The organism is Amycolatopsis sp. NPDC004378, from assembly GCF_053602455.1.
Map to the genome: position 1 here is coordinate 37,271 of NZ_JBSGDR010000010.1, position 56,283 is coordinate 93,553.

The 56,283-nt window shown below is 71.0% G+C and carries 52 protein-coding genes (1 of these 52 running past the window's edge); 24 read left to right on the forward strand and 28 right to left on the reverse strand.

Translation table 11 applies throughout. The annotated features are described in order from the left end of the window. Window positions 1-147: 147 nt before the first annotated feature. Window positions 148-1,752, reverse strand: coding sequence for a DEAD/DEAH box helicase (locus tag ACWEN0_RS27020; protein ID WP_451979137.1), 1,605 nt, complete (start codon window positions 1,750-1,752; stop codon window positions 148-150). 236 nt (window positions 1,753-1,988) lie between these two features. Between ACWEN0_RS27020 and ACWEN0_RS27025 the strand changes: the two genes are divergently transcribed. The 4 genes from ACWEN0_RS27025 to ACWEN0_RS27040 are packed head-to-tail and all read left to right on the forward strand — an operon-like array spanning window position 1,989 to window position 5,568. Further along, window positions 1,989-3,695 (forward strand): acyl-CoA dehydrogenase, encoded by a 1,707-nt coding sequence (locus ACWEN0_RS27025; protein ID WP_451979140.1) that lies wholly within the window; start codon window positions 1,989-1,991, stop codon window positions 3,693-3,695. Window positions 3,696-3,736: 41 nt separating this feature from the next. Then, window positions 3,737-4,507 (forward strand): 2-keto-4-pentenoate hydratase, encoded by a 771-nt coding sequence (locus tag ACWEN0_RS27030; RefSeq protein WP_451979143.1) that lies wholly within the window; start codon window positions 3,737-3,739, stop codon window positions 4,505-4,507. A gap of 29 nt (window positions 4,508-4,536) precedes the next feature. After that, window positions 4,537-5,145 carry a VOC family protein gene (locus ACWEN0_RS27035; RefSeq protein ID WP_451979146.1) on the forward strand — a complete coding sequence of 203 codons (609 nt, stop codon included), beginning with the start codon at window positions 4,537-4,539 and terminating at the stop codon, window positions 5,143-5,145. Window positions 5,146-5,154: 9 nt separating this feature from the next. Beyond that, window positions 5,155-5,568, forward strand: a complete 414-nt coding sequence (locus tag ACWEN0_RS27040) for a hypothetical protein (RefSeq protein WP_451979148.1) — start codon at window positions 5,155-5,157, stop codon at window positions 5,566-5,568. A gap of 58 nt (window positions 5,569-5,626) precedes the next feature. On the opposite strand, the gene ACWEN0_RS27045 is transcribed toward ACWEN0_RS27040, so the two are convergent. After that, the gene (locus ACWEN0_RS27045) at window positions 5,627-7,987 is read right to left on the reverse strand and encodes a Tex family protein (RefSeq protein WP_451979150.1); all 2,361 of its coding nucleotides are present in this window, start codon (window positions 7,985-7,987) and stop codon (window positions 5,627-5,629) included. Window positions 7,988-8,132: 145 nt separating this feature from the next. Here ACWEN0_RS27045 and ACWEN0_RS27050 point away from each other — a divergent pair, with 145 nt between their 5' ends. Continuing rightward, window positions 8,133-9,608: a chitinase gene (locus tag ACWEN0_RS27050; RefSeq protein WP_451979153.1), complete on the forward strand. Its 1,476-nt coding sequence runs from the start codon at window positions 8,133-8,135 to the stop codon at window positions 9,606-9,608. A 63-nt stretch (window positions 9,609-9,671) separates the two neighbouring features. Further along, on the forward strand, window positions 9,672-10,088 hold the full coding sequence (locus ACWEN0_RS27055; protein WP_451979156.1) for a DUF6578 domain-containing protein: 417 nt from the start codon (window positions 9,672-9,674) through the stop codon (window positions 10,086-10,088). A 208-nt stretch (window positions 10,089-10,296) separates the two neighbouring features. Here ACWEN0_RS27055 and ACWEN0_RS27060 read toward each other — a convergent pair whose 3' ends face one another. The 3 genes from ACWEN0_RS27060 to ACWEN0_RS27070 all read right to left on the reverse strand — a co-directional run bounded on the left by ACWEN0_RS27060 (window position 10,297) and on the right by ACWEN0_RS27070 (window position 14,587). After that, window positions 10,297-11,955 (reverse strand): GMC oxidoreductase, encoded by a 1,659-nt coding sequence (locus ACWEN0_RS27060; protein WP_451979159.1) that lies wholly within the window; start codon window positions 11,953-11,955, stop codon window positions 10,297-10,299. After that, complete coding sequence (locus tag ACWEN0_RS27065; protein WP_451979162.1) at window positions 11,955-13,415, reverse strand: flavin-containing monooxygenase; 1,461 nt, start codon at window positions 13,413-13,415, stop codon at window positions 11,955-11,957. Before ACWEN0_RS27065 ends, ACWEN0_RS27060 begins: the two co-directional genes overlap by 1 nt. Before the next feature lie 74 nt (window positions 13,416-13,489). Next, window positions 13,490-14,587, reverse strand: a complete 1,098-nt coding sequence (locus ACWEN0_RS27070; protein WP_451979165.1) for a winged helix DNA-binding domain-containing protein — start codon at window positions 14,585-14,587, stop codon at window positions 13,490-13,492. A gap of 80 nt (window positions 14,588-14,667) precedes the next feature. On the opposite strand from ACWEN0_RS27070, the gene ACWEN0_RS27075 reads away from it, so the two are divergent. Further along, on the forward strand, window positions 14,668-15,723 hold the full coding sequence (locus ACWEN0_RS27075; protein ID WP_451979168.1) for an AraC family transcriptional regulator: 1,056 nt from the start codon (window positions 14,668-14,670) through the stop codon (window positions 15,721-15,723). Here ACWEN0_RS27075 and ACWEN0_RS27080 read toward each other — a convergent pair. Next, entirely contained in the window at window positions 15,644-16,315 is a 672-nt protein-coding gene (locus tag ACWEN0_RS27080) for a TetR/AcrR family transcriptional regulator (protein WP_451979171.1), read from the reverse strand. The two genes, ACWEN0_RS27075 and ACWEN0_RS27080, sit on opposite strands and share 80 nt — an antisense overlap. A 194-nt stretch (window positions 16,316-16,509) precedes the next feature. On the opposite strand from ACWEN0_RS27080, the gene ACWEN0_RS27085 reads away from it, so the two are divergent. Continuing rightward, window positions 16,510-16,821: a hypothetical protein gene (locus ACWEN0_RS27085; protein ID WP_451979174.1), complete on the forward strand. Its 312-nt coding sequence runs from the start codon at window positions 16,510-16,512 to the stop codon at window positions 16,819-16,821. A gap of 1 nt (window position 16,822) precedes the next feature. Here ACWEN0_RS27085 and ACWEN0_RS27090 read toward each other — a convergent pair whose 3' ends face one another. Genes ACWEN0_RS27090 through paaI form a run of 3 tightly spaced genes read right to left on the reverse strand, consistent with a single transcriptional unit; the run spans window position 16,823 to window position 19,103 of the window. Beyond that, window positions 16,823-17,416, reverse strand: coding sequence for a TetR/AcrR family transcriptional regulator (locus ACWEN0_RS27090; RefSeq protein ID WP_451979176.1), 594 nt, complete (start codon window positions 17,414-17,416; stop codon window positions 16,823-16,825). Further along, complete coding sequence (gene paaK, locus ACWEN0_RS27095) at window positions 17,413-18,690, reverse strand: phenylacetate--CoA ligase PaaK (protein ID WP_451979179.1); 1,278 nt, start codon at window positions 18,688-18,690, stop codon at window positions 17,413-17,415. Before paaK ends, ACWEN0_RS27090 begins: the two co-directional genes overlap by 4 nt. Window positions 18,691-18,692: 2 nt before the next feature. Continuing rightward, complete coding sequence (gene paaI / locus ACWEN0_RS27100) at window positions 18,693-19,103, reverse strand: hydroxyphenylacetyl-CoA thioesterase PaaI (RefSeq protein ID WP_451979182.1); 411 nt, start codon at window positions 19,101-19,103, stop codon at window positions 18,693-18,695. A 167-nt stretch (window positions 19,104-19,270) separates the two neighbouring features. Between paaI and paaZ the strand changes: the two genes are divergently transcribed. The 6 genes from paaZ to paaE are packed head-to-tail and all read left to right on the forward strand — an operon-like array spanning window position 19,271 to window position 24,892. Further along, complete coding sequence (gene paaZ / locus ACWEN0_RS27105; RefSeq protein WP_451979185.1) at window positions 19,271-21,301, forward strand: phenylacetic acid degradation bifunctional protein PaaZ; 2,031 nt, start codon at window positions 19,271-19,273, stop codon at window positions 21,299-21,301. Next, window positions 21,298-22,224, forward strand: a complete 927-nt coding sequence (gene paaA / locus ACWEN0_RS27110; RefSeq protein WP_451979188.1) for a 1,2-phenylacetyl-CoA epoxidase subunit PaaA — start codon at window positions 21,298-21,300, stop codon at window positions 22,222-22,224. Before paaZ ends, paaA begins: the two co-directional genes overlap by 4 nt. After that, complete coding sequence (gene paaB, locus ACWEN0_RS27115) at window positions 22,221-22,505, forward strand: 1,2-phenylacetyl-CoA epoxidase subunit PaaB (RefSeq protein ID WP_247025279.1); 285 nt, start codon at window positions 22,221-22,223, stop codon at window positions 22,503-22,505. The genes paaA and paaB overlap by 4 nt, the downstream gene beginning before the upstream one ends. Further along, window positions 22,502-23,359, forward strand: a complete 858-nt coding sequence (gene paaC, locus ACWEN0_RS27120; RefSeq protein ID WP_451979191.1) for a 1,2-phenylacetyl-CoA epoxidase subunit PaaC — start codon at window positions 22,502-22,504, stop codon at window positions 23,357-23,359. Before paaB ends, paaC begins: the two co-directional genes overlap by 4 nt. Next, window positions 23,353-23,841, forward strand: coding sequence for a 1,2-phenylacetyl-CoA epoxidase subunit PaaD (paaD, locus tag ACWEN0_RS27125; RefSeq protein WP_451979194.1), 489 nt, complete (start codon window positions 23,353-23,355; stop codon window positions 23,839-23,841). Before paaC ends, paaD begins: the two co-directional genes overlap by 7 nt. A 1-nt stretch (window position 23,842) precedes the next feature. Next, a complete protein-coding gene (gene paaE, locus ACWEN0_RS27130) occupies window positions 23,843-24,892 on the forward strand; it encodes a 1,2-phenylacetyl-CoA epoxidase subunit PaaE (protein WP_451979197.1) in 1,050 nt (349 codons plus the stop codon). Between the two features lie 5 nt (window positions 24,893-24,897). Here paaE and ACWEN0_RS27135 read toward each other — a convergent pair whose 3' ends face one another. The 4 genes from ACWEN0_RS27135 to ccrA all read right to left on the reverse strand — a co-directional run bounded on the left by ACWEN0_RS27135 (window position 24,898) and on the right by ccrA (window position 29,271). Next, entirely contained in the window at window positions 24,898-26,028 is a 1,131-nt protein-coding gene (locus ACWEN0_RS27135; protein ID WP_451979200.1) for an adenylate/guanylate cyclase domain-containing protein, read from the reverse strand. 3 nt (window positions 26,029-26,031) lie between these two features. After that, window positions 26,032-26,484 (reverse strand): universal stress protein, encoded by a 453-nt coding sequence (locus ACWEN0_RS27140; RefSeq protein ID WP_451979202.1) that lies wholly within the window; start codon window positions 26,482-26,484, stop codon window positions 26,032-26,034. Window positions 26,485-26,577: 93 nt separating this feature from the next. Beyond that, a complete protein-coding gene (locus tag ACWEN0_RS27145; protein WP_451979815.1) occupies window positions 26,578-27,762 on the reverse strand; it encodes a chromosome segregation protein in 1,185 nt (394 codons plus the stop codon). A gap of 168 nt (window positions 27,763-27,930) precedes the next feature. Continuing rightward, window positions 27,931-29,271 carry a crotonyl-CoA carboxylase/reductase gene (gene ccrA, locus ACWEN0_RS27150; RefSeq protein ID WP_451979205.1) on the reverse strand — a complete coding sequence of 447 codons (1,341 nt, stop codon included), beginning with the start codon at window positions 29,269-29,271 and terminating at the stop codon, window positions 27,931-27,933. A gap of 204 nt (window positions 29,272-29,475) precedes the next feature. Between ccrA and ACWEN0_RS27155 the strand changes: the two genes are divergently transcribed. Together ACWEN0_RS27155 and ACWEN0_RS27160 are read left to right on the forward strand one after the other, a co-directional pair. Next, a complete protein-coding gene (locus ACWEN0_RS27155; protein ID WP_451979208.1) occupies window positions 29,476-29,844 on the forward strand; it encodes an SPW repeat domain-containing protein in 369 nt (122 codons plus the stop codon). A gap of 17 nt (window positions 29,845-29,861) precedes the next feature. Continuing rightward, entirely contained in the window at window positions 29,862-30,434 is a 573-nt protein-coding gene (locus ACWEN0_RS27160) for a TetR/AcrR family transcriptional regulator (protein WP_451979211.1), read from the forward strand. A gap of 430 nt (window positions 30,435-30,864) precedes the next feature. On the opposite strand, the gene mce is transcribed toward ACWEN0_RS27160, so the two are convergent. Further along, window positions 30,865-31,320, reverse strand: coding sequence for a methylmalonyl-CoA epimerase (mce, locus tag ACWEN0_RS27165; RefSeq protein WP_451979214.1), 456 nt, complete (start codon window positions 31,318-31,320; stop codon window positions 30,865-30,867). Between the two features lie 137 nt (window positions 31,321-31,457). On the opposite strand from mce, the gene ACWEN0_RS27170 reads away from it, so the two are divergent. Together ACWEN0_RS27170 and meaB are read left to right on the forward strand one after the other, a co-directional pair. Beyond that, window positions 31,458-32,645, forward strand: a complete 1,188-nt coding sequence (locus tag ACWEN0_RS27170) for an acetyl-CoA C-acetyltransferase (RefSeq protein WP_451979217.1) — start codon at window positions 31,458-31,460, stop codon at window positions 32,643-32,645. Further along, entirely contained in the window at window positions 32,646-33,611 is a 966-nt protein-coding gene (meaB, locus tag ACWEN0_RS27175; RefSeq protein ID WP_451979220.1) for a methylmalonyl Co-A mutase-associated GTPase MeaB, read from the forward strand. Window positions 33,612-33,784: 173 nt separating this feature from the next. Here the strand turns inward: meaB and ACWEN0_RS27180 are convergent, their stop codons facing one another. Further along, window positions 33,785-34,300, reverse strand: a complete 516-nt coding sequence (locus ACWEN0_RS27180) for a DUF6939 family protein (protein WP_451979223.1) — start codon at window positions 34,298-34,300, stop codon at window positions 33,785-33,787. 231 nt (window positions 34,301-34,531) lie between these two features. On the opposite strand from ACWEN0_RS27180, the gene ACWEN0_RS27185 reads away from it, so the two are divergent. Next, window positions 34,532-35,257, forward strand: coding sequence for a peptidylprolyl isomerase (locus ACWEN0_RS27185; RefSeq protein WP_451979226.1), 726 nt, complete (start codon window positions 34,532-34,534; stop codon window positions 35,255-35,257). A gap of 290 nt (window positions 35,258-35,547) precedes the next feature. On the opposite strand, the gene pdxR is transcribed toward ACWEN0_RS27185, so the two are convergent. Further along, window positions 35,548-36,918 (reverse strand): MocR-like pyridoxine biosynthesis transcription factor PdxR, encoded by a 1,371-nt coding sequence (pdxR, locus tag ACWEN0_RS27190; protein WP_451979229.1) that lies wholly within the window; start codon window positions 36,916-36,918, stop codon window positions 35,548-35,550. 46 nt (window positions 36,919-36,964) lie between these two features. Here pdxR and ACWEN0_RS27195 point away from each other — a divergent pair, with 46 nt between their 5' ends. Both ACWEN0_RS27195 and ACWEN0_RS27200 read left to right on the forward strand, forming a co-directional pair. Next, a complete protein-coding gene (locus ACWEN0_RS27195) occupies window positions 36,965-37,426 on the forward strand; it encodes a carboxymuconolactone decarboxylase family protein (RefSeq protein ID WP_451979232.1) in 462 nt (153 codons plus the stop codon). Then, complete coding sequence (locus ACWEN0_RS27200) at window positions 37,423-38,160, forward strand: isocitrate lyase/PEP mutase family protein (RefSeq protein ID WP_451979235.1); 738 nt, start codon at window positions 37,423-37,425, stop codon at window positions 38,158-38,160. The genes ACWEN0_RS27195 and ACWEN0_RS27200 overlap by 4 nt, the downstream gene beginning before the upstream one ends. Before the next feature lie 54 nt (window positions 38,161-38,214). On the opposite strand, the gene ACWEN0_RS27205 is transcribed toward ACWEN0_RS27200, so the two are convergent. From ACWEN0_RS27205 to ACWEN0_RS27260, 12 genes are all read right to left on the reverse strand, one after another. Beyond that, window positions 38,215-39,822, reverse strand: a complete 1,608-nt coding sequence (locus ACWEN0_RS27205; RefSeq protein WP_451979238.1) for a solute symporter family protein — start codon at window positions 39,820-39,822, stop codon at window positions 38,215-38,217. Further along, window positions 39,819-40,169 carry a DUF485 domain-containing protein gene (locus ACWEN0_RS27210; protein ID WP_086673121.1) on the reverse strand — a complete coding sequence of 117 codons (351 nt, stop codon included), beginning with the start codon at window positions 40,167-40,169 and terminating at the stop codon, window positions 39,819-39,821. Before ACWEN0_RS27210 ends, ACWEN0_RS27205 begins: the two co-directional genes overlap by 4 nt. A 70-nt stretch (window positions 40,170-40,239) precedes the next feature. After that, window positions 40,240-41,964: a sodium/solute symporter gene (locus ACWEN0_RS27215; RefSeq protein ID WP_451979241.1), complete on the reverse strand. Its 1,725-nt coding sequence runs from the start codon at window positions 41,962-41,964 to the stop codon at window positions 40,240-40,242. Next, window positions 41,964-42,314 (reverse strand): hypothetical protein, encoded by a 351-nt coding sequence (locus ACWEN0_RS27220; protein WP_451979244.1) that lies wholly within the window; start codon window positions 42,312-42,314, stop codon window positions 41,964-41,966. Before ACWEN0_RS27220 ends, ACWEN0_RS27215 begins: the two co-directional genes overlap by 1 nt. Beyond that, window positions 42,311-43,066 carry a LytR/AlgR family response regulator transcription factor gene (locus ACWEN0_RS27225; RefSeq protein WP_451979247.1) on the reverse strand — a complete coding sequence of 252 codons (756 nt, stop codon included), beginning with the start codon at window positions 43,064-43,066 and terminating at the stop codon, window positions 42,311-42,313. The genes ACWEN0_RS27220 and ACWEN0_RS27225 overlap by 4 nt, the downstream gene beginning before the upstream one ends. Continuing rightward, window positions 43,063-44,115: a sensor histidine kinase gene (locus ACWEN0_RS27230; RefSeq protein WP_451979250.1), complete on the reverse strand. Its 1,053-nt coding sequence runs from the start codon at window positions 44,113-44,115 to the stop codon at window positions 43,063-43,065. The genes ACWEN0_RS27225 and ACWEN0_RS27230 overlap by 4 nt, the downstream gene beginning before the upstream one ends. A gap of 67 nt (window positions 44,116-44,182) precedes the next feature. Then, on the reverse strand, window positions 44,183-44,791 hold the full coding sequence (locus ACWEN0_RS27235; protein WP_451979253.1) for a hypothetical protein: 609 nt from the start codon (window positions 44,789-44,791) through the stop codon (window positions 44,183-44,185). A 157-nt stretch (window positions 44,792-44,948) separates the two neighbouring features. Beyond that, a complete protein-coding gene (locus ACWEN0_RS27240; RefSeq protein ID WP_451979256.1) occupies window positions 44,949-45,947 on the reverse strand; it encodes an ABC transporter substrate-binding protein in 999 nt (332 codons plus the stop codon). Between the two features lie 31 nt (window positions 45,948-45,978). After that, window positions 45,979-47,022: an ABC transporter permease gene (locus ACWEN0_RS27245; RefSeq protein WP_451979259.1), complete on the reverse strand. Its 1,044-nt coding sequence runs from the start codon at window positions 47,020-47,022 to the stop codon at window positions 45,979-45,981. Next, on the reverse strand, window positions 47,019-47,783 hold the full coding sequence (locus ACWEN0_RS27250; RefSeq protein ID WP_451979261.1) for an ATP-binding cassette domain-containing protein: 765 nt from the start codon (window positions 47,781-47,783) through the stop codon (window positions 47,019-47,021). The genes ACWEN0_RS27245 and ACWEN0_RS27250 overlap by 4 nt, the downstream gene beginning before the upstream one ends. After that, entirely contained in the window at window positions 47,780-48,817 is a 1,038-nt protein-coding gene (locus ACWEN0_RS27255) for a class I mannose-6-phosphate isomerase (protein WP_451979265.1), read from the reverse strand. Before ACWEN0_RS27255 ends, ACWEN0_RS27250 begins: the two co-directional genes overlap by 4 nt. Next, window positions 48,814-49,797: a LacI family DNA-binding transcriptional regulator gene (locus ACWEN0_RS27260; protein ID WP_451979268.1), complete on the reverse strand. Its 984-nt coding sequence runs from the start codon at window positions 49,795-49,797 to the stop codon at window positions 48,814-48,816. Before ACWEN0_RS27260 ends, ACWEN0_RS27255 begins: the two co-directional genes overlap by 4 nt. Before the next feature lie 305 nt (window positions 49,798-50,102). Here ACWEN0_RS27260 and ACWEN0_RS27265 point away from each other — a divergent pair, with 305 nt between their 5' ends. The 3 genes from ACWEN0_RS27265 to ACWEN0_RS27275 all read left to right on the forward strand — a co-directional run. Beyond that, window positions 50,103-53,327, forward strand: coding sequence for a GH92 family glycosyl hydrolase (locus tag ACWEN0_RS27265; protein ID WP_451979818.1), 3,225 nt, complete (start codon window positions 50,103-50,105; stop codon window positions 53,325-53,327). A 75-nt stretch (window positions 53,328-53,402) separates the two neighbouring features. Continuing rightward, entirely contained in the window at window positions 53,403-55,790 is a 2,388-nt protein-coding gene (locus ACWEN0_RS27270; protein ID WP_451979271.1) for a GH92 family glycosyl hydrolase, read from the forward strand. Window positions 55,791-56,002: 212 nt separating this feature from the next. Then, window positions 56,003-56,283: the 5' portion of a DUF3817 domain-containing protein gene (locus ACWEN0_RS27275; RefSeq protein WP_451979274.1), read on the forward strand. It continues 85 nt past the right edge of the window; the window shows 281 of its 366 coding nt (coding positions 1-281); the start codon lies at window positions 56,003-56,005; the stop codon falls past the right edge of the window.

Genomic DNA, 56,283 nt, shown 5'->3' on the forward strand with positions numbered 1-56,283 from the left:
CGGTCGCTGGATGCCGCAGTCGGCCGTGCCCGGGGGAGGGGGTGGCTGGCTGAGTTTGCGGCCTCGGCGCGGGTGCGGGCGGGAACGCGGTCGCTGAACGCCGCAGCCGGCCGCGCCCGGGGGAGGGCGTGGCCGGCTGCGTGGTGTCTAGCGGCCTCGACGAGCTCCAGCGCGGGTGCCGGCCGAGAACGCGGCCGCGCCGCCGCTCCGGCGGTTGCCCGCCGTGCCGCCGCCCGAAGCCGCGGCTCCGCCGGACCGGCGGGCACCCGAGGCGGTGGCCCCGTCGGACCGGCGGGCGGCACCCGCGGCCCCGCCGGAACGCCGGGCGCCGCCGGATGCGGGCTCGCCGGACCGGCGGCCGCCCCCGGAAGCAGCCGCGCCGGCGCGGCGCGACGCTGCCGTGCCGCGGCCGGAGTTCTGCTGGTCCTCGCGCCGCGCCTGGCCGTTCGCCCGGGAGCGCTGGCCGCCGCGGTTCTCCTTCGGCGTCGCCGGGGCGCCTCGGCGTCCGCGGCCCGTGCCCGGCGCCGCGCCGGATGCCGTGACCTTCTTCGGCCGGTTGTCCACCGGCGGTCGCTTCGGGGAGGCCGTGAACGACCGCTCGCCCGGGGCCAGCTCCGCCAGCAGCGGGTGACCCGGGCCGAGCTGGGTCGTCGTCGGCTTGATGCCCGCCTTGCGGGTCAGGTCGCGGACGTCGCGGACCTGCGCGTCCGTCATCAGCGTCACGACCGTGCCCGAGGCCCCGGCGCGAGCCGTGCGGCCGGAGCGGTGCAGGTACGCCTTGTGCTCGACCGGCGGGTCGGCGTGGATGACCAGGCGGACGTCGTCGACGTGGATGCCGCGCGCCGCGATGTCCGTGGCCACGAGCGTGCGAGCCGTCCCCGACGAGAACGCCTCGAGGTTGCGCGTGCGGGCGTTCTGGCCCAGGTTGCCGTGCAGCTCCACCGCCGGCACGCCCGCCGCCAGCAGCTTCCGCGTCAGCGCCTTCGCGCGGCTCTTCGTCCGCGTGAACACCAGGGTGCGGCCCGGCGCCGCGGTCAGGTCGACCAGCACCGGCAGCCGGTGGGTCTCCTCGAGGTGCAGGACGTGGTGCTCCATCGTCGTCACCGGCGACTGCGCCGAGTCGACGCTGTGCAGCACCGGGTCGTCCATGAACCGCTTGACCAGCACGTCGACGCCGTTGTCCAGGGTCGCGGAGAACAGCAGCCGCTGCCCGCGCGAGGGCGTCGCGTCCATGATCCGCCGGACCTCGGGCAGGAAGCCCAGGTCGGCCATGTGGTCGGCCTCGTCCAGCACGGTGATCTCGACGGCGTCGAGCTTCACGTGCCCGGAGCGCATGTGGTCGGCGAGCCGGCCGGGGCAGGCGACGACGATGTCGACGCCGTCACGCAGCCGCGTGATCTGCGGGTTCGCGCTGACGCCGCCGAAGATCGTGGTCGCCTTGAGGCCCAGCGGCTTCGCCAGCGGCAGGATCGACGCCTCGATCTGCGTCGCGAGCTCGCGGGTCGGCGCCAGGATCAGCGCACGCGGACGGCCCGGCTTGCGGCGCGTCGGGCCCGCGGCGAGGCGGGCCAGCACGGGCAGGACGAAGCCGTAGGTCTTGCCGGAGCCGGTCCGGCCGCGGCCGAGCACGTCACGCCCGGCGAGGGTGTGCGGCAGGGTCGCCGCCTGGATCGGGAAGGGCTCGGTGACGCCCTGGGCGGCCAGCGCGTCCACCAGGGTGGCGGGCAGGCCGAGTTCAGCAAAAGTGCTCATAAGTCAGTGCGGGCGCGCTAAACGCCCTGGTCTCCATAACCTGAGAAGGGTTGTCCTGCCCGGCGCAGACCGGTCAACGGCCGCGGCGCGTGGTAGTCGACAACAGCAGCGGGCCGAGGCAGAACTGAGCGGCCCGCATGATCAGTGTACCGAACGAAGGTGACATACCCCCAGTGAGATTGCCCGCACTCTGGGAGCCTTGCTAAGTTACCGGTCGGTAATCGAGGAGGACGACCATGCTGCTGAACCCGCACGAGTACGACCCGGCCCACTTCGACGCGGAAACGCGCCGGTTGCTCCGGGCCACCATCGACTGGTTCGAGCAGCGTGGCAAGGCGAAGCTGACCGAGGACTACCACAACCGCACCTTCTACGCGGACTTCCTCGAGTTCGCGGGCAAGGAAGGCCTCTTCTCGACCTTCCTGACGCCCGCCGCGAACGCCGACGGCAACCCGGACAAGCGCTGGGACACCGCCCGCGTCGCCGCCCTCTCGGAAATCCTCGGTTTCTACGGGCTGAACTACTGGTACCCGTGGCAGGTCACGATCCTCGGCCTCGGCCCGGTGTGGCAGAGCGCCAACGCGGACGCCCGCAAGCGCGCGGCGGACGCCCTCGACGCGGGCGGGGTCGGCGCGTTCGGACTGTCCGAAAAGGATCACGGCGCCGACATCTACTCCTCGGACCTGGTCCTCACCCAGGACGGCGACGGCTACCGCGCCACCGGCTCGAAGTACTACATCGGCAACGGCAACTGTGCGCGCACGGTGTCGGTCTTCGGCCGCATCGACGGCGTCGAAGGCCCCGACCAGTACGTCTTCTTCTACGCCGACTCCGAGCACCCGAACTACCACGTGGTGAAGAACGTGGTGCCGTCGCAGATGTACGTCGCCGAGTTCCGGCTCGAGGACTACCCGGTGCGCGCCGAGGACATCCTGCACGTCGGTGCCGAAGCGTTCAGCGCCGCGCTGAACACCGTCAACATCGGCAAGTTCAACCTCTGCTTCGGCGGCATCGGCATGGCGACGCACTCGCTGTACGAGGCCGTCACCCACGCGCACAACCGCGTCCTCTACGGCAACCCCGTCACGGACTTCCCGCACGTGCGCCGCGAGTTCGTCGAGGCGTACGCGCGGCTGACGGCGATGAAGCTGTTCTCCGACCGCGCTGTCGACTACTTCCGCAGTGCGAACCCGGACGACCGCCGCTACCTGCTCTTCAACCCGATCACCAAGATGAAGGTGACGACCGAGGCGCAGAAGGTGATCGGCCTGCTCGCCGACGTCGTGGCGGCCAAGGGCTTCGAAGCGGACACCTACCTCGCGATGTCCAAGAACGACATCGACGGCCTGCCGAAGCTCGAAGGCACGGTGGCGGTGAACCTCGCGCTCATCGCGAAGTTCATGCCCGCCTACCTGTTCGCTCCGCAGGAGTACGCGCCGGTCGGCACGCGCACCGACGCCGCGGACGACGAGTTCCTCTTCCGCCAGGGCCCGGCGCGCGGCCTGTCGAAGGTCCGGTTCCACGACTGGAAGACCGCCTACGCCGAGGCTGCGCACATCCCGAACGTCGCGCTGTTCACCGAGCAGGCCGGCTACCTCGTCAAGCTGCTCACCGAGGCCGCGCCCGGCGAGGACCAGCAGAAGGACCTCGACTTCGGGCTCGCGCTGACCGAGCTGTTCACGCTGATCGTGTACGGCCAGCTGATCCTGGAGCAGGCGCGGATCACCGGTCTGGACGCCGAGGTCGTCGACCAGATCTTCGCCGTGCTGGTGCAGGACTTCAGCGCCGCGGCGGTGGACCTCAACGGCAAGGCGAGCTCGACCGACGCCCAGCAGGCGATCGCCTTGGCCGCGGTGCGCAAGCCGGTCGTCGACGCGGAGCGCTTCGAGAACGTCTGGGCGCGCGTTCGCGAGCTTTCCGGGACCTACGCGATGAACCCGTAAGCCGATCGACACCCGGTCTTCCGGTTGGCAAGATCACCTGGGTGAACCCTGAGCGGGCAGCGGAGCTGATCTGGGACGCCTGGCAGACCGGAGAACGGCTCGACGGCCTGCCCGCCGACGCCCGCCCGTGCGACCTCGCCGAGGGCATGGCTGCGCAGGCAGCGCTCGCCGAGCTGGCCGGGCCGGTGTCCGGCTGGAAGATCGCCGCGACCACCGTTTACGCCCGGCAGTACCTCGACGTTCCGGGTCCGCTGCCGGGCGTGATGTTCGAGCGGTTCCGGCACGCCGAGGGCGAGCCGGTGCCGGCCGACACCCTGACCATGGGCGTCGCCGAGCCCGAGTTCGCCTTCCGGCTCAAGGCCGATCCCGGCCCGTCGCCGTCGCTGACGGCGTTGCTCGACGCGGTCGACACGATGTTCCTCGCCGTCGAACTGCCGGACAGCCGCTACACGGACCACCAGCACGCGGGCGGTCCGCAACTGCTCGCGGACGTGGCGTGCGCGGGCCGGTTCGTCGAAGGCCGGGCGGTGCCGGGCTGGCGCGACCTCGACCTGCCGCGGCAGCCGGTCGTCCTGCACGCCGACGGCGCGGAGTTCTCGCGCGGCAGCGGCAGCCTGGTGCTCGGCGACCCGCGCCTGGCGCTGCACTGGCTGGCGATGGACCTGCCGCGGCACGGCCGGTCGCTGCGCCCGGGCGACGTCGTGACGACCGGGACGGCCACCCCGCCGTGCCCGATCCGCGCCGGCGGGCACGTGGTCGCCGACTTCGGGCCGCTGGGCTGCGTGGAGGTGCGGTTCGCGGGGGGAGGGTAATTCGGCGGTTCCGGGGCTATCGTCGGCGCGTGGGCGAGCGCGGCAGGCCACGGCACCCGGACCGGCTGACCCCCGCCGAGTGGCGGGTGGTCGACGCGGTCCGGCACGGCCTGACCAACCGCGAGATCGCGCGGCGGCGCGGCACCAGCCAGGACGCCGTGAAGTTCCACGTCGGCAACGCCGTCCGCAAGCTCGGCCTGACCGGGCGCGCGGAGCTGCGCGCGTGGCGTGGCGCCCCGGTGGACAGCGCACTGGGCCGGGCTTCCGGGGAGGAACCGATGCTGGGACCGATCGGGCAGGTTTCGCGGACCGTCGCGGACCTCGGCCGGGCGAAGGCGTTCTACGGGGACGTGCTCGGCCTGGACCACCTCTACACGTTCGGGGACTTGGCGTTCTTCGACTGCGACGGCGTCCGGTTGTTCCTGACGGCCGGGGAGCCGAACGGCCCGGAATCGGTGCTGTACTTCAAGGTCCCGGACATCGACGCGGCGTACGACACCCTGCGCGAGCGCGGGGTCGAGTTCCTCGGCGCGCCGCACCGGATCTTCCGGCACGAGTCCGGGGTGGAGGAGTGGATGGCGTTCTTCACCGATCCCGACGGCCATCCGACGGCGCTCATGAGCCAGCTCCCTGGCTAGAGTGACCGGGTGCTGACGTTCCGTGCCGGGTTCTTCGCGCTCGCCGCGGTCGTGCTGCTGCTCGACGCCGGGCTCTGGTGGTTCGGCCGCAGCCAGCACCAGACGACCGCCCGGATCGGGTTCCTCGTCGCGTTCGTGCTGCTGCTGGCCCTGCTCGCGCTGGCCGCCGGGCTGGTGCGCTGGGAGGTCGCGGCCCCGCTGGGCGCGGCGTCGACGTCGGGCCTGTTCTTCGTCGGCGCGGCGGCGATCTTCAGCGTGGGCTTCGGGTTCCTGCTGGCCGCGGTGGTCGAGGCGGCCCTCGTGCGCCGCCTGGTGCTCGACGCCTCTCCGGTCGGCTGGCGCGGCGGGACCTGGCTGATCAGCTCGTCGGCCGCCGTGGTGCCGGCGGTGCTGTTCGCGGTCGGTCTGGCGACGCTCCGCTGATCCGGGCCGCCACACGAAAGGCGGGCCACCCGAGGATGACCCGCCTTCCGCCGTTGTCCTACTTGCCGAACCCGGCCCGCCGCAGGGCGTCGGCCATGGAGCCGCTCGCGGCGGAGTTGCCGCCGCGGTCCCGGCCGCCGCCACCGCGCTGGCCGCCGCCGGAGCCGCCGCGACGCTGACCGCCGCCGCCCCCGCCCTGGCCGCGGTCCCGGCCGCCGCGGTTGCCGGACGGCGCGCCCGGCTCGTCGTCCAGCCGCAGCGTCAGGGAAATCCGCTTCCGCGGCACGTCGACGTCGAGCACCTTGACCTTCACGATGTCCCCGGGCTTCACGACCTCCCGCGGGTCCTTCACGAAGTTTTTCGACAGCGCCGAGACGTGCGCGAGGCCGTCCTGGTGCACGCCGACGTCGATGAACGCGCCGAACGCCGCCACGTTCGTGACGACGCCTTCGAGCCGCATCCCGGGCTTCAGGTCGCCGATCTTGTCGACGCCCTCGGCGAACGTCGCCGTCTTGAACGCCGGGCGCGGGTCGCGGCCCGGCTTCTCCAGCTCGGCCAGGATGTCCGTCACCGTCGGGAGGCCGAACGTGTCGTCGACGAACTCCGCCGGCTTCAACGAGGACAGCGTCCGGGTGTTGCCGATCAGCGAGCGCAGGTCGGTGCCGGTCGTCGACAGGATGCGCCGAACCACCGGGTACGCCTCTGGGTGCACCGAGGACGAGTCGAGCGGGTCGTCGCCGTCCGGGATGCGCAGGAAGCCCGCGCACTGCTCGAACGCCTTCGGCCCGAGCCGCGCGACCTCCTTCAGCGCCACGCGGGAGCGGAACGGCCCGTTCGTGTCGCGGTGGGAAACGATGTTCTCGGCCAGCCCGGTCGTGATGCCCGAGACGCGGGTCAGCAGCGGCGCGGACGCCGTGTTGACGTCGACGCCGACCGCGTTCACGCAGTCCTCGACCACCGCGTCGAGCGAGCGCGACAGCGACACCTCGGAGAGGTCGTGCTGGTACTGCCCGACGCCGATCGACTTCGGGTCGATCTTCACCAGCTCGGCCAGGGGGTCCTGCAGCCGCCGCGCGATCGAGACCGCGCCGCGCAGTGAGACGTCCATGGTCGGCAGTTCCTGCGAAGCGAACGCCGACGCCGAGTACACCGAAGCGCCCGCCTCGGAGACCACGGCCTTCGTCAGCTTCAGCTCGGGGTGCTTCTTGATCAGCTCCTGGGCGAGCTTGTCCGTCTCGCGGGACGCCGTGCCGTTGCCGATCGAGATCAGCTCGACCTGGTGCCGCGCGCACAGCGCCGCGAGCTCGGCGATGGACTGGTCCCACTTGTTCGCCGGCTGGTGCGGGTAGATGACGTGGGTGTCGACGACCTTGCCGGTCGCGTCCACGACCGCCACCTTGACGCCGGTCCGGAAGCCGGGGTCGAGGCCCAGCGTGGCGCGGGTGCCGGCGGGGGCGGCGAGCAGCAGGTCTCGCAGGTTGGCCGCGAAGACGCGCACGGCGTCGTCCTCGGCCGCCTGGCGCAGCCGCATCCGCAGGTCGATGCCCAGGTGCAGGAGGATCTTGGTGCGCCACGCCCAGCGCACGGTGTCGCCGAGCCACTTGTCGCCCGGGCGGCCCTGCTGCGTGATGCCGAACTTCGCGGCGATGCGCTGCTCGTACTCGGTCGGCCCCACCTGCGGCTCGTCGGAGGGCTCCTCGGGCGCCATCGTCAGGTCGAGGACCTCCTCCTTCTCGCCGCGCAGCATCGCGAGGATCCGGTGCGAGGGGAGCTTGGTGTAGGGCTCGGAGAAGTCGAAGTAGTCGGAGAACTTCGCGCCTTCTTCCTCCTTGCCCGAGCGGACCTTGGCGACCAGGTGGCCCTGGCCCCACATCTTCTCGCGCAGCTCGCCGATCAGGTCGGCGTCCTCGGCGAAGCGCTCGACGAGGATCGCGCGGGCGCCGTCGAGCGCCGCCTGCGCGTCCGCGACGCCCTTGTCGGCGTCGACGAACACCGCGGCCGCGGCCTGCGGGTCGGTCGTCGGGTCGTCGAGGAGGCCGTCGGCCAGGGGCTCGAGACCCGCTTCGCGCGCGATCATGGCCTTCGTGCGGCGCTTCGGCTTGTACGGGAGGTAGATGTCCTCCAGGCGCGACTTCGTGTCCGCGGCCAGGATCGACGCCTCGAGGGCTTCGTCGAGCTTGCCCTGGCTCCGGATCGACTCCAGCACGGCGAGCCGGCGCTCGTCGAGCTCCCGCAGGTAGCGCAGCCGCTCCTCGAGCGTGCGCAGCTGCGCGTCGTCGAGCATGCCCGTGACTTCCTTGCGGTACCGCGCGATGAAGGGCACGGTCGAACCGCCGTCGAGCAGCTCGACGGCGGCCTTGACCTGTCCTTCGCGCACGCCCAGTTCTTCGGCGATCTTCTGCTCGACCGACACGCTCACTGCTACACGCTCCCGCTTCGCCTGGTTCCGATCGTCTCATTCTGCCGTTTCGGCCGCCCCGACTTTCGGATGGGGCTCCTTGACAATCAGATTGGTCTAGTCCATTTTGTGGTGACCTGCCTCACCACCGTCGTGGAGGTCGCCCGTGGTCCCCAAGGTTCGTCTAGCACTCCTGTCGTTACTTTCCGTGGTCGCGCTGAGTCTCGGCGTGACGTTCGTCCTCGCCGGCAACGCTTCGGCGGCGAACATCCTGGCCAACCCCGGCTTCGAGGCCGGTACCACGGGCTGGACGTGCACCGCGGTGCCGACCGCCGTGAGCACGCCGGTCCACAGCGGCAGCCGCGCGCTGAGCGCGACGCCGACGTCGTCGGACAACGCGCAGTGCTCGCAGACGCTGACCGTCTCCGCGAACACGGCTTACAAGCTGTCGGCTTGGGTCCAGGGCAGCTACGTCTACCTGGGTGTTTCCGGCTCGGCGACGACCAGCACGTGGACGCCGGGCACCAGCGGCTACCAGCAGCTGTCGCTGAGCTTCACGACCGGCTCGAGCACGTCGCTGACCGTGTACCTGCACGGCTGGTACGGCCAGCCGACGTACTACGCCGACGACGTCAGCCTCGACGGCCCGGGCACCCCGCCGCCGACGACGCCGACCACCCCCACCACGCCGACGACCCCGCCGACCACCACCACTCCGCCGACGACGACCACGCCGCCGCCGACGCAGAGTGACCTGCCGAAGCACGTCCTGACGGGCTACTGGCAGAACTTCTACAACGGCGCGAAGGCGCTGAAGCTGGCGGACGTCCCGACGACGTACAACATCATCGCGGTGTCCTTCGCGGACGCCACGGGCACGCCGGGCGCGGTGAGCTTCACGCTCGACTCAGGCCTGTCGTCGCAGCTCGGCGGCTACACGGACGCGCAGTTCAAGGCGGACATCAAGACGGTCCAGGCGCGCGGCCAGAAGGTCATCATCTCGGTGGGCGGCCAGAACGGCACGATCAGCGTCAGCGATTCGACGTCGGCGAACAACTTCGCCAACAGCGTCAAGACGCTGATCTCGAACTACGGCTTCGACGGCGTCGACATCGACCTCGAGAACGGCATCAACGCGACGTACATGGGCCAGGCGCTGCGCAGCATCTACAACGGCGGCGGCAAGGTCATCACGATGGCCCCGCAGACGATCGACATGCAGTCCACGCAGGGCGGCTACTTCCAGCTCGCGCTGGGTATCAAGGACATCCTGACGATCGTCAACATGCAGTACTACAACTCGGGTTCGATGAACGGCTGCAACGGCAACGTCTACTCGCAGGGCACGGTCGACTTCCTGACGGCGCTGGCCTGCATCCAGCTCCAGGGCGGCCTGCGGGCGGACCAGGTGGGCCTGGGCCTCCCGGCGTCGTCCTCGGCAGCCGGCGGCGGCTACCAGGCCCCGGCGAACACGGTGTCGGCGCTGAACTGCCTGGCCCGCGGGACGTCCTGCGGCTCGTTCAAGCCATCGGCGACGTACCCGTCGATCCGCGGCGCGATGACGTGGTCGATCAACTGGGACGCGACGTCGGGGTACGGGTTCGCCAACACGGTGTCGGCCGGCCTCGCGGGCCTGCCGTGACCGTGCGCTGAGGAAAGGCCCTCCCGGAAGCGCGGCCGGGAGGGCCTTCTTCATACTGCGCTGGTGGAGACGACCGTCTGGGTGGACGACTGGCAACTGCAGTGCTGCGGCGAACCGTTCTCGGTGGGTTCACGCGTGCGCTGGCACCTGGTGGCGTCCGATCCGGACTCCCTCGGCGAGGTGCTCGGCGAGGAGGCCGCCGCGCGCGTGCCGTACGCCGAGGAGCACCACGGTTCCGAGAGCGGCGATCCCGTCGAGGCGGTGGTGCGCAGCATCGACGCGGTGCACCACCGGCTCCGGCCGTCGCCGGAGAACCCGCAGTGGCTCGTCCACGTCGAGGATTCCACGGTCCTGCGCCCGGTTCAGCGAGCCGACGGCCGCGAGCCCGAGAGCGACGGGTTGTCCTTCCGCGGGTACCTCGTCGAAGTCGAACTCGGTCACTTCTCGGTCTCGTCGCGGCACGAGTCGTATTCGCCGTGAGCAGGGCCAAGAGGCTGGTGGCCACCGTCAGCAGACCGGAGACGACCGCGAGGACCTGGCCGATGGTCTTCCACTTCTCCTCGGACCGGCGCGGTGGTGGCCCGGACGCGTTCGGGTGGCGGGTCACGGTCACGTCGGGCCTCCGGTCTCCTCGGGAACCGGCTCGGGCCGGTTCACCTGCCCTGAGTCGCCCGGGGACGGGGAACTGCTACACCGGCATGATCGGCAGCCGCAACGCTCCGGGGGCCTCCGGCGGGACTGCCGGGTTCTTCGGGGCCACCGCCGCTACTCGCCGGTACTCCGTGCCCAACGCCGGGCGGGGGTCCGCTTCCCCGTGGTTCGGCCAGAACGCCATCGCCCGCTCCGCCTGGGCCGTGATCGTCAGTGACGGGTTCACGCCCAGGTTCGCCGTGATGGCCGAGCCGTCCACCACGTGCAGGCCCGGGTGCCCGTACAGCCGCTGGTACGGGTCGACCACGCCCGACGCGGGGGAGTCGCCGATCGTGCAGCCGCCGATGAAGTGGCCCGTGATCGGGGTGTTCAGCATGTCCGTCCACGCGCCCTGCGGGAGCCCGCCGATCTTCGAAGCGACCCGGCGGGTCACCTCGTGGCCGGCCGGGATCCACTCCGGGGACGGCGCGCCCGCGCCTTGGCGGGTCGTCATGCGGCGGCCGAACAGGCCTCTTTTCGTGTACGTCGTCACGGAGTTGTCGAGCGTCTGCATCACCAGCAGCCCGATCATCCGCTCCGACCAGTGCCGCGGGTTGTGGATGCGCAGCAGGTCGCGGCGGGAACGCCACAGCTCGCGCAACCCCAGCACCCAGCGCTTGCGGCCCGGCACGCCGTCCACGAGCACCGTCGCCATCAGGCCCATCACGTTGCTGCCGCGCCCGTACCGCACCGGCTCCACGTGCGTCACCGCGTCCGGGTGGATCGACGACGTGATCGCGACGCCTCGCGAATAGTCCGTGTCCTCGCGCAGCGACCGCGCCGCCAGAACCGCCTCGGAGTTCGTGCGGGCCAGGAGCCCGAGCCGCGGGGAGACGTGCGGAAGGGTTCCGGTGTCCCGCATGCGATGCAGCAGCCGTTGCGTCCCCAGCGAAGCCGCCGAGAACACCACTTGCGACGCCGTGAACGTCCGGCGCGAGAAGCCGCCCGTCCGGCGCGTGTCCACCGCGTAGCCGCCCGGGATCGGCCGCACCGAAACCGCGGTGGTCAACGGGTGCACGGAAGCACCGGCCTGCTCGGCCAGGTAGAGGTAGTTCTTCACCGTCGTGTTCTTCGCGCCGACCCGGCACCCGGTCATGCACTCGCCGCACAAGGTGCACGACGAACGCAGGGGGCCGGCGCCGCCGAAGAACGGGTCCACTCCGGACTGTCCGAAGTAGACGCCGACCGGCGTGCGGCGGTACGTGTGGCCGATGCCCATGTCCTCGGCCACGTCCCGGAGCACCCGGTCCGCAGCCGTCGTCGCGGGGTTCTCGACCACGCCCAGCATCCGCTTCGCCTGGTCGTAGTACGGCGCCAGCTCGGACTTCCAGTCCGTGATGTGCGCCCACTGCGGGTCTTCGTAGAACTTGTCCGGCGGCTCGTACAGCGTGTTCGCGTACACCAGCGAACCACCGCCGACGCCGGAGCCGCTCATTACGAACGTGTTCTTCAGCAGCGTCAGCCGCTGGATGCCGAAACACCGCAGCGCGGGCGCCCACAGGTACTTCCGCAGCCGCCACGACGTCTTCGCGAACTCGTCGTCGGCGAACCGGCGGCCGGTCTCCAGCACGCCGACGCGGTAGCCCTTCTCGGTCAGCCGCAACGCCGTGACGCTGCCGCCGAACCCCGAGCCGATCACCAGGACGTCGTAGTCCATCACGCCACCACCCGGTAGTCGCCCACGTCGAGCCGCCGGGTCCGGCGGTCGTACTCGGTGACCAGGCCCGGCCAGTTGGTCGTGACGCGGCCGTCGGCCTGGCGGTACCAGCTCGTGCAGGCACTCCACACGCTGTGGCCGAGCCGCCGCTGCACTTCGTCGTCGTAGCGCTGTTCGACCTCGGGCCGGACCTCCACGAAGGACACTCCCGGCCGCGCCAGCCGTTCCACGGCTTGGCGGATGTACCGCGCCTGCCGCTCGATCATGTAGATGATGGACCCGGCGCCGAGGTTGGTGTTGGGCCCGTAGACGCAGAACATGTTCGGGAACCCGGGCACGGCCATGCCCAGGTAGGCCCGCGCGCCGCCGGACCAGGTGTCCCGCAGCGAACGGCCGCCGCGGCCGGTCACCTCCATCCGGCCGAGGAACTCCGTCGCGGCGAACCCGGTGCCGTAGACCAGGACGTCCGCTTCGAGCTCGGTCCCGTCTTCGACCCGCACGCCGCGCGGCGTGATCGACGAGATCCGCCGCGTCTCGACGTCGACGTCCGGCTGGGCCAGCGCGGGCAGGTAGTCGTTGGTGAAGAGGATCCGCTTGCAGCCCAGGGGGTAGGCCGGCTTCAGCTTCGCGCGCAGCTCCGGGTCCTTGATGTGGCGGCGGCGCAGCTGCGCGGTCCGCAGCTCGAACATCTTCGCCAGCACGGGGTGACGCGTCATCGCGTACGTCGCGTACTCGGCGAGCAGGAAGATCCGCAGCCGGCCGAGCAGCTGCGTCGGCGGCAGGTGCTCGAACAGCCAGTGCTGCCACCGCCGGTAGGTCGGGTCCGACTTCGCCATCACGTAAGGCGGCGTGCGCTGGAAGACCGTGACGTGCTTCGCGTGCTTCCGCAGCTCGGGCACGAACTGGACGGCGCTGGCCCCGGTCCCGATGACCGCGACGCGCTTGCCCGCGAGGTCGACGTCGTGGTCCCAGCGCGCGGAGTGGAAGGCGTCGCCCGCGAAGCTTTCGCGGCCGGGGATGTCGGGCAGCACCGGCCGGGACAGCTGGCCGACGGCGGGGACGAAAACGTTTGCCTCGTACGTTTCGCCCGAGGTTTCGACGCGCCAGACGCCGCGCTCCTCGTCGAACGATGCCCCGGTGACCTCGGTGCCGTAGCGGATGTGGGGTTCGAGGCCGTACTTCGCGATGACGCCCCGCAGGTAGGCGAGGATGTCCGGCTGGTGCGAGAAGCGCTTCGGCCACCGCGGGTTCGGTTCGAAGGAGAACGAATAGAGCGGCGACGGGATGTCGCAGGCGGCGCCGGGGTAGGTGTTGTCCCGCCAGACCCCGCCGGGCGCGTCCGCGCTCTCCAGGATCGTGAAGCCGGTGAACCCGGCGCGCTTCAGCTCGACCGCCGTCCCGATGCCGCCGAACCCGGTGCCCACGATCAGCACCGACGGCTCCTTCGCCGAACTACTCATGCCGGAAAAGCTACGCAGCAGGGGCCTGTGACAACAGGCCACGAACGGTCACTCGATCGAGAATTCCGGCCACGTCACGCCGGCGGGTGGACGCGCACTTCCCGCGTTTCCGCAGCCGGCTCCGCCCAGTCGGCCAGCCGCGAGGCCGCGCTCTCCAACGTCACCAGGTCGCGCTTCGGCAGTTTCTCGAACGGCGAAAGGTCGACCACGGCGGCCTTGCGGGACGTCGTGATCTCCCAGAGCCCGCGAACCTGCCCGCCCACCAGCAAGGTGCCCTTGACCAGCCCGTTCTGCGTGATCACCCGCTTGCGGTACTCGTCGGAGACGATCCGTGTCCGGTCCGCGTACGACAGGATCATCTGGTCGAACGGCCCGAGCAGCCGCGGTGGCGCCGGGACGTCCTCGTCCGGGATCGTCAGCTCCGGCAGGTCCAGCAGCTCGCGCCCGTCCGGGTCGCGGTAGTGCCGCAGGTCCATCGAAGCCGCCACCTCGCCCAGCCGGGTGATGCCCGCCCACGCCTGCACGTCGGCCACCGAAGCCGGTCCGAACGCGCGCAGGTACCGCTTGATCAACGAAGACGGCGAAGGCGGCGCGAGCGGCGAGTCCACCCATGCGTCCAGGCACGCGTAGGTCGTCTGGCCCGCTTTGCCCCAGACGCCCCGGGGTGGGACCTGGACCAGCGGAAGGCGTCCCCGCGCGAGGTGCGTGAGCGACGCCTTGGCGCTGCCCGGCCACTTCTTCGCCAGTTCGGCACCCAGCGCGGTGCCCGACAGCGGCGCGTCGGCGAGCAGGTCCCGCGCCGCCGAGGCGACCTCGGCGTGGTCCAGCGAGGCGAGTTCGCGCGCGTGCAGCGTGTTCGTCTTGAGGTCGCGGTCGTAGAGCACCTGGACGACCGGCCGCCACGCCAGGGCGTCCGCCGCCGTCACGAGGTGGACCGTGCCGCGCATGAGCGCGATCCGCACCACCTGCCGGCTTTCCAGCAGCGAAGCCAGCTCGGTGGGCTGGAACCCGTGCAGCCGCGACCACAGCGCGTAGTACGGCGGGAACGGCGCCTGCGCCTGCAGCCCGGCCAGGTGTGCCACGGCGTCGTACGCGGACATCTTCACGCGGCGCAGCAGCAGCTGGCGCTCCAGCGTCGCACGGGTGAGGGCCCGCCGGCTCAACGTCTCCACGCTCGTCACCCTAACGATCACCCCGGACAGTTCCGGTCCTCGATTCGACGCCGGATCGGCCGTCATCCATACTTCCGGCCATGGCCGAGCTCGCCGCGCCCGCCGTCGGGGACTGGGACTTCCCGCGCGGTACCGCCAGCATCGAGCTGATGACCCGCTTCGCCGCCGACCGCGGGCTGCCCGACGGGAAGCTGCTCGCCGCCACGACGCTTTCGCCGGAGCTGCTCGCCGACCCGTCGGTGCAGGTCGACGCGCGCCAGGAGCTGGCCGTCGTCCGCGCGCTCGCGGAGCTGGACGGTTCGGACGCCACGGCTCTCGAACTCGGGCGCCGCTACCGCGTCAGCACCTTCGGCATCTTCGGCTTCGCCTGCATCAGCAGCCCGACCCTGCGCGACGCGATGCTGTTCGCGCTGCGCTACTTCGACCTCAGCTTCGCGTTCTGCATCCCGCACGTCGAGCTCGAACCCGGCCGGCTGACGCTGGAGCTCGACGACAGCCGCGTGCCCGGCGACGTCGCCCGGTTCCTCGTGCTGCGCGACCTGGCCGCGATCTTCTCCGTCATGCGCGACCTGCTGCCGGAGATCGCGCCGCAGGAGCTGACCTTCCGGCACGATCCGTCCACAGTGGACGCCTACGAGCGGACGTTCGGCCTGAAGCCGCGGTTCGGTGCCGACGCCTGCCGGGCGACGCTCGACCCGGCGCTGCTGACCCGGCCGCTGCCGCAGGCCAACGACCAGACGGTCGCCCTCTGCGCCGCGCAGTGCCAGGTGCTCGTCGAGCGCAGACGCCGGCGTTCGGGCATCGCGCAGCAAGTGCGCGAACGCCTGGTCCGCCTCGGCGGCGTCGACGCCGGCATGGACGAGGTCGCCCGCCAGCTGACGCTCAGCACGCGCACGCTGCGCCGGCGCCTGACCGAGGCCGGCACCAGCTACCGCGCGCTGGTCGACGAAGTCCGCCAGACGCTGGCCGAAGAGCTGCTCGACACCGGCGTGCTGTCGGTCGAGGACGTCGCGTACCGGCTCGGGTACGCCGAAGCGTCGAGCTTCATCTACGCGTTCAAGCGCTGGACCGGGATGACGCCGGCGGCGTTCGCCCGTCGCTTCCGGGCCGCTCGGCAAGCACCGCCGGGTAGGTGACCTTCAGCAGGTTGAGGATCGAGTCGGTGAGGAAGGTGCGCAGCGCCGCGCGGTCGAGCGTGCCGCGGATCAGCCATTCGCGTGACGCCGCCCGCAGCATCCCGCCGAACGACCGGATCATGGCGCGCAGCTCTTCCCGGCCTTCGGTGACGTCGCTCATCAACGCCGCTTCGAGCACGCGATCGGCGGCCACTTCGTCGGCTTCGAGCATGATTCGCTCGATTTCGGGGTCCCGGCCCGCGGATTCGGGGCCGATCACGGTCAGCCAGGCGTCGCGGTTGCGGTCCACGACGTCCATCCACCGCTCGACGCCGATCGCCAGCCGTTGCTCCATCGTGGTGTCCGGCAGCGCTTCGGTGACCGGTGCCGGCACGATCATCAGCTGCCGTACCACTTCCAGGTACAGTTCGCGCTTGCCGCCGAAGTAGTGGTTGATGAGCGGGCGCGCCACGCCGGCGGCCTCCGCTATGTCCGAAGTGGACACCGACGCGTAGCTGCCGGCGCCGAACAGGTGCCGGGCGGCGGCGAGGATTTCCGCACGCCGTTCGGCGGGTTCGAGGCGGCGGCGCCGCGGCCGGGTCCCACTGGTCACCCGCTCAGCCTCGCGGGGGATCGGCACCCTGTCAACAAGTAGTTGACCCGTTGTCAAAAGAGTGACTTCCGGTGGCGGGCAAGCGGTGTTTCGCGCCAACCTTTGTCGTTACGCAACCGGAACAACCCGCCGGTAACTTCCCGGCACCCGGATGCGACGAGACGGCAGGGACCCGCGACCGGGGGTAGGAGCAGATGACCGAAGAAGACGCGCCGATCCGGCCGGCCGGACGCTGGGTGAGCGTCCGCCTGCAGCATCGCCACGTCAGCTTCGACGACGGCTTCGAAGCGGACGAGCCGCTGCCCGACGGCGACTGCGCGGACGAAGAGTCCTTGTCCTACTCGGGAATCGTGATCACGAGCTACGACGAAGGGTCGAAAGTCTCCGAGCGCTGGATCCCGCTCGGCATCGACCCGTCCGAAGCGGACGACGAACGCCTGATCGGCCAGCTGCGCGACGCCCTCCTCTGGCAGGCGGGCCGTCCGCCACAGGCCGCGGGGGAATGACTCACGACACCGTGCGCAGGCCTTCGAACGCCACCTTGCACACCGCGTCCGCCACTTCGGTCGCGGACGACCCCCGCCGCGGCTTGTACCACTCGATCAGGGAGTTGACCATGCCGAAGACGAGCCGCGCGGTCACCGCCGGGTCGACGTCCGGGCGGAGGTCGCCCTCCGCCTCCGCCTGCTTCACCAGGTCGGTCACCAACCGGTCGAACTCGCGACGCCGCGTCAGCGCCGCCCGCTCCACCTTCGTGTTGCCGCGCACGCGAAGCAGCAGCGTGACGAACGGCAGCCGGTCGGCCAGCACCAGCACGCTGCCGCGCACCAGGTGCTCCAGCCGGTCGATCGCGCGGCCGTCCAGTTCGGTCGTCTCCGCGGCGACGGCGAACAGCCCGTCCAGCGCCCGGTCCACCGCCAGCCGCAGCAGTTCCTCCTTGCTGGGCACGTGGTGGTAGATCGCCGACTTCGTGATGCCGAGCTTGCGGGAGAGGTCCTCCATGCTCGTGCCGTCGTAGCCGCGCTCGTTGAACAGCCGCACCGCCACCTGCAGCAGCGATTCGAGGTCGTAGCCCGGACGCCCGCGCCGCGGTGTGGTCACGGCTTCTCCCGCTGGTCGACGATGCGCCGCATCTTGCCCATGGACCGTTCGAGGGTGTCCGGGTCGACGACGTCGACCGACACCGTGACGCCGACACCGTCCTTGACGCCCGAGATCAGCGAGGCGGCGGCCGCCTCCCGGTCCGCCGAAGAGGCGTCGTGCCGGGCCTCGACCAGCACGGTCAGGTGGTCGAGCCGCCCGCGCGTGGACCGGACCAGCTGGAAGTGCGGGCTGAGCCCGTCCGTGCGCAGCACGATCTCCTCGATCTGCGTCGGGAAGACGTTGACCCCGCGCAGGATGATCAGGTCGTCGGTGCGGCCGGTGACCTTGTCCATCCGCCGGAACGCCGGCCGCGCGGTGCCCGGGCGCAACGCCGTCAGGTCGCGGGTGCGGTAGCGGATGATCGGCAGCGCCTGCTTGGTCAGCGAGGTGAACAGCAGCTCGCCGGTCTCGCCGGGCTCGAGCACGTGCTCGTCGAAGGGATCGATCACCTCGGGGTAGAAGTGGTCCTCCCAGATGTGCAGGCCGTCCTTCGTCTCGACGCACTCCTGCGCGACACCCGGGCCCATCACCTCGGACAGCCCGTAGATGTCGACGGCGTCGAGCGCGAACCGCTCTTCGATCTCGGCCCGCATCTGCTCGGTCCAGGGCTCGGCGCCGAAGATGCCCACCTTGAGCGAGCTGGCCTGCGGGTCCACGCCCTGGCGCTCGAACTCGTCGAGCAGTGTCAGCATGTACGACGGCGTCACCATGATGATCTCGGGCTTGAAGTCGGTGATGAGCTGCACCTGCCGTGCCGTCATCCCGCCGGACGCCGGGATCACCGTGCAGCCCAGTTTTTCCGCGCCGTAGTGCGCGCCCAGGCCGCCGGTGAACAGGCCGTACCCGTAGGCGACGTGCACCTTGTGCCCCGGACGGCCGCCCGCGGCGTGGATCGACCGGGCCATCACCGTCGCCCAGGTGTCGATGTCCTGCTCGGTGTAGCCGACGACGGTGGCCTTGCCGGTGGTGCCGCTGGAGGCGTGGATGCGGCGCACCTGGTCCTGCGGCACCGCGAACATCCCGAACGGGTAGTTCTCGCGCAGGTCCTGCTTCGTGGTGAACGGGAACTTCGCCAGGTCGGCGAGCTCCTTGCAGTCGTCCGGGTGCACGCCGGCCGCGTCGAACTTCCGGGTGTAGGCGGGCACGTTCGCGTAGGCGTGTCTGAGCGTCCATTGCAGACGCTCGAGCTGCAGCGCGGCCAGCTCGTCCGCGCCGATGTCCGTCTCGATCATGGTCAGTCCCGTTTCGCGGAGATGGCGCGGCTGCGGCCGCGGAATTCGGCGACGACTTCGGGCCCCGCGGGGGTCTCCCGGTGCACGGTGACGTCGTAGATGCCGTTGCGGCCGTAGCGGGTGCGCTCGGTGGCCGTGGCGACGAGGTGGTCGCCGAGCCGGCCGGCCGCGACGAAGGAGATTTCGGCGCCGGCGGCGACCGTCACCGGGCCGTGGGTGTTGCACGCGCACGCGAAGGCCGTGTCGGCGAGCAGGAAGACGTAACCGCCGTGGGCGATGTCGTGGCCGTTGACCATCGCGCCCGTGATCGTCATGGTCGCGACGGCCCGGCCGTCGCCCGCTTCGACCAGTTCGATGCCCAGTGCGCGGGAGGCCTCGTCGGCGGCGAACATGGTGTGCGCGGCGTTGGTCATGCGCCCTCCGTCCTGACTGACCGAATGGACGGTCACCTGCGGTGCCGCTCAGTAAAGGCAGGGCCCGGGGGCCGTGTCAAGCGCCGCCTCTTCCGATCTCCGGGTCCAGCCGCTACCATGGAATTACTGAACGTCCGGTAGGTAATTCGGTGGAGAGGTCGGACCTGATGGCATTGCTGCGCAGCTACGTCTCCGGGGAGTGGCACACGGCGTCGGAGGCGGGCGTTCCGCTGCACGACGCGGCCACGGGCGAGGAGGTCGCGCGGATCTCCTCGGCGGGTGTCGACTTCGCGGGTGCACTGGCGTACGGCCGCCGGGTCGGCGGCCCGGCGCTGCGGGAGCTGACGTTCCACCAGCGTGCGGCGCTGCTGAAGGCCCTGGCCTCGCACCTGCGCGAACACCGCGAAGAGCTGTACGCACTCTCCGCGCGCACCGGTGCCACGCTGGGTGACTCGAAGTTCGACATCGACGGCGGCATCGGCGTGCTGTTCAGCTACGCCTCGAAGGGCAAGCGCGAGCTGCCGAACGACACCGTCTACGTCGAGGGCAACGTCGAGCCGCTGTCGCGCGAGGGCACCTTCGTCGCCCAGCACATCGCGACGCCGCTGCGCGGTGTCGCCGTCCAGATCAACGCCTTCAACTTCCCCGTGTGGGGTCCGCTGGAGAAGTTCGCGCCCGCGTTCCTCGCCGGGGTGCCGAGCCTGGTCAAGCCGGCGAGCCAGACGGCGTACCTGACCGCGCGGCTGGTCGAGCTGATCGTCGAGTCGGGGATCCTGCCCGAGGGCTCGCTGCAGTTCGTCGCGGGCAGCGTCGGCGACCTGCTGGACCACGTCACGGCGCAGGACCTGGTGTCGTTCACCGGCTCGGCGTCCACCGCGCAGAAGCTGCGCGCGCACCCGGCGATCGTGCGGAACTCGGTGCGGTTCAACGCCGAGGCCGACTCGCTGAACTGCTCGATCCTCGGACCCGACGCGGTGCGCGGGACCACCGAGTTCGACCTGTTCGTCAAGCAGCTGACCACGGAGATGACGGTCAAGGCGGGCCAGAAGTGCACCGCCATCCGCCGCGCGTTCGTCCCGGCCGCGCTGCTGGACGACGTCGCCGAGGCCGCCTCGGCGCGGCTCGCGAAGGTGACCGTCGGCAACCCGGCGGCCGAGGGCGTCCGGATGGGCGCGCTGGCCAGCCTGGAGCAGCGCGAAGAGGTCCGGCGGTCGCTGAAGGCGCTGCTGGACGCGGGCAGCGTCGTGTTCGGCGACCCGGAAAACGTCTCCGTGGTCGACGCGGACGCCGAGCGCGGCGCGTTCCTCTCGCCGGTGCTGCTCAAGGCGGACCCGGAGCGCTCCGAGCCGCACGAGGTCGAGGCGTTCGGCCCGGTCTCGACGCTCCTGCCGTACACGTCCGCCGAGCAGGTCGTCGAGCTGGCCGCGCGGGGCGGCGGCAGCCTGGCCGGATCCGTGGTCAGCGCGGACAAGGAGTTCGTCCGCGAGGTCGTCCTCGGCGCGGCGCCGTACCACGGCCGCCTGCTGGTCCTGGACGCCGACGACGCGAAGGAGTCGACGGGTCACGGCTCGCCGATGCCGCAGCTCGTCCACGGCGGCCCAGGCCGCGCGGGCGGCGGCGAGGAGATGGGCGGCATCCGCGGCGTGCTGCACCACATGCAGCGCACGGCCGTGCAGGGCTCGCCGGCGGTGCTGTCCGCGGTCACCGGCCGCTGGGTCACCGGCGCGCCGCGCACCGAAGGCGACGTCCACCCGTTCCGCAAGTCCCTGGCCGAGCTGAAGATCGGCGACTCGGTCGTCGCGGGGCCGCGCACGGTCAGCCAGGAAGACGTCGACCACTTCGCCGAGTTCACCGGCGACACGTTCTACGCCCACACCGACCCCGAGGCCGCGGCCGCGAACCCGCTGTTCGGCGGGATCGTCGCGCACGGCTACCTGGTCGTCTCGTTCGCGGCCGGGTTGTTCGTCTCGCCCGAGCCGGGCCCGGTGCTCGCCAACTACGGCCTGGAGAACCTGCGGTTCCTCACGCCGGTCAAGGTCGGCGACTCGCTGACCGTGACCCTGACCGCCAAGCAGATCACCCCGCGGATCGACCAGGAGTACGGCGAGGTCCGCTGGGACGCCGACGTCACCAACGCCGACGGCGAATCCGTCGCCAAGTACGACGTCCTGACCCTCGTCGCGAAGGAGCAGTCGTGACCGCCGTTCTGGAGGAGCAGTTCGAGGCCGTCATCGAGCGCGACCAGCGCATCGAGCCGCGCGACTGGGTGCCCGAGGGCTACCGCAAGACGATGATCCGGCAGATCGCGCAGCACGCGCACTCGGAGATCATCGGCATGCAGCCCGAGGGCAACTGGATCACGCGGGCGCCGTCGTTGCGGCGCAAGGCGATCCTGCTGGCCAAGGTGCAGGACGAAGCCGGGCACGGCCTGTACCTGTACTCGGCGGCGGCGACGCTGGGCGCGGACCGCGCGGACCTGACCGACAAGCTGATCACGGGCAAGCAGAAGTACTCGTCGATCTTCAACTACCCGACGCTGACCTTCGCCGACGTCGGCGTGATCGGCTGGCTGGTCGACGGCGCGGCGATCTGCAACCAGGTGCCGCTGTGCCGGTCGTCCTACGGGCCGTACGCGCGGGCGATGATCCGGATCTGCAAGGAGGAGTCCTTCCACCAGCGGCAGGGCTACGAGCTGCTGATGACGATGATGCGCGGGACGGACCAGCAGCGGGAGATGGTCCAGGAGGCCGTGAACCGCTGGTGGTGGCCGTCGCTGATGATGTTCGGCCCGCCGGACGCCGATTCGCCGAACACCGCGCAGTCGATGGCCTGGAAGGTCAAGCGCCACACCAACGACGAGCTGCGGCAGCGCTTCGTCGACATGTCGGTGCCGCAGGCCGAGGCGCTCGGTGTCACGTTCCCGGACCCTTCGTTGAAGTGGAACCCCGACCGCGAGCACTACGACTTCGGCGCGGTCGACTGGGACGAGTTCAAGAACGTCTTGAAGGGCAACGGCCCCTGCAACGCGTCGCGGATCGCGCACCGGCGCCGCGCGCACGAGGACGGCGCCTGGGTGCGTGAAGCCGCGGTGGCGCACGCCGAGAAGAAGGGTTCGCGATGAAGCACGACTGGCCGCTGTACGAGGTGTTCGTCCGCGGGAAGCGCGGGTTGAACCACGTGCACGTCGGTTCGCTGCACGCGGCCGACGACGAGATGGCGCTGCACCACGCGCGCGACCTCTACACGCGCCGCAACGAAGGCGTGTCGATCTGGGTGGTTCGGGCAGCGGACATCACCGCGTCGTCGCCGGACGAGAAGGACCCGTTCTTCGCGCCCAGCGGCGACAAGGTCTACCGCCACCCGACGTTCTACGACATCCCCGAGGAGGTGCCGCACATATGAGTTTCGACAACGTCTACGAGTCGCTGACCGAGGAGAACGACGCCCGCTGGGCGTTCGGCACCGGCTTCGAGTACCCGCTGTCCGGAGTGGACACTTCGGTGCCGTCCGGAGTGGACGGCGCTCGGCTCGCGGCCTACTGCCTGATGCTGGGCGACGACGCGCTGGTCTTCTCCCACCGGCTGCAGGAGTGGTGCACCAACGCGCCCGAGCTGGAGGACGAGGTCGCGATCGCGAACATCGGCCTCGACCTGCTCGGCCAGGCGCGGCTGCTGCTCGCGCGTGCCGGCAAGGCGGACGGCTCGGGGCGGTCCGAGGACTCCTACGCGTTCCAGCGCGTGGAGAACGAGTTCCGCAACGTCCGGCTCGCCGAGCTGGGCGGCGGCCACTTCGGGCACCTGATCGCGCGGCTGTTCGTCTTCTCGACGTGGCGGCTGGCGCTGTTCCAGCGGCTGGTGACGTCGGTGGACCCGGTGCTGGCGGCGATCGCGGACAAGGGCGTCAAGGAGCTGACCTACCACCGCGACTACGCGGCGCAGTGGCTGGTCCGGCTCGGGGACGGCACCGAGCTGTCCCACGAGCGGATGCAGGAAGGCCTCGACGCGGTCTGGCCGTACGTCGGCGAGCTGTTCCGCACGCACGCCGTGGAACTCGTGGACGCGGCCTCGCTGCGACCGGAGTTCGACGCGGTGCTGGACCAGGCCCTCGCGGCCGCCACGCTTTCCCGTCCCACGGTCGGTGAACTGGCGGGTGTCTCGGGCCGGACGGGCCGCGACGGCGTCCACACCGAGCAGCTGGGGTTCCTGCTGGCGGAGCTGCAGAGCGTCGCCCGGGCCATGCCGGACGCGAAGTGGTGACCGCGGCGGCGGTCGCGGCCACGGTCACCGACCCCGAGCTGCCGATGCTGACCCTGGCCGACCTGGGCGTGCTGCGTTCGGTGTCCGAAGAGGACGGCCGGGTGGTCGTCGCGATCACGCCGACGTACACCGGCTGCCCGGCGATGGACACCATGCGCGACGACCTGGAGCACGCGCTGGTTTCGGCGGGCTACGCGGACGTCGAGATCCGCACACAGCTCTCGCCGGCGTGGACGTCGGACTGGATCTCGGCTTCGGGCCGCGAAAAGCTGGCCTCGGCGGGCATCGCCCCGCCGGGCGCGGCGCCGCGGCGGTCGGGGCCGATCCCGCTGACGCTGTCGGCGCCGGTGTCGCGCGTCGTCTGCCCGCATTGCGGTTCCGCCGACACGGAAGAGCAGTCCCGTTTCGGCGCGACGGCGTGCAAGGCGCTGCGGCGCTGCCGGTCGTGCGCCGAGCCGTTCGAGCACGTCAAGGAGATTTAAGGTGGCGTTCCATCCCCTGAAGGTCGCGGGCGTCACGCGGTTGTGCGACGACGCGGTCGCCGTGACGTTCGACGTGCCCGACTCGTTGTCGGCCGAGTTCGCCTTCAAGCCGGGCCAGTCGCTGACCCTGCGGCGGGCGGTCGACGGCCGTGACGAGCGCCGTTCGTATTCGATCTGCGCGGCGGCGGGCGCGGCTCCCCGGGTGGGTGTCCGCCTGGTGCCGGACGGCCTGTTCTCGTCCTGGCTGGTCAACGAGGTCCGCGCGGGCGACACGATCGAGGTGGCCACGCCGACCGGGTCGTTCACCCCCGACCTGGCGGCCGGCGGCCACCACGTCCTGATCGCGGCCGGCTCGGGCATCACCCCGGTGCTGTCGATCGTGTCGTCGCTGTTGGCGACGCCGGACGCGACGGTGACGGTGCTGTACGGCAACCGCCGCACGGACACGGTGATGTTCGCGGACGAGCTGGCCGACCTGAAGGACCGCGCGCCGGCCCGCCTGGAACTGATCCACGTGCTCTCGCGCGAGCCGCGCGAGGCGGAACTGTTCACGGGCCGCCTGGACGTGCCGAAGCTGCGTCAGCTGTTCGACACGCTGGTGCCGGTGTCCACTGTGGACCACTTCTGGCTGTGCGGCCCGTTCGAGATGGTGACGGGCGCCCAAGAGCTGCTGGCGTCCCTGGACGTGCCGCGCGCGCGGATCCACCAGGAGCTGTTCTACGTCGACACCCCGCCGGAGCCGGTGACCCACCTCGACCCGCAGGTGGCGGGGGAGTCGTCGGAGGTCCGCGTGGTCCTGGACGGCCGTTCGTCGTCGATGACCCTGCCGCGCTCGACATCGGTCCTGGACGGCGCGCAGAAGTTCCGGCCCGACCTGCCGTTCGCGTGCAAGGGCGGGGTGTGCGGCACGTGCCGCGCCCGGGTCACGGAGGGCAAGGTCGACCTGCGGCGGAACTTCGCGCTGGAGGAGGCGGAGGTCGAGGCGGGCTTCGTGCTGACGTGCCAGTCCTACCCGGTCTCGGAGACCGTCACGGTCGACTTCGACGCCTGAGCGGCTCAGAGGATGCGGCGTCTCCGGCGACGGCGGGGACGCTCCGTCACTTCGTCCTCGGGCGCGATCTCCGGTTCCTCCACGGGCTTGGCCGTCGGATCCGTCAGCCCCAGCATCTCCGCCGCCAGCTGCTGGGAGCTCGCGAACCGTCCCGTCGGGGCCTCGCGGGCGCGTCGCAGGGCTGCCGGGCGGAGGCGGTTGTAGCCGCGGACCGTCACCGGCCGGCGGGGGCGCAGCTCGTACTCCTTCTCGTCCTTCAGCTCGGTCGCCAGCTCCTTGTCGACCAGGATCGTGCCCGGGCGGGCCACCGACGTCAGCCGGGCCGCCAGGTTGACCACCGAGCCGTAGACGTCGCCGAACCGCGACAGGATGCGGCCCGACGCCATGCCCGCGCGGACCGCCGGGAGGCTTTCGTCCGCCGACGTCCGCTCGGTCAGGGTCAGGGCGATCTCCGCCGCGTCGGCCGCCGAGTCCGCGACGAACAGGACCTCGTCGCCGATCATCTTCACCACGCGGCCGTGGTGCTCGGCGATCACCTCCGTCGCCAGCGTCTCGAACGCGTCGAGCACGCGGCTCAGCTCGTCTTCGTCGATCTGGCGGGTCAGCCTCGTGTAGCCGACCATGTCGACGAAGCCGACCACTTCGGTGCGCGCCTCGACGTTGTCGCCCGCGGCCGCGAACGCCCGGCCCGCGTACGCCGCGAGATGCCGGCGCCAGACGAAGTTCTGGACCCGTTCGAGCTCCGGCAGCAGCCGGTCGACCAGGCGCGTCACCTGACGCTCGTTGCGGCCCAGCTCCGGCTGCTCGCGGATCAGCTCCCACAGCATGTCGACCTGCCATTCGGCCAGCCGCGACAGGTGCTGGCCGAGCGCGCGCGTCACCGAGACCTCGATGCTCGGGTCGATCAGCCCCGACTGGACCAGCTGGTCCGCCGTCCGCATCGCCTCGACGTCCGCGTCGGTGAAGACGACCTCGTCGTCGCGGACCGTCGCGAAGCCCAGCGCGCGCCAAAGCCGGCGTGACCGCTCATCGGGCACGCCGGCCTTTTCGGCCACTTCGAGCCGGGTGTACTTCCGCCTGCCGCCGAGCAGGACGCGTTCGAGCCGCTGCTGAAGCTCCTCGCTCGGATCGGTCACGGCTCAGGTCGTGTGGACGATCAGCACGTCCACGCCGGACTTGCGTGCCACCTCGGACGGCACCGAGCCCAGGATCCGGCCGGCGATCGTGTTGAGCCCGCGGTTGCCGACCACCAGCAGGTCGGCCTCGCGCTCGTGCACGACCTTGCGCAGCGAGTCGACCGGGTCGCCCTTCACCGCGATCGTGTCGATCTTCGCCGCGCCGGCCTTGGTCGCCCGGTCGCGCGCCGACTGCAGCGTGTCCTCGGCCGGGGCCGAGCCGACGACCTGGTACGCCTCTTCGCCGAGGACGTCCTGGGCCTTGTCGACGTCGGACTTGCTGGCCGGGTAGTACGCACACGCGATGACGAGCGTGGCGCCCGCGTCGCCGGCCACCGCCGCCGCGCGGTCCACCGCCGCGAACGAGGACTCCGAGCCGTCCGTGCCCACCACCACGGTCCGATATGCCGCACCCATGCGCAAAACCTCCAGGTGATCCCGCGTGAGCAGGGACGATAGCCGGTCGGGACCGACCGCGCAGGCTCGTCCGCGCCCGTGTCGGGTGGAAGGTTACTCGCCAGTCGCTTTCTGCGCTCCGCTCGGCCGCGGAGCGGGCTTCGGGGCGGGCTTGGGCGCGGGCTTCGGCTTGGGGACGTCCGAGGCGCGGATCCGGATGGTCTCCTCGACGTCGGGCGTCCGGACCGTCTTCTCGGTGTCTTCGGCGGCCGCCGGCTTCTCCGCCTTCAGGTCGCTGCCCTTCAGATCGGCCGTGACGTCCGCGGGCACCTTCACGTCGTCGCCGAGGACGGTGTGCGCTTCGGCCAGCACCGCTCGCGCCGCGCGGACCTGCTCGGCCAGCCCGCCGCGGACCTTGCGCAGGGCGTCGACGCGCTCGTTGGCCTGCGTGATCCGCCGGTTCGACTCGTCGGTCGCCGTGGTCACGCGGCGCCGAGCTTCGTCGGCGGCCTCCGCGAGCCGGGCGTTCGCCTCGGTGATCGAGTCCTGCCGGCGCTTGTTCGCCTCGGCGACGGACTCCCGCTGACGGCGTTCGATGTCGGCCTTCGCGGCCTTCTCCTCTTCGAGGACCTTCGCGCGGATGTCGGCGGCGTCCTGCGTCGCCTCCTGGACGCGACGCGCGGCCTCGGCCTTGCTCGCGGCCTCCTGCTCGGCCAGCACGCGCATCGCCTCGGTGCGGCGCGAGGCCATCGCGATCTCGAAGTCCTCTTCGACCTTCGTGCGACGGTCGGACGACTCGGTGTCGAGCCGCTTGCGCTCCGCCTCGGCCTCGTCAGTGATCTTCTTGGCCTCCGCGCGAGCGTCCTCGAGGACCTTGCGGTGCTCGGCTTCCATCTCCTTGCGGCGCAGGTCGAGCTCGGTGAGCAGCTGCTCGTAGCGGGCGCGCATGGCGCTCGCGTCCGTCTCGGCCTTGGCCCGGATGTGGCCGGCCTCGGCTTCGGCGCGGGCGCGCGTGTCGGCGGATTCGTCCTGCGCGAGGCGCAGCATCCGCTGCAGCCGCTCGGACAGGCCTTCGACGCTGGTGGGCGGCTGGGCGAGCCGGTCGACCTGCCCGCGCAGGTCCGCGATCTCGCCGCGCGCGATCTCCAGCTGCCGGGCCAGGTCGCCGGCCTGCGCGATGGCCGCGTCCCGGTCGGCGGTGAGCATCTTGAGGTCGCCGTCCAGCCGCTCGAGGTGCTCGTCGACCTGCGCTCGGCTGTACCCGCGCTTCGCCACGTCGAAGCCGGCTCCCAGCGGCACAAGCTCCCGTTCATCGCCAAGGCTCATGGCCCTACCGTAGTCGCAGCCGGGTCACGGAAGGGTGAGCACCCGTGCGGTGCGCCGAACGTGCGGTGTGGTGCGGCGGGAGGAACTGGCCCGATCGGGCCGGACCCCGGCGCTTTCCGCCACCGGGGGCCGCCCGCCGGTTCAGGCGCCGCGGAAGGCGTTGATGCCTTCGATGTGCTTCGCTCGCTTCTCCTCGTCGCGGACGCCGAGGCCCTCCTGCGGGGCGAGCGCGAGCACGCCGACCTTGCCCTGGTGGGCGTTGCGGTGGACGTCCAGCGCGGCCTGCCCGGTCTCCTCGAGCGAGTACGTCTTCGACAGCGTCGGGTGGATCAGGCCCTTCGCGATCAGCCGGTTCGCCTCCCAGGACTCGCGGTAGTTCGCGAAGTGGGAGCCGATGATCCGCTTGAGGTTCATCCACAGGTACCGGTTGTCGTACTGGTGCATGTACCCCGAGGTCGACGCGCACGTGACGATCGTGCCGCCCTTGCGCGCGGCGTAGACCGACGCGCCGAACGTCTCCCGGCCCGGGTGCTCGAACACGATGTCCGGGTCCTCGCCGCCGGTCAGCTCGCGGATCTTCGCGCCGAAGCGCTGCCACTCCTTCGGGTCCTGTTCGGTCTCGGACTTCCAGAACTTGTAGCCCTCGGCGCTGCGGTCGATGATCAGCTCGGCGCCGAGCTTCCGGCAGATCGCGGCCTTCTCCGGGCTGGACACGACGCACACCGGGATGGCGCCACCGTTCAGCGCGTACTGCGTCGCGTAGGAGCCGAGGCCGCCCGAGGCGCCCCAGATCAGGACGACGTCACCCTGCTTCATGTCCGCGCCGTTGCGCGAGACGAGCTGGCGGTACGCGGTCGAGTTGACCAGGCCGGGCGAGGCGGCCTCCTCCCAGGTGAGGTGGTCGGGTTTCGGCATCAGCTGGTTGGCCTTGACCAGCGCGACCTCGGCGAGCCCGCCGAAGTTCGTCTCGAAGCCCCAGATCCGCTGCTCGGTGTCGAGCATCGTGTCGTTGTGCCCGTCCGGGCCTTCGAGCTCGACGTTCAGGCAGTGCGCGACGACCTCGTCGCCGGGCTTCCAGTTGTGCACGCCGACGCCGGTGCGCAGCACGACGCCGGACAGGTCCGAGCCGACGACGTGGTACGGCAGGTCGTGCCGCTTGGCCAGCGGCGAGAGCTTCCCGTACTTCTTCAGGAACTTGAACGTGGGGATCGGCTCGAAGATCGACGTCCACACGGTGTTGTAGTTGATGGCACTGGCCATCACCGCGACCAGGGCCTCGCCCGGGCCCAGCTCGGGGACGGGCACGTCGTCGACGTGGAGCGACTTGCGCGGGTCCTTGTCCGCGCTCTCGAGGCCTTCGAACATGTCGACTTCGTCCGCGTGCACGGTCACCCCGCGGTAGCTCTCGGGCACGGGCAACGAGCCGACCGCGGCGGATTCGCCGTTCAGGATGGCCTGCTGGATCTCGCCGAGCTGCGTCATCGGTTCCTCCGCGAAGTGGGGGTCAACGGCGTTGGCGGCAGAAATTACTCGCCGGTAACTCGCGCACACAACTGTACGAGACGGACAGCACGATTACACGTCGAACTGTGACCGATCAATCTTGACCGGCTGGCCAGTCAAGCGGATCATCGGCGGTGGGAACACCCACCCGACCAGCAGTTTCACCGACGGAGGTGAGCACGAATGAGTGAAGTCTCTACGCGCGCATGGACCCGGCCGCACGATTGGGCCGAGGTCGTCATCGGGGTGGTCGCCGCTCTTTCACCCCTTTGGCTGAGCACGGACACGACCGCGATGTGGACGATGGTCGTCCTGGGCGCCCTGATCGCACTCGACGGCCTGGTCTCGCTGGCGATGCCGGGCATGGTCTACGGCGAAGGCATCCAGATCGCGCTCGGCGTGCTGCTGTTCATCGCGCCGTGGGTGATGGGGTACACCGAGTTCAACGGCGCGTCCTGGACGTCCTGGATCGCCGGTGTGCTGACGATCGTCGCCGGCGCGGCAGCGATGCCGGTCGCGAACGCCGCGCACCGCACCGCCGGCCAGCACTGACGCCGCAGGAGGCACGCATGACCGAGGATTCGGCGAAGGAGCGCATCCTCTGCGCCGCCGAGGCGCTCTTCGCCGAGTCCGGCTTCGACGCCACCCCGACCTCCCGCATCGCCGAGCAGGCCGGGGTGCCGAAGGGGCTGGTGCACTACTACTTCCGGCACAAGGCGGACCTGCTCACCGCGCTCGTCGAGCGCCTGCCCGACGAGCGCATCGAGCCGGCCGTGGTCGTCGTCCCCGGCGACCTGGCGGGCAGCCTGCGGCGGCTGGTCCGCGAACTCGACCACCGCTTCAGCCGGTCACTCGGGCTCTCGCACCTGCTGTGGCGCGAAGCCGACACCCACCACGTAGTCCGCGACGCCCTCCACGAGCGCTTCCTGGTGCTGGTGCGGCAGGTCCGCACGGTAATCCTGGCGGCCACCGGCGGCGGCCTCCCGGCAGCCGACGTCGACCGCGCATCGGGCCTGCTGGCCCGCGCGGTCAGCCACCGCCACGCAACGGCCCGCCATTCGGACGACGACCTGCCGGCCGAGTTCGACGGCGAGCTGACGTTCATCGCCGACGCCCTCGTGTCGAAGGCTGCGTCCGCGTAGCTCGCCACCGGGCAGCGCCAGACCGCGCTCACCTGGTCCGCCCCTGGGCGGTGCCCGTCTGGTCCGCCCCTGGGCGGCGCCAGCCTGGCCCGCTGGCGTGCGCCGCCGGGTCGTGTCCGCCACCGGGCATCGCCGGGCCGCGCCCGCTTCCGGCCACCGCTGGGCGGTGCCCGCCTGGCCCGCTGGTGTGCGCCGCCGGGTCGCGCCCGCCACCTGGCATCGCCGGTCCGCGCCCGCTTTGTCCATCAGCGGGCATCGCCGGGCCGCCCGCCTGGTCCACTAACGGGCATCGCCGGGCCGAGCCCGGCTGGCCCGCTTCCGGCCACCATTGGGCCGTGCCCGCCTGGTCCGCTAGCGGGCACCGGGCGGGCGTTGTCACCGCGGACCGGTTCCGGCGCACCGGAGTTGTTGCGCCGGAACGGGTCCCGGGTCAGTGCGCCGCGCCGCCCTTGGCCGGCTCCACCAGTTCCACCAGGACGCCACCCGCGTCCTTCGGGTGGACGAAGTTCACCCGGCTGTCGGACGTGCCCCGCTTCGCCTCGGCGTACAGCAGCCGCAGGCCCTGGTCGCGCAGGGCCGCCGCCGCGGCGTCCACATCGGACACGCGGTACGCCAGCTGCTGCAGGCCCGGCCCGCTCTTGGCCAGGAACTTGCCGATCGCCGAGTCGTCGCGCAGCGGGGCCAGCAGCTGGATCTGTGTCTCGGTGCCCGCGGTGCCGGGCGCGCGCAGCATCGCCTCCCGCACTCCCTGCTCCTCGTTCACCTCCTCGTGCGCGACCTCCAGGCCGAAGTGCGTGCGGTGGAACTCGATGGCCGCGTCGAGGTCCGGGACCGCGATGCCGACGTGGTCGATGGCCGTCACGAACGGCCGCAGGGCGTCATTCATGGGGGCAGGATAGGCGGCCCGCGGGTGGCGTCGAGCCCGAATCGTCGCGTGCCCCGCCTCACACTGGCTCCATCAAGAAGCCCGCCCTCCGGGTATGGTCGGAAAAACTGCCCATGCGCCGAAGCTTGGAGGACGCCGTGTCCGGTTCCGTGATCCTGGGTGCCGCCCGTACACCGATCGGGCGCTTGCTCGGATCCCTCAAGGACTTCACGGGGGCACAGCTGGGCGGGGTCGCGATCAAGGCGGCCCTCGAACGCGCCGGGGTCGCCCCGGACGCGGTGCAGTACACGATCATGGGTCAGGTGCTCACCGCCGGCGCGGGCCAGATCCCGGCCCGCCAGGCCGCGGTCGCCGCCGGCATCCCGATGAGCGTGCCCGCCCTGACGATCAACAAGGTCTGCCTCTCCGGCCTCGACGCCATCGCGCTCGCCGACCAGCTGATCCGGGCCGGTGAGTTCGACATCGTCGTCGCCGGCGGCCAGGAGTCGATGACCCAGGCGCCGCACCTGCTGCCCAAGTCGCGCTCCGGCTTCAAGTACGGCGACACCACGCTCGTCGACCACATGGCCTACGACGGCCTCTTCTGCGCCTTCGACCAGGTCGCCATGGGCGCCTCGACGGAGAAGTACAACTCCCGCTACGGCCTCACCCGCGAGCAGCAGGACGCGTTCTCCGCCCGCTCGCACCAGCGCGCCGCCGAGGCCATCAAGAACGGGTACTTCGCCGAAGAGATCGCGCCGGTCTCGATCCCGCAGCGCAAGGGCGACCCGGTCGTCTTCGACACCGACGAGGGCGTCCGCGCCGACACCACCGCCGAAGGCCTCGCCAAGCTGCGCCCGGCCTTCGCCTCCGACGGCACCATCACCGCGGGCTCGGCCTCGCAGATCTCCGACGGCGCCGCCGCGGTGGTCGTGGCCAGCAAGGCCAAGGCCGAAGAGCTCGGCCTGACGCCGCTCGCCGAGATCGGCGCGCACGGGGTCGTCTCGGGCCCGGACGCGAGCCTGCACGAGCAGCCGTCGAACGCCATCCTCGCCGCGCTGGCGAAGGCGAAGCTCGGCGCCGACGCGCTCGACCTCGTCGAGATCAACGAGGCCTTCGCCGCGGTCGGTCTCGTCTCGACCGAGAAGCTCGGCCTCGACCCGGAGAAGGTCAACGTCAACGGCGGCGCCATCGCCCTCGGCCACCCGATCGGCGCCTCCGGTGCCCGGCTGGCCGTGCACCTGATCCACGAGCTGCGCCGCCGCGGTGGCGGGCTCGGCGCGGCCGCGCTGTGCGGTGGCGGCGGCCAGGGCGACGCCCTCCTGCTGCGGGTGCCGTCGGCGTAAGTGGCCGGTCCACTCGACCTCGACGACCTGGTCGGCCGCGCGCGGGACGGGCAACCCCGTGCCGTCGCGCGGCTGCTGTCGCTCGTCGAGGACGCCCACCCCCGCGTCGCGGAGATCGCACGGGCCCTGACTCCGCACACCGGGCGGGCCCGCGTGGTCGGGCTCACCGGCCCGCCGGGCGTCGGCAAGTCGACTTCGACGTCGGCGCTGCTCACCGCACTGCGCGCGGAGGGCAAGCGGGTCGGGGTGCTCGCGATCGACCCGTCTTCGCCGTTTTCGGGCGGGGCGCTGCTCGGCGACCGGATCCGGATGACCGAGCACGCCACCGACCCAGGGGTGTTCATCCGCTCGATGGCCACGCGCGGGCACCTCGGCGGTCTGTCGTGGGCGACCCCGCAGGCCGTGCGCGTGCTCGACGCCACGGGCTTCGACGTGATCCTGATCGAGACCGTCGGCGTCGGACAGTCCGAAGTGGACGTCGTGAAGCTGGCCGACACCACAGTGGTGCTCCTCGCGCCGGGCATGGGCGACGGGATCCAGGCGGCGAAGGCCGGGGTGCTGGAGATCGCCGACGTCTTCGTCGTCAACAAGGCCGACCGCGAAGGCGCCGACGCGACTGTGCATGACCTCAAGCAGATGATCTCGCTGGCACGCCGCGAGATCCGGGGGCCGAGCTGGCGCCAGCCGATCGTCCGGACTGTCGCCGCGAAGGGCGAGGGCGTCGACGAGGTGGTGCGGGCAATGGCCGCCCATCACGACTGGCTGGTGATGCACGACGAGCTGGCCCGGCGCCGGATTGCCCGGGCCCGCGACGAGGTCGAGGCGATCGCCGTACGGCGGTTGCGGGCCGAGCTCGCCGACCTGCGTGGCGGCGGCCGGCTGGCCGGAGTCGCCGAGCGAGTGGTGGCGCGGGAGATCGATCCGTTCGCCGCCGCCGACGAGTTGATCGCGGATCTGCGGAAGTGAGCCGAGGCCGAGGAGCGCCCGCGGAACCGAACTGCGGCGGACGACCTGATCGCGGACCCGCGGAACTGAGCCGTGGTCAGCGGGGCGGACACGGATCGGCGGAACTGTTCCGCGGCCAGTGAACCGGGCGCGGATCCGAGCGAACACCGCGCGACCGGCTCTGAGGAGCGGAGTCAGCGCGTCCACGGCCACTCCCCGGCGAGGTGCGCGCGCAGCAAGGCCGCGTGCGACAACGGTTTCGAGAGGTCCTCGATGTCGCCGTTGGTCGTGTAGTCGAGTAGGACCACGTCCCGCTCCGCGCTCGTCTCACGCAGTTCGGTGACCAGGTCGGCCAGCCGGTTCTCCAGTGTCCAGCGGTAGGACGGCAGGTAGATCCGTCTTCGTGCTTGTTCGTATGCCAGCAGTTCGGTGCCCGCCACTCCGGCGCGGTGGCCGACCACTTCGCCGTGCTTGGCGACCGTGCGTTTCAGGCCCCTCATCGACCTGATCTTCAGCTTTCGCTCGTCGATTCCCGTGCCGCGGAAGACTTTCAGCGCTTGCCAGATCCCCTCCACGGACGCGCTCTCCACACCCGGCGAGTACGGCACCGGGATGCCGCCGTGCGGGTAGAAGGGGCTGAACTGCACCCAGGGCTCCGGCCCGCGCGACGTCACGTCCGCGACCAGTGCTCCCGGATACGTTGCCGCCACACCGTTTCTCCTGCGGTTGACCACGTGCACCGTCATGTCTCCCCCTTCGCCGGGCGGCGCTCTGCCGCGTGATCACCATCGTGCTCCGGGGGTCCGACAGTTTCGGGGGTGCGGGCACCGAGGTTCACCCGACCGGCTGACATGGGCGACTTTCGCCGGTTCTGACTGTCGATGCCGCGTCCTAGACTGCGAGCGCTCCGGAACCGGGCGATCACTGGGAGGGCGTGCAGAATGAGAAAGACACTGGTCACCGCGCTGGCGGCCGGCGCGTTGTTCGTGGCGGGCAACGGCGTCGCCACGGCGGCCGACGCACCGCCGCCGAAGACGACCCACGGGCCCTGCCAGTACACCGAGACGCCGGACGAGCCACCCGCGCGACCGGTGCCGCTGCCGCCCGACCCGCGGCACACGCCGAGCCACGGCAAGGTCGACGTCGCGATCCCGACCAGTCAGGGCGAGCTGCCGCTGCGGCTCGACCGTGCGAAGGCGCCGTGCACCGTGCAGAGCTTCCTGCACCTGGCGCAGCACAGGTTCTACGACCACACGGTGTGCCACCGGCTCACGGCGTACCCGACGCTGAAGGTGCTGCAGTGCGGCGACCCGACCGCGACCGGCGAGGGCGGGCCCGGCTACAAGTACAAGGACGAGCTGCCCGTGGACCTGCCGCCGGCGCCGACGGACCCGACCGGGGCGCGGCGCGTGTACGCGCGCGGGTTGCTGGCGATGGCGAACGCCGGACCGGATACGAACGGCTCGCAGTTCTTCGTCGTGTACGGCGATTCCGCGCTGCGGCCGAACTACACGGTGTTCGGGACGGTCGGGCCAGAAGGGCTCAAGACGCTCGACAAGGTGGCCGCAGGCGGGATCGTGCCGACGGCGGACGACCCGGCACCGGTCGACGGGACACCGGCGCTGCGGACGGAACTGCTCCGCGTCCGGCCGGGCTGCTGGTTCTGACGGTGACCGCGGGCCGCTCCCGGTGGGTGCGGCCCGCGGCAACGCTCGTGCTCGGAGGGCGGAAGTCGCGCCTGGAGGGCATGAGCCGCGCCTGGAGGGCATGAGCCGCGCCTGCAGGGGCATCCCCCGTGTTTGGGGAGGCATCGCGCGTGTTTGGAGGGGCATCACGTGTGTCTGGGCGGGCGGAGCCCGTGATTGGAGTGGCATCGCGCGTGATTGGGGAGGCATCATGCGTGATTGGAGGGTCGACTCGTGTGATTGGGGGGGCGACACGGGGGGCGTGGGGAGGGTTAGGGGGTGATTTCCCAGAGGGCGTCGATCAGGGTTTGGGTTGCGCCTGCGAAGGCGTGTTTCGGGGTTGCCGCGTAGCCGACGATCAGGCCGCCCGGGCGGTTCGGGGTCATCCAGTAGCCGTTCAGGCCCTCGATGCCGATCGCGCGGCGGCGGCAGGCGGCCAGGGCCGTTGCCTCCGAGGGGCCGTCCGGGGGGAGCATCAGCAGCAGGTGCAGGCCCGCCGCGATGCCCTGCGGGCGCACGGAGTCCGGGAGCGCCGCCAGGAGGCGGGCGCGGCGGGAGCGGTACTCGGCGCGGCTGCGGCGGACGTGCTGGTCGTAAGCGCCCGAGTCGATCAGCTCGGCCAGCGCCAGCTGGTCCAGCACCGCCGGGCGCGAGCCGCTGTCGGCCATCGCCGCGCGGACCGGCTCCACCAGGCTCCGGGGTAGCACCAGCCACGCCAGGCGCAGGGCCGGAGCCAGGGTCTTGCTCGCCGTGCCCGCGTACACCACCCGCTCCGGCGCCAGGGCCTGCAGTGCCCCGACCTGCTGGCGGTCGAAGCGGAATTCGCCGTCGTAGTCGTCTTCCAGCACCCAGGCGCCTGAACGGGTCAGTGCCGCGCGGCGGTGCGGGGCCAGTGTGACGCCGGTGGGGTACTGGTGCGCCGCCGTGACGACCACCGCCGGACTGTCCAGAGTGGACACGTCGAGGCCGTGCTCGTCGACCTCGACGCCGACCACCCGCGGGCCCTGGGCAGCCGCGATCGACCGGTACATGGCCAGCGACGGGTTCTCGAACGCCAGTTCGCCGACACCCAGCCCGAAGAGGGCCCGCGACAGCACCGCGATCGCGTGCGAATACCCGTGGCACACCACGATCCGCGCCGGGTCGGCCACCACCCCGCGGCTGCGGGCCAGGTAGCTCGCGAGGGTGTCCCGCAGCTCCGGCGCGCCCAGCTCCGACTCGTAGCCGAACGCCGCGGCGGGCGTCCGGAGCAGTGCCCGCCGGGTCGCGGTGATCCACGCCTGGCGCGGAAACGCCGTCAGGTCCGGCCGGCCCGGCCGCAGGTCCCAGCGCGGTGCCGGTTCCCGGGGCGCCTGCCGGGGCGCGGACTGGGGGAGCGAGCCCGCGGTCGCCACCCGCGTCGGAGCGCCCTGGGCCGTGCGCAGGTAGCCCTCGGCGGCGAGGTCGGCGTAGACGCGGGTGACGGTGCCCCGCGCGACGCCGAGGTCGTGGGCCAGGGCCCGGGTCGAGGGCACCGCCGCGCCCGGCTGCCACCGGCCCTCGCGGATGGCCGCGCGGATCGTCACCGCGAGCCCGCCGCGGCCGGTCGACGGATCCCAGCCCAGGTGGACGTCGAGCCCGGAACTGGACCATGAATCTGCCATGTGACTGGACCATACTCGTGGGCCAGTTCGGACTAGCGTGCATAACATGACGAAGCGAATCGGCCTCGGGCGCGCGCCCGAGATCTACCAGGCGATGGCCAACCTCCAGGCCGAGGTGAACAAGGCCGCCGCCAACGCGGGTGTCGACCCGAAGCTCCTCGAACTGGTGAAGATGCGGGCTTCGCAGCTCAACGGCTGCGCGTACTGCCTCGACATGCACAGCCGCGACGCCCTCGAGCTGGGCGAGTCGGCCCGCCGGCTGTTCGTGCTCGACGGCTGGCGCGAGACCGACGTGTTCACCGAAGAGGAAGAAGCCGCCCTCGTCCTCACCGAGGCGATGACGAAGCTGTCGGCGACCCAGACCGTGCCGGACGAGGTCTACGAGCAGGCCACCAAGGTGCTGACCGAAGACCAGTACCGCGCGATCGCGTGGGAGATCATCGCGATCAACGCCTGGAACCGCATGGCCGTCACGAGCCACAGCCCGCTCCCGAAGCGCGACTCGTGACCGCCGCCGCGCTCAGGGCGCTGCACGTTCCCGGCAAGCCGCTGGTGCTGCCGAACGCGTGGGACGCCGACACCGCGAAGCTCGTCGAGGCCGCCGGGTTCCCGGTCGTGGCGACCAGTTCGGTCGCCGTGGCGTCCGCGCTCGGCTTCCCCGACGGCGAACAGGCGCCCGCCGACGAGATGTTCGCCGCGGCGAAGCGCATCGCGAACGCCGTGGGAGTTCCGGTGACCGTCGACGCCGAGTCGGGCTACGGCCTGTCCGGCGCCGAACTGGCGGCCCGGCTGCTCGACGCCGGCGCGGTCGGCTGCAACTTCGAGGACACCGACCACGCCACGGGCGACGTGCGGCCGGTCGCCCAGCAGGCGGACCGGATCGCCGCGCTGCGCGAGGCCGCGGGCGACGGCCTGGTGATCAACGCCCGCGTCGACTCCTTCCGCGGCGTCGACCCGAAGGACCACCTCGTCGAGGGCATCGCCCGGGCGAAGGCGTACCTCGAGGCGGGCGCCGACTGCGTCTACCCGATCCACCTGCGCACGCCCGAGCTGATCGCGGCGTTCGTGCAGGGGGTCGGCGGCTCCGTCAACGCGCCCGCGTGGCCGGGAAGCCCGGGCCTGGACGGCCTCGCCGAACTGGGGGTGGCGAGGATTTCGCTGGGCGGCGGGCTGTGGCAGTACGTCCGGAAGCAGTTCGAAGCGACGGTCGCCGCCGTCGCCGAGGGGAAGCTGCCGTACTGAATGGCCGAAGGCCGCCGCGAGGGTGACTCACGACGGCCTTCGTGTCTCGGGGTGTCAGTGCACGACGGCCTTCTCGGCGCCCGCTCCGGTCAGGGAACGGACCTCCATTTCGGCGTACTTCTTCTCGTCGTGCTCCTTGGACAGGACCGTGCCGAGCCAGCCGAGGATGAACGCGGCCGGGATCGAGACGATGCCCGGGTTGCTCAGCGGGAACCAGGCGAAGTCGGCGGTCTTGATCATCGACGTGCTCTTGCCGGAGACCGCCGGCGAGAACACGATCAGCACGATCGTGATGGCCAGGCCGCCGTAGATGGACCACAGCGCGCCCTGGGTGTTGAACCGCTTCCAGAACAGCGAGTAGAGGATCGTCGGCAGGTTCGCCGACGCGGCCACCGCGAAGGCCAGCGCCACGAGGAACGCGACGTTCTGCCCGTTGGCCAGGATGCCGCCGCCGATCGCGAGGGCACCGATCACCACGGCGGTGATCCGGGCGACCTTGACCTCCGAGTCCGGCGACGTCTTGCCGCGCTTGACGACGTTCGCGTACACGTCGTGGGCGAAGGACGCCGACGCCGTGATCGTCAGGCCCGCGACCACCGCGAGGATCGTCGCGAACGCGACCGCGGAGATCAGGCCCAGCAGCACGGGCCCGCCCAGTTCGAGCGCGAGCAGTGGCGCCGCGGAGTTGACGCCACCCGGGGCCTTCTTGATCGTGTCCGGCCCGACCAGGGCACCCGCGCCGTAGCCCAGCACCAGGGTGAACAGGTAGAACACGCCGATCAGGACGATCGCCCAGACCACCGAGCGCCGCGCGTCGCGGGCCGTCGGCACCGTGTAGAAGCGCATCAGGACGTGCGGCAGACCGGCCGTGCCCAGCACCAGCGCGATGCCGAGGGAGAAGAAGTCCAGCTTGGACGTCCCGGTGGCGCCGTACTGCTTGCCCGGGCCGAGCAGCGTCTCCCCGGCCTTGCCCGCCTTGTCGACGGCGGCCTGCAGCAGGCTGGAGAAGTTGAAGTTGTACTTGCCCAGCACCCACAGGGTGATCACGAGCGCGCCGACGATGAGCAGCGCGGCCTTGATGATCTGCACCCAGGTGGTGCCCTTCATGCCGCCGATGAGGACGTAGGCGATCATGATCACGCCGACCACGGCGATGACCAGCGCCTGCGCGCCACTGCCTTCGACGCCGAGCAGCAGCGCGACGAGACCGCCGGCGCCCGCCATCTGCGCCAGCAGGTAGAAGAAGGACACGGCGAGCGTCGACGTCGCGGCGGCGGCGCGGACCGGGCGCTGCTTCATGCGGAACGCCAGGACGTCGCCCATCGTGAACTTGCCGGTGTTGCGCAGCAGTTCCGCGACGAGCAGCAGCGCGACGAGCCACGCGACCAGGAAACCGATCGAGTACAGGAAGCCGTCGTAGCCGTTGATGGCGATCGCGCCGGCGATGCCGAGGAACGACGCCGCCGAAAGGTAGTCACCCGAGATCGCGATGCCGTTCTGCGGGCCGGTGAAGGCGCGGCCGGCGGCGTAGTAGTCCGACGCCGTCTTGGTGTTGCGGCTGGCCCGGAACACGATCACCAGCGTGATGACCACGAACGCGGCGAAGATCAGGATGTTGAGGAGCGGGTTGCTGCCTTCCACCCCCGCGGCGAGAGTCTTCATGCCTGCTCCTTCTCGATGTCCTCACGGATCTTCTCCGCGACCGGGTCGAGCTTCCGGTTGGCGTACCGGACGTAGAGGCCGGTGATGACGAACGTCGAGACGAACTGCAGCAGGCCGAAGATCAGGCCGACGTTGATGTTGCCGAAGACCTTCGTGCTCATGAAGCCGTGCGCGTAGTCCGCGAGGAGCACGTACAGCAGGTACCAGAGCAGGAACACCGCCGTCATCGGGAAGACGAACCGGCGCAAGCGGCTGCGCAGCTCGCGGAACTCGGTGCTTTCGTGCGCCTTCTCCCAGATGGTCTCTGACGTGTCCGGAGGCCCGCCGCCGGTGTCCGTCGTGCTCATCACTGCTCCTCGCGACGCTGCGGAAAGTGGTCCGCGTCACCGTAGGGAGACGTGAGGTGAGAGTGAAGATTCAGCGGCTCAACAGCCGGGCCAGGCGACGAACGGTTGACGAACGGTCGCGCGGTCCGGTCGAACGGGGTTCGTCGAGGTGCAGCCGCACCATGGCCGCCGTCGACCAGGCGGGTGGCCGGCCCCGCAGCGACACCAGCGCCATTACGCCGAACGCCAGCGGTACCGACCAGGGTGCCGGTTGCTGCACCAAGATCGCCACCCAGCCGTGCAGGTCCGGGCCGGCGAGGGCGAACAAGATCGAACCGGACGACGCGACGAGCCCGGTCAGCACACCCGCGATCCCGCCGGCCGCGGTCAGCCGCGGCCACCAGATGCCGAGCACGAGCAGCGGGCAGAACGTCGACGCGGCGACGGTGAAGCCCCACGTGACGAGCACTCCGGCGTCGAGCTCGGCCGAGCGCAGCGCCAGCAGGACCATCACGCCCGCGACGCCGAACACGGCGATCCGCAGCCGGCGCAGGCCGCCGGGCACGAGGTCGTGCGCGATGGCCCCGGACATCACCAGCAGCAGCCCGAGCGACGTCGCCAGGAACGCGGCGAACGCGCCCGCCGTCAGCAACGCCGTGAAGAGGCCGCCGGCCCAGCCACTGTCCACTTGGTACGGCAGCGCGACGACGACCGTGTCCGTCGCGCCCGAGAGGTACAGGCCCGGCACGAGGACGCGGCCGAGAACGCCGTAGATACCGGGGAAGAGGTAGAAGATCCCCAGCAGCGCCACGGTGATCGCGGCGGTGCGGCGCGCGGCGCGGCCGTCCGGGCTGGTGTGGAAGCGCATGAGCACGTGCGGCAGGCCCATCGTGCCGAGCATGGTCGCGATGAGCACGGCCCACGTGCCGAGCAGCGGGTAACCCTGGTCGCCGAGGTCGAGCAGCGGCCGTTGCCAGTCGGCGCCGCCCAGCGGGGCGCCGCCGCGGACCGCCGGGACGGCCGTGCCCGCGCCGAAGACGACCTCGTCCTGGCTGTGCGCGGTGAATTCGCCCGGGGGCAGGACCTCGACGACGCCGTTGCGGCGCACGGCCGTCGGTTCGCGGATCTCCATGGTGACGTCGACTTCGAACCGCACCGGCGTGTCGCGGGCGAAGTGGGTGAACTCGACGGGGTTGAGCGCGTCGGTCCGGTTGACCGCGCCGGCCTGCAGGACGAGCCAGATCGCCGGGATCAGGAACAGCAGGAGCTTGAGCACGAACTGGAACGCCTGGACGTACGTCGCCGCGCGCATCCCGCCCAGCGCGAGGGTGACGCTGACCGCGGCGCCCGCCAGCACCACCCCGACCCAGTACTGCGTGCCGCCGACCGCGGTGAGCACCAGGCCGGCGGTGCGGAACTGCGGGACGACGTAGATGGTGCCGATCACCAGCACGACGACGGCGGTGAGGCGGCGCAGCGCGGGGGAGTTGAGGCGGGCTTCGGCGAAGTCGGGGACGGTCAGCGCGCCCGACCGCCGCATCGGCGCGGCGACGAGCACGAGCATCGCGATGTAGCCGGCCGTGAAGCCGACCGGGTACCAGAGAGCACCGATGCCGTCCTTGACCACGAGTCCCGCGACGCCGAGGAAACTCGCCGCGCTCAGGTATTCGCCGGAGACGGCGGCCGAGTTCACCAGCGGGGAGATCCGGCGCGAGGCCACGAGGAAGTCGGACGTCGTACGCATCGCGGCGACGCCGCGGACGCCGATGAGCAGCGTCACGAGCACGACCGGCGCGACGGCGAGTGCCACGCCCACTAGTCGTCGTCCTCGAGGCGTTCGGCGCGGCGGAGCTGCCAGCGGGCCAGGACCGCCATCGCCGGGTAGGGGAGGACCGCGATCATCAGCCAGGACAGCGGAATGCCCAGCAGCCGCACGGAGTCCAGGCCGGGGAAGAGCGCGAAGACGCCGGGCAGGCCGAGGAGCAGGGCGAACATCAGGACGAGGGCGGGGAGCCCGTGGCGGCGCTGGGCGCGGTAGAGGGCGGTGGCGCGCTGGGTGTCGCCGGCCGAGAGACGGGGTTGACGCCAGCGGCCCCGCGACCGGCGCCGCGCGTGGGCGAGCCGGGTCTGCGGGCTCGTGACGGCGACCCGGCGGATGCGGCTCATCGCGGGCCCGGGCCGAGCTGGCCGCGCTGGGCGGCTTCCAGCAACCTGTCCCGCAGGTCCCGGGCGTGGCGGCGGCTCACCGGGACGTCGCCGGCCTCCGTGTGGGCCAGCAGGCCGCCCGCCGTGTCGCTGCGCAGTTCCAGTACGGCTCCCACCGCCAGCAGGAAGCCGCGGTGGACCCGGCTGAACCCCGTTCCCTCCCAATACTCCTCGAGCCGCGAGATCGGCATCCGCACCAGGTGCACGCCGCCCCGGGTGTGGAGCCGGACGTAGTCGCCGTGGGCTTCCACGAACAGGACGTCGTCGCGGCGGACGTACCGGGTGCGGCCGCCCGACTCCACCGGCAAGGCCGCCATCGCGTCCGGCGTCGAGCGCGAAGCAGGCGTCGCCATGCGAGAGACCTTCGCCAGCGCCGCCGACAGGCGTTCGGCGCGGACCGGCTTCAGCAGGTAGTCGACCGCGCCGATGCCGTACGCCGTCACCGCGTGGCCGTCGTGGGCCGTGACGAACACGATCACCGGTGGCTCGCTCAGCTTCGCCAGCAGGGACGCCAGTTCGAGCCCGTCCAGGCCCGGCATCGAGATGTCGAGGAACACCGCGTCGAAGTGATCCGCTTGAAGCAGCTTCAACGCCTTCAGTGCGTCGCCCGCGCCGACGACTTCGCCGACTTCGGGGGCTTCGCGCAACAACCGGCACAGCTCGTCCAGGGCGGGCGGGAGGTCGTCGACGGCGAGGACGCGCAGGCCGGTCACGGCAGCACCCCCGGCTGGAACCGCGGCACCCGCACGATCACGCGCGTGCCGGCGCCGACTTCGGTCTCCACGGTCAGGCCGTACCACGCGCCGTAGACGTCCCGGAGTCGTCTGTCCACATTGGCCAGTCCGAGTCCGGCGGGGTCGTCGTCGCCGGTGCGCCCGGCCAGGATGTCCGCGGCCCGCTTCGGGTCCATGCCGACCCCGTCGTCCTCGACGAAGATCACGCAGTCGTTCCCTTCCGCCTGGCCGTGCACCTGGACCAGGCCGGCTTGCGGCCGCGGCTCGATGCCGTGCCGGATCGCGTTCTCCACCAACGGCTCCAGCACCAGGTACGGGACCGCGACGGCGAGCACCTCCGGCGCGACCCGCACCTGGACGCGCAGCCGTTCGCCGAGCACCGCCCGCTGCAGCGCCAGGTACGTCTCGATCGCGCGGAACTCCTCGGCGACGACCGTGTACTCGCCGTGCCGCGCCAGGCTGTACCGCGTGTAGTCGGCGAAGTCGAGCATCAGGTCGCGGGCGCGGTCGGGGTCCGAGCGCACCAGCGACGCGATGACGGTCAGCGCGTTGTAGACGAAGTGCGGCGACATCTCCGCGCGCAGCGCCCGAAGCTCGGCCTGGGCCGCCTGTTCCGCCGACGCCTCCAGCCGGGCCCGCTCGAGGGCCTGCACGACCAGGTCCGCGGCCTGGCTCGCGACGGCGTCCCGGACGTCGCCGACGACGAGCAGCGCCCCGGCCAGCTCGTCGCGGACGTGCAGCGGCAGCACCAGGACGTCCTGCGCCGAGCCGGGTTCCTCGGTGTGCAGCACGCCGTCGAGCACCGTCGCGACGACCGCGTCCGGCCCGGGCCGGCCCGACCAGAGCAGCGACCCGGACAGGTCGGTGAGGCCGAGCCCGGGGAGGCCGAACAGCCGGCGCAGGCCGTGCGCGGCGCGGCGGGCGCGGGTGCCGGACAGGCCGTCGCGCAGGTCGTCGGTGATGCGGCGGGCGGCGGCGAGCACCGGCAGCGGATCGGCGCGGGACGCCGGGCGCAGGTGCACGGTCATCGGGCCTCCCCTCGGCGACGGTGTCCAGGGCAGTAGATCCTACGACCACGCGCCCCGGGCGTGGCGGTCACCGCGGCTGGGCGTGGGCCGGGTAGGGCCGGTCCGGCAGCGAGATCCAGCCGATCGTGCGGGTCTCCTTCACCGCGACCGGCACCGGCCGGAACGTCGCCGGGTCGAGGCCGTCGCTGTGCCGCACGACTTCCTCGTAGAACCAGGCCGACGTGATCAGCGCCAGAATGCCGCGCGAGGACTTCAGCGCTTCCTTCAACGGCGGCGCGTCCAGGAGCCGGAACGCCTGGTTGATCGCCGGCGCGGTGACGCCGTGGTCGTCGTAGGCGATTTCCCCGGCGTGCAGCGCCATCCGGAGCCGGATGCGGGCGCCGGCCTCGTGCGTGCGGTTGTGCCGGTGCAGCGCGACGGCGAGCGCGGTGGGCAGGAACTCCACGAAGAGCCCCTTGGGCACCTCCGCCGGTGCGAGGACGAAGACGCCGTCGCCGCAGTCTTCGCGCCGGCAGTCCGTCCAGGGGACGCCGGCGTCGTCGAACGCCCGGACGAGCGCGCCGTAGAGGCCTTCGCGCAGCTCCAAGCGGTGCGGCGTGGTCCGGCGCCGGTCGCCGTACTCCTCGACGTCCACCGCGAAGATCGTCCGGTGCACGGCCGGCCGTTCGTAGTTCATCAGGCCCTCCCGTCAGCTGCACGTGCAGATGCCTGTGCAAGTAGTGTGGCGCAAGACGGCCGTTCGGGGGAAGGGTCCGGGTGGGTGGTGATCGACGTGAAGACGGCGGGGTCGTGCCGGGTCTCGGCACGACCCCGCCGCCGGTCGGGGGAGCGGGTCAGCAGGACTGCTTGTAGAAGTACTGCGAGTTGGCGTCCATGTCCGCCTTCGTGATCGAGTGCAGCTGCGCGGTGAGGTTGCGCGTCACGGGCTTGCCCTCGATGGCGGCCACGGCCTGCTGGACGCCCTGGGTGCCGATCGACGCCGGGTCCTGGGCGATGAGCGCCTGGTACTGACCGCTCTTGAGGCCTTCGACCTCGGACGGGCTGGCGTCGAAGCCGATCAGGTTCACCGCGCCGACCTTGCCCGCGTTGCGCAGGCCCGTCGCCGCGCCTTCACCGGTGTTCAGGTTGGTCGCGAAGACGCCGATGAGGTCCGGCGTGGACGACAGGGCCGCCGTCACCTTCGACGCCGCCTGGTCGGGCTCGTTCTGGGTGAACTGGACGCCGACCGACTTCAGGTTCGGGGTGTTCTTCAGCTCGTCCTCGAAGCCCTTCGCACGAGCCGCGGTGGTGGACGTCCCGGCGATCGTGTCGAGCACCAGGACCGAGCCGCTCTTGCCGTTCGCGAGCTTCGCCATCGTCTGGGCGGCCAGCTTGCCGCCTTCGGCGTTGTCGGAGGAGACGGACGACACCGCGACGCTGGTGTCCTTCAGCGAGGTGTCGACCTCGACGACCTTGGCGCCGCGCGCCTTGACCTGCTGGATCGGCGCGAGCATCGCCGTGTCGTCGGTCGGGGCGATGAGCAGCCCGGCCGGCGGGTTCGAGCCGAGGGCGTTGACCAGCTGGGTCTGCATCGCCGCGTCGAACTTCTGCGGCGCCTGCGTGGTGAGCTCGTAGCCGAGCTTCTTCGCTTCGGCCTGGGCGCCGCACTGCAGCGAGATGTAGAACGGCTCGGCCTGCACACCCGGGATCAGCGCGAGCTTCTTGGAGTTGGCCGAGCCGGCCTGGCTGTCGCCGGACCCGGTCTGGCCGACCGTGCCGGATCCGCACGCGGTCAGCAGGGCCGTCGCGGAGACCACGGCACCCATGGCGGTGAGAGTCTTGGTCAGCTTCATAAGCACCTCTTTGTACTTGTGTGTGGGGGACTCAGCGGGAGTTGCGACGGCGGCGCCGCCGCTGGTCGAACCAGACGGCCGCGATCAGCACCGCGCCGACGGCGATCATCTGCCAGAAGTCCTGGACGTGGGTGATGTTGAAGCCCTTCTTCAGCACGGCCGGGATGAACACGCCGATCACCGTGCCCAGCACCGTGCCGACGCCGCCGAAGAGGCTCGTCCCGCCCATCACGACCGCGGCGATCGCGTTGAGGTTGTCCGTGGTGTGCGCCGAGATCGTGGTCGACGCGTAGTACGCCAGCGAGAGGAACCCGGCGATCCCGGCCAGGAACCCCGTCAGCGTGTACACCTTCAGCAGGTGCGCGGTGACACCGATGCCCGCGCGGCGCGCGCCCTCGGCGTTGGAGCCGACCGCGTAGGTGTAGCGGCCGAACTTCGTCGTGTGCAGCAGCCACGCGCCGATCAAGGTGATCACCACGGCGACGATGACGAGGTTCGGCACCACGCCGAACGACGTGCCGTAGCCGAGGGTCTGGTTGAGCACGACCGGGACGCTGCGCACGTCCGAGCCGTTGTTGAGCAGGTACGCCGCGCCGAGCGCCGCGCCCATCGTGCCGAGCGTGACGATCAGCGGCGGGATCCCCGCCACCGCGATGAGGAAGCCGTTGATCAGCCCCCACACCGTCCCGGCGACGACCGCCGCGATCAGGCCGACGGTGATCACGCCCCAGCCGGCGTTCGACGCGTTGCCGCCGGACATCGCCTCCATCACCTTGCCGGCGACCATGCCGGCGAAGATCAGCACCGAGCCGACGGACAGGTCGATGCCGGAGGTGATGATCACGAACGTCATCCCGACCGACAGCACCAGCAGGACGGCGGTCTCGATGAGCAGCGTCTGGAAGGTGAACAGCGTCGGGAACTCGCCCGGCGCGATGGCGCTGAAGACGACGATCAGCGCGATCAGGACCAGCGCGATCCAGAAGGTGTTGGCGCCGGCCAGCCGCTTGCCCAGCGGCCGCTTGCCGAAGCCCGCCTCGGGTGCTTCCTGGATGTCCTTCGTGGGCGCGCTCACGCGGCCTCCTCCTGGACGAGGGCCCCGGTCATCGCGGCGACGAGGTCTTCGAGTTTCGTGTCCGACCCGGTGAACCGGGCGACGCGCTTGCCCAGTCGCAGCACCTCGACGCGGTCGGCGACCGAGAGCACCTCGGGCATGTTGTGGCTGATCAGCACGACTGCGATGCCCTTGTCACGCACTTTCTTGATGACGTCCAGCACGCGTTCGCGCTGTACGACACCCAACGCCGCGGTCGGCTCGTCCATGAACACGACCTTCGACGCCCACACCACCGACCGCGCCACCGCGACGCTCTGCCGCTGCCCGCCGGACAGCGAGCCGATCGGGACGTCCGTGCTCTGCAGCGTCACGCCGAGGCGCTGGAACTCCTCGACGGCCTGGCGCCGCATCTCGGCCTTGTCGAGCATGCCCAGCTTGCCGAGGATGCCCTTGCGGTGGATTTCGCGGCCCAGGAACAGGTTCGCCGCCGGATCGAGCTCCGGCGCGACGGCCAGGTCCTGGTAGACGGTCTCGATGCCCATCCGCCGGGCCGTCGTCGGGGAGTCGAAGCGCACCTCCGCCCCGTCCAGGAGGATCTTCCCGGACGTCGGCTGCTCGGCGCCGGAGAGGCACTTGACCAAAGTGGACTTGCCGGCGCCGTTGTCGCCGATCAGGGCCGTCACCTCGCCCGCGCGTGCCTGGAACGACGCGCCGCGCAGGGCTTCGACGGACCCGTAGTGCTTCGTCAGGTCGATCGCGTCCAGGAGGATATCGCTCATCCGTGCCTCCCATCCGGGGCCGGCGGCCGGCAGCGGATCACCGTCGCGGTCCCGGACAGCTCGGTCTGGCCGGCGTCGAACGGCACCACGTAGGTGTCGCCCTTGGCCAGCGCGTGGTCGCCGCCGTGCTCGGTGCGCAGCGTGCCTTCGCCCTCGAGGACGACGAGCACCGCGAACGACGGGTCCGATGACAACGTTGTCAGCTTGTCGGTCCGGAGCTGCTCGGCTCGGAAGAACCGTTCCGAACCGCCGGCCAGCAGGTCCACAGTGGACGCGCTGTCCCCGGCCGTGCGCTTGATGATGGTCTCGAGGCGGCCGGCGTCCCAGCCGGACGTGTCGAGGGCCTGGATGGCGGTGTCGAAGCCGAGGCCGAGGTGGCCCTTCTCCGGCGACGCCAGGAAGTCACGCCATTCGATGGTCAGCGAGAAGTCCGTCGGCTGCTGCAGTTCGACGACGAACACGCCCTCGCCGATCGCGTGCGGCAGCCCGGCCGGGATGTAGACGGTGTCGCCGGCGGTCACCGGGACGCTGTTCAGCGCGCCCAGCATCGACGGCACGTCCTGCTCCCGCGTCCACTCGGACACGGTGTCCTTCGACAGCGTCTCCTTGAAGCCCGGGTAGACGCGCGGGTCGTCGCCGTAGGTGCCGACCACGATCCACGCCTCGGTCTTGCCGAAGTGCGAGTCGAAGTGCTGCTGGGCGAACGCGTCGTCGGGGTGGAAGTGCACGGGCAGCCGCTGGCCCGCGTCGAGCAGCTTGACCAGCAGCCCGGTGGACGTACCGAGCGTCTCGACGTGCTTGGCGCCGAGCCAGCCGTTCGGGTTCGCGACGACGGCGTCGCGCAGCCACGCGCCGTCCGGGAGCCGGGTCAGGCCGTTGGTGTCCTGGCCGAACATGGTGCTCACCGAGGCGACCCAGTCCTCCGGGCCGAACTTCTTGTCCGGCGACGCGCCGCGCAGCGCCGCGATGGCGTCGCCCCCGCGGTAGAACTGCGGGGGCTGGTTGGCCGGGAGCCGGATGGGTTCGAGGGTCACGGGGCGACCTCACCGGAACCGCGGGCGACGAGATGCACGGGCAGGACTACCTTTCTGGGCGGGGACTGGTCTCCTTGGACACGGGCGAACAGCAGCTCGGCCGCGGCGTGGCCCAGGGCGCTGACGTCGTGCGCGATCACGGTGACCGGCGGGTCGAGCAGGTCCGCCAGCTCGAAGTCGTCGAAGCCGACCATCGCCGGGCGGTGCTCGGCGTGGGCCAGCGCCCGCAGCACGTGCACGGCGACCCGGTTGTTGCCCGCGATCACGGCGGTGGCCGCGTCCGGGCCGTGCATCAGCCGCTTCACGGCGTCGCCGATGTAGTCCTGGGTCGGCGTGCGCATGGAGACCAGGGACTCGTCGTAGGAGATCCCGTTGCGCACGCAGCCTTCGCGGAAGCCGCGCAGGCGCTCGGCCGCGGTGAAGATGTCCGGGCTGTCGCCGAGGAAGGCGATCCTCCGGTGACCGTGCTCGGCCAGGTGCGTGACGGCCTCGATGGTGCCGCCGAGGTTGTCGACCAGCACGGTGTCGGCCACGATGTCGCCGGCCGGGCGGTCGATGAACACCACCGGCGTGCCCGCGCGCATCTCCGGCACCAGGTAGCCGTGCTGCAGGCCGGCCGGGACGACGAGGATGCCGTCCACCCGCCGCGCGCAGAACTCCAGCACGAGCTCGCGCTCGCGGTCGGAGTTCTCCTCGGACGAGCCGGTGAGCACCTGACGCCCGAACGACGTCGCGATGCGCTCGACCGCGCGGTTCAGCTCGGAGTAGAAGGGGTTGCCGACGTCCTCGACGATCAGCCCGATGGTGCCGGTCGTCGACCCGCGGCGCAGGTTGCGCGCGCCGAGGTTGCGCCGGAAGCCCAGCTGCTCGATGGCCGCCATGACCCGCTCGGCGGTGTCCGGGTGCACCGCCGGTTCGTCGTTGACCACGCGCGAGACGGTCTTGATGCTCACGCCCGCCAGCCGGGCCACGTCGCTCATCGTGGCTCGTCTGCTCGCGGTGCGCGGGGCGCCGTCCCGGTCCCGGCCGGGGGGAGACAACGTTGTCATAGTGACCGGGATTGAACGCCACCGGCCCGTGAGTTGTCAACGGTCCGCGCGCGAATTGTGCCGATTCGGCTACCGACGTCGTAGGACAGACGGCTGATCACGCTGTCCCGAAGTGGACAGGACTTGACGGATCGCTTGACTGTCCGGTGAGCCGCTGCCCAAGGTGGCCCGGTTCGACCGACTGCGCGACAAGGTTGTCATTTCGGTCGCGCTGACGAGGTGGAGAGGCGATGGCCATGGCGCGAGTGCGCTTCAGAGCCGGTTTAGCTTTCCTGACATTGGCGGTGACGGCAGCGGTGGCTCCCGCTGTCCCCGCCGCGGCAGCCCAGAGCACGGACTACGCGAAGTGGGTCAACCCCTTCGTGGGCACCCGTCCCGGCGGCGCCGACCACGGCACCGGGGGCGGTGCCGGCAACACCTTCCCGGGCGCGGTGGCGCCGTTCGGCATGGTCCAGTGGAGCCCGGACACGGTGAAGTCCCAGCCGGGCGGCTACTTCTACGACGACAACGCCCTCACCGGGTTCAGCCTGACGCACCTTTCGGGCGCGGGCTGCTCGACCTATGAGGACATCCCGTTCATCCCTTACGTCGGTGAAGTGACGACCTCCCCGGCGACCGACCCGTCGCACTACACGTCGAAGTTCTCGCACGCCAACGAACACGCGACGGCGGGCGCCTACGACGTCACCCTCGACAGTGGCGCGAAGGTCGAGCTGGGCGCGACGCAGCGCACCGGCTCCGCGCGGCTGACCTACCCGGCCGGCGCGTCCTCGACGCTGCTGGTCAACACGTCCGGTTCGGTCAACGGCACCGACGACGCGTCGATCACCATCGGCAAGGACACCATCAGCGGCTGGGCCACGAGCGGCCGCTTCTGCGGGGCGCGGAACAGCTACCGCGTCTACTTCTCGGCCAAGTTCGACACGCCGTTCGCGTCGATCGGCACCTGGAAGAACGGCGCCGTGACGCCGAACAAGGCCGCGGAAACCGGCGGGGCCAGGGCGAAGGTCGCGCAGCCCAACGGCGTGAACGCGTCGATCGCGCGCACCACGACGGCCAAGCAGCAGAACACCACCGTGTCCGGCCCGGGCAGCGGCGGGTACGTCACCTTCGCCAACATCAACGGCGCGCAGGTGAACGTCCAGGTCGGACTGTCCTTTGTGTCCGTCGACGGCGCGAAGGCCAACCTGAAGGCGGAGAACACCGGCAAGTCGTTCGACACCGTCGCGGCCGGCACGCGGAAGGCGTGGAACGACCAGCTCGGCAAGATCGCCGTCAGCGGCGGCTCGGACGCCGATATGACGACGTTCTACACCTCGCTGTACCACTCGCTGATCCAGCCGAACGTGTTCTCCGACGTCAACGGCCAGTACATCGGCTTCGACGGCCGGATCCACACGGCCGACAAGGGCCACGCGATGTACACGAACTTCTCCGGCTGGGACATCTACCGCTCGGAGATCCCGCTGCTGGCGACGATCGACCCGAAGGAGACGTCGGACATCGTCCGGTCGATGATGGCCTACGCCGAGCAGGGCGGGTCGTGGGACCGCTGGACGGTGGCCAACGACTACACCGGCGTCATGAACGGCGACCCGTACCACATCATCGTGTCCAGCGCGTACGCGTTCGGCGCGCGTGACTTCGACGCCCAGAAGGCGTTGCTGCTCATGATCAAGGGCGCCACCCAGCCGACGCAGGGCTACACCGAGCGGCCGGGCCTCGACGACTACCAGAAGCTCGGGTACGTCCCGGGCGCCGGCGCCGACACGCTCGAGTACACCAGCGCCGACTTCTCCATCGCCCAGTTCGCGAAGCGGCTCGGCGACAGCGCGACGTACACGACGTTCATGAAGCGCGCGCAGAACTGGCAGAACCTCTACAACCCGGGTACCGGGCACCTGCAGCCGCGCAACGCGGACGGCTCGTTCTCCGGCACCTACGACCCCGCCAGCTCGCAGGGCTGGGTCGAGGGCAACGGCGCGCAGTACGAGTGGATGGTGCCCTACGACCTCGGCGGCGTCGTGACGGCGTTCGGCGGCAACACCGCGACCCAGTCGCGGCTGGACACCTTCTTCACCCAGTTGAACGCGGGCACGCAGCTGCCGTACGCCTTCATGGGCAACGAGCCGAACTCCAACGCGCCGTACGTGTATTCGTATGCGGGCGCGCCGGCCAAGACCCAGGCGATCGTGCACCGGTCGATGGACGAGCTGTACAACCCGCGTCCGGAAGGCCTGATCGGCAACGACGACCTCGGCCAGATGTCGGCGTGGTACGTCTGGTCCGCGCTCGGCGTCTACCCGGAGATCCCGGGCCGCGCCGAGACGCTGCTGGTCACCCCGCGCTTCGAGCACGCCGTGCTCACCACGGGTGCGGGCAAGAAGGTCACCATCAACGCGCCGGGCACCGGCGACTACGTGGGCAGCCTCAAGGTCAACGGCGGCGCGGCTTCGAAGGCGTGGCTGCCGGAGGCACTGATCTCCAGCGGCGGCACGCTCGACTACACGCGCTCCGCCACGGCGACCGCGTGGGGCAGCTCCGCGGCCGACGCCCCGCCGTCGTTCCGCGAGCAGGAGAAGCCGAGCCTGTCCTTTGTGGACCCGGCCCGCGCGGTGACGCCCGCCGGGTCGACGTCGAAGGCGTCCGTGGGTGTCCAGGACCTGTCGGGAGTCGCCCGGACCTGGACCTACAGCGCGGGCAGCGTCGACGGGATCACGCTGACCCCGGCGTCGGGCAGCATCGCGGTGCCCGCCGCGGGCAAGGCCCAGGCCGAGCTGACGGTCAGCGTCCCGGCCGGACTGGCCGACGGCGCCCGTCGCATCCCGGTGACGTTCTCGGCGCCGGGGCTCGCGAGCACGCAGGCGGTGCTGACGGTGCTCGTGGCCCAGCCGAACAGCTGGCTGGCCACGGTGAACAACGCCGGTATCTCCCCGGACTCGAACTCGGGCGCGGCCAACTTCGACGGCGGCGGCTGGAGCTACTCGGCCGACGCCCTCGCCGCGGCCGGGGCCACGCCGGGCGGGACGGTCACCAGTGACGGCCTGAAGTTCACCTGGCCGTCGTTCCCGGCGGGCGACCCGGACAACGTGATCGCGTCCGGCCAGACCGTGAACGTCAGCGGGTCCGGGCGGCTCGCGCTGCTCGGCTCGGCGTCCAACGGCAACGCGTCCGGCACCCTGACGATCACCTACACCGACGGGTCGAAGTCCACCGCCACCATCGGGTTCTCCGACTGGACCCTCGGCGGTGGCGGCGCCCAGCCGGCGTTCGGCAACCGGATCGTGCTGTCCACGCCGTACCGCAACGCGTCGGGCGGCGACCCGCAGCAGATCCGCACGATGGTGTTCGGCACCAACCCGATCACCCTGGACGCGGGCAAGACCGTGGCCAGCGTGACGCTGCCGGACAACGTCAGCGGTGGCGCGTTGCACGTGTTCGCCATCGGCATCGGCTCGTAGTCCAGCTCCGTGAATGGCACATCGAGGGACTCTAAGTCCCTCGATGTGCCATTCACGGCTTTTCAGGGAGGCTCAGTGAAGAGCAAGGTCCTGGCGGGTGCGCTGGCGCTCGCCGTCGTCGCGACGGGGGTGAGTCCCGCCGTCGCGGCAGCGTCGGGCGGGGACGGCCTCGACGCCGTCAACACGTTCATCGGCACCCAGGACGAAGGCAACACCTTCCCCGGTGCCTCGGCGCCGTTCGGAATGACGCAGGTCAGCCCGATCACCTCGCACTACGCGGGCTACCGCTACACCGACACGGCCATCCGCGGCTTCGGGCACTTCTTCCTGTCCGGCGCGGGCTGCTGGGAGCAGGGCGGGCTCGTCTCGACGCTCCCGACGACCGGCGAAATCGGCCCCGGCAAGGCGTTCGACACGACGAAAGCGGCCACTTTCGACCAGAAGCTCTACGCGGCGCCGTTCACCCACGACGGCGAAGTCGGCAAGCCCGGCTACTACAAGGTCCACCTGACGGGCTATGGCGGCGTCGACGTCGAGACGACCGCGGCCACGCGCGCCGGTGTCGAGCGGTACACCTTCAGCAAGCCCGGTGACGCCAACGTCTTCGTCAACGTCGGTCAGGCCAACGACAAGGAGCCGGTCACCGGCAGCAGCGTCCGGATCGTCGACGACCGGACCGTCGAAGGCACCGTGGAGTCACAGGCGTTCTGCGGCGGCAAGGCCTACACGACGTACTTCACGACGAAGTTCGACAAGCCGTTCAAGTCCTCCGGCACCTGGTCGCCGACCGGCGGGACGCCCGGTGGCAAGGAATCCGCCGGCGGCGCGGGCCTGCGTGGCGCGTGGCTGACGTTCGGCGGACCGGGCCAGGTCACCGCCACCACCGCGATCTCCCAGGTGGACGCGCAGGGCGCGCGGACCAACCTGGCCTCGGAGAAGATCCGGTCGTTCGACGCGGCCAGGGACGCGGTCCAGCGCACCTGGCGCCACGAGCTGTCCACTGTGGACATCAAGGGTGGCACGACCGACGACCGCACGGTCTTCTACACCTCGCTCTACCACGCACTCCTGCAGCCGCTGACCGCGAACGACGCCGACGGCCGCTACTACGGCTTCGACAAGAAGATCCACCGCGCGGTCGGCTGGACCTACTACGACTTCTTCTCGCTCTGGGACACCTACCGCTCCCAGAACCAGCTCCTCGCGCTGCTGCGGCCCAGCCGCGCGAAGGACATCGCGAAGAGCATCCTCGCCATCCACGACCAGGGCGGCTGGCTGCCGCGGTGGGCGTACGCGAGCCAGGAGACGAACACGATGACCGGCGACCCGGTCACGCCGTTCCTGGTGGACCTCTGGCGGTTCGGCGCGCTGTCGGGCGAGGAGGTGCACGCCTACCAGGCGCTCCTGCAGAACTCGACGCGGATCCCGCCCGCGTCGTCGCCGTTCCAGGGCCGTTCGGGCAACGCGAGCTACCAGGCCGACGGCTTCGTCCAGTACGACCCGGACTTCCCGAAGAAGGGGCAGGACACCGACCCGAACCACGGTGCGTCGGCCACCTTGGAGTACGCGCTCGGTGACTGTTCGCTGTCGGTCATGGCCGCCGCGCTCGGGAAGAAGGACGACGCCGCCGCCCTGAAGGAGAAGGGCCGGACCTACCGGACACTGTGGGACGAAACGCAGACCGACCGCGGCTTCAGCGGGTTCTTCCGGCCGAAGGTCCTCGGCGGCGACTGGTTCACGCCCGCCGACAAGCCGTACAGCCCGCAGAGCCAGGACGGCTTCCACGAGGGCACGGCCTGGCAGTACCAGTGGCTCGTCCAGCAGGACGTCCCCGGCCTGGTGCAGCGGATGGGCGGCGCGGCGAGCACCGGCAAGCGGCTCGACGACTTCTTCGCCTACGACGAGCTGGTGAAGAACCCGGCGACGGCGGTCCGCGAGAACTGGGTCGTCGGCCCGTACGACTACTACGACCAGTTCCGCTACAACCCCAACAACGAGCCGGACCTCCACTCGCCGTGGATGTACGCGCTCACCGGGCAGCCGGCGAAGACGTCGACGGTCGTGCGGGCGGCGCACACGCTGTTCACCAACGCGCCCAACGGCGTCACCGGGAACGACGACCTCGGCACGATGTCCGCGTGGTACGTCTTCAGCGCGCTGGGCATGTACCCCGCCGTCCCAGGTACTGGGAACTTCGTGCTCAACGCGCCGCGGTTCGAGAAGTCCGTGCTGCACCTGGAGGACGGGCGTGACATCACGATCAAGGCGGCCGGCGCGGACGGTTCGAAGCTGCAGTACGTTTCGGGCCTGCGGGTCGGCTCGCAGCCGAGCGATCGCGTGTATGTCAACGTGGACCAGCTGAAGCGTGGCACGACGCTGGACTTCCGCCTGACCGCCGATTCCGCCGCGGCGAAGTGGGGGACATCACCGTCTTCCGCACCGGCTTCGCCCTGCTCGGAGTAGACAGCGGACGCTCACGGTCGTGGTCCAGACCACAGTGGACCACGGCCGTGAGCATCGTCACGGGCCCCGGTGTTCCCGTGAGGGCCGTCACGCCTCACACTGGTATCAGCACGTCCGACAGCGCCGTTGACGTCCACAGGCAGTCCGCCGTGGACGGTGCGTCGGACGTTTTTCGTGCCAGCACACGTGGTGAGACCCCACAGGAGGAAGAAGTGTCCAGCAAGGCCGCTCTAGTGTTCCGCGTGGCCGCAGTAGCCGAAGCCCCGTCCTGGGCGGCGCTGCTTGTCGGGATGTTCCTCAAGTACGTCGTCCACTCCTCCGGCGAAGGCGGCGTGCCCGTCATCGGCATGGTGCACGGCGTGATCTTCGTCCTCTACGTGGTCGTCTCCCTGTCCGTGGCGAAGCCGCTCGGCTGGCGCCCGAAGACGCTGGTCCTCGCCCTGCTCGCGAGCATCCCGCCGCTGTTCACGTGGCTGTTCGAGAAGTGGGCGCT

Excerpts from the sequence above, each read along its gene's own strand:
- paaK (WP_451979179.1), bottom strand. The coding sequence starts at position 18,690 with ATGATCGAGACGGACATCGGCGCGGACGAGCTGGCCGCGCTGCAGCTC.
- ACWEN0_RS27240 (WP_451979256.1), bottom strand. The coding sequence starts at position 45,947 with ATGAAGCTGACCAAGACTCTCACCGCCATGGGTGCCGTGGTCTCCGCG.
- ACWEN0_RS27205 (WP_451979238.1), bottom strand. The coding sequence starts at position 39,822 with ATGAAGACTCTCGCCGCGGGGGTGGAAGGCAGCAACCCGCTCCTCAAC.
- mce (WP_451979214.1), bottom strand. The coding sequence starts at position 31,320 with ATGAATGACGCCCTGCGGCCGTTCGTGACGGCCATCGACCACGTCGGC.
- ACWEN0_RS27065 (WP_451979162.1), bottom strand. The coding sequence starts at position 13,415 with ATGAGTAGTTCGGCGAAGGAGCCGTCGGTGCTGATCGTGGGCACCGGG.
- pdxR (WP_451979229.1), bottom strand. The coding sequence starts at position 36,918 with ATGGCAGATTCATGGTCCAGTTCCGGGCTCGACGTCCACCTGGGCTGG.
- paaZ (WP_451979185.1), top strand. The coding sequence starts at position 19,271 with ATGGCATTGCTGCGCAGCTACGTCTCCGGGGAGTGGCACACGGCGTCG.
- ACWEN0_RS27230 (WP_451979250.1), bottom strand. The coding sequence starts at position 44,115 with ATGACCGTGCACCTGCGCCCGGCGTCCCGCGCCGATCCGCTGCCGGTG.
- ACWEN0_RS27260 (WP_451979268.1), bottom strand. The coding sequence starts at position 49,797 with ATGAGCGACGTGGCCCGGCTGGCGGGCGTGAGCATCAAGACCGTCTCG.
- ccrA (WP_451979205.1), bottom strand. The coding sequence starts at position 29,271 with ATGACGCAGCTCGGCGAGATCCAGCAGGCCATCCTGAACGGCGAATCC.
- ACWEN0_RS27060 (WP_451979159.1), bottom strand. The coding sequence starts at position 11,955 with ATGGACTACGACGTCCTGGTGATCGGCTCGGGGTTCGGCGGCAGCGTC.
- ACWEN0_RS27155 (WP_451979208.1), top strand. The coding sequence starts at position 29,476 with ATGAGTGAAGTCTCTACGCGCGCATGGACCCGGCCGCACGATTGGGCC.
- ACWEN0_RS27195 (WP_451979232.1), top strand. The coding sequence starts at position 36,965 with ATGACGAAGCGAATCGGCCTCGGGCGCGCGCCCGAGATCTACCAGGCG.
- ACWEN0_RS27160 (WP_451979211.1), top strand. The coding sequence starts at position 29,862 with ATGACCGAGGATTCGGCGAAGGAGCGCATCCTCTGCGCCGCCGAGGCG.
- paaB (WP_247025279.1), top strand. The coding sequence starts at position 22,221 with ATGAAGCACGACTGGCCGCTGTACGAGGTGTTCGTCCGCGGGAAGCGC.
- ACWEN0_RS27265 (WP_451979818.1), top strand. The coding sequence starts at position 50,103 with ATGGCGCGAGTGCGCTTCAGAGCCGGTTTAGCTTTCCTGACATTGGCG.
- ACWEN0_RS27220 (WP_451979244.1), bottom strand. The coding sequence starts at position 42,314 with ATGAGCCGCATCCGCCGGGTCGCCGTCACGAGCCCGCAGACCCGGCTC.
- paaI (WP_451979182.1), bottom strand. The coding sequence starts at position 19,103 with ATGACCAACGCCGCGCACACCATGTTCGCCGCCGACGAGGCCTCCCGC.
- ACWEN0_RS27020 (WP_451979137.1), bottom strand. The coding sequence starts at position 1,752 with ATGAGCACTTTTGCTGAACTCGGCCTGCCCGCCACCCTGGTGGACGCG.
- ACWEN0_RS27235 (WP_451979253.1), bottom strand. The coding sequence starts at position 44,791 with ATGAACTACGAACGGCCGGCCGTGCACCGGACGATCTTCGCGGTGGAC.
- paaC (WP_451979191.1), top strand. The coding sequence starts at position 22,502 with ATGAGTTTCGACAACGTCTACGAGTCGCTGACCGAGGAGAACGACGCC.
- ACWEN0_RS27025 (WP_451979140.1), top strand. The coding sequence starts at position 1,989 with ATGCTGCTGAACCCGCACGAGTACGACCCGGCCCACTTCGACGCGGAA.
- ACWEN0_RS27185 (WP_451979226.1), top strand. The coding sequence starts at position 34,532 with ATGAGAAAGACACTGGTCACCGCGCTGGCGGCCGGCGCGTTGTTCGTG.
- ACWEN0_RS27140 (WP_451979202.1), bottom strand. The coding sequence starts at position 26,484 with ATGGGTGCGGCATATCGGACCGTGGTGGTGGGCACGGACGGCTCGGAG.
- ACWEN0_RS27210 (WP_086673121.1), bottom strand. The coding sequence starts at position 40,169 with ATGAGCACGACGGACACCGGCGGCGGGCCTCCGGACACGTCAGAGACC.
- ACWEN0_RS27085 (WP_451979174.1), top strand. The coding sequence starts at position 16,510 with ATGACCGAAGAAGACGCGCCGATCCGGCCGGCCGGACGCTGGGTGAGC.
- ACWEN0_RS27250 (WP_451979261.1), bottom strand. The coding sequence starts at position 47,783 with ATGAGCGATATCCTCCTGGACGCGATCGACCTGACGAAGCACTACGGG.
- ACWEN0_RS27075 (WP_451979168.1), top strand. The coding sequence starts at position 14,668 with ATGGCCGAGCTCGCCGCGCCCGCCGTCGGGGACTGGGACTTCCCGCGC.